Genomic DNA, 53,727 nt, shown 5'->3' with positions numbered 1-53,727 from the left:
AGGAGCGCTTCGGCGCTCCTTTTTTATATCCTTTTTTCCGCTTGTGCATAGGCTGGCAGGAGAGGAGAGAGGACTATGCCAGACATCAGGCCCTATGACCGTGCTGCCGCCGTAGGCTATGCCCACCAGTGGGCCCATGGCCGGAACCCGGCTTATTACCCCTTCGACCAGATCGGCGGCGACTGCACCAGCTTTGCTTCCCAGTGCCTCTATGCCGGGGCCGGGATTATGAATTTCACGCCAACCTATGGCTGGTACTACCGCAGCCTCCGGGACCGGGCTCCTGCCTGGACGGGGGTGCCTTACTTTTATAATTTTTTGACCCGAACGGCTGCCTCCAAAGGACCTTTTGGTATGAACGCCCCGTTGGACCAGGCGGAGGAGGGGGATTTTGTGCAGCTGCGCTTTGCTCCCGGCGCGCCGTTTACCCACACCCCCGTGGTGGTGGCGGTACTGGGAAAAACCCCGGAAGAAATTTTGGTGGCCGCCCACAGTGAGGACAGTGATTTTCGGCCGCTCAGCTCGTATCCTTATGAATCCCTCCGGCTCATTCATATCCTCGGGGTACGGGGGTAAGTTCGTTGACAGGGGCGCTGCGCCGTCCTATAATAGAACCAGAGAACAGGAGGGAAACGGCGTGCGCCAGCTGAAAAAAGCCTATCTGGAGATCACCAACGTGTGCAATCTCGCCTGCGCGTTCTGCCCTGGAACCCGGCGGGACAAAGGGTTCCTCTCCCCGGAACGCTTCCGTATTCTGGCCGCCCGCCTGCGGCCCCACACCCAGTACCTTTACCTCCATTTGATGGGAGAGCCTCTCCTGCACCCACAGCTCAAGCAGCTGCTGGAGATCTGCGGCGAGCTGAGCTTTCGGACCATGATCACCACCAACGGGACCCTGCTGCCAAAGGTGGGGGAGGTGCTTCTCCAAAGCCCCGCGGTGGAGAAGGTGAGCATTTCTGTACACTCCTTTGAAGGGAATGAAGGGGGCGGGAGCCTGGAATGCTATCTGGGAGACTGCCTGTCCTTTGCAAACGCCGCAAGTCAGGCAGGAAAACGCTGCGCCCTGCGTCTGTGGAATCTGGACGGCGCAGATACCGTGGGGGCCAACCACTGTAACGGGAAAATACTTGCTATGATCGAAGGGGCGTTTCCCCGCCCCTGGAAGGAGGGACGGCGGGGGACCACCCTGGCTCCCAACATCTTTCTGGAGTGGGGGGAGAAGTTCAACTGGCCGGACCTTTCCGCACCGGAGGAGGGGGGAAGGCGGTTTTGCTACGGCTTGCGGGACCAGGTAGGGGTCCTGTGGGACGGAACAGTGGTGCCCTGCTGTCTGGACCACGAGGGGGATGTGCCCCTGGGAAACCTCTTTGACCAGGAGCTGCAGGAAATTTTGGACAGCCCTCGCTCCAGAGCCATCTATGAGGGGTTTTCTCAGGGAATGGCCCAGGAGGAACTGTGCCGGCGGTGTTCCTTTTCCAATCGGTTTCGGTAAAGCGTTTTTACTTGTCAGCAATAGAACAGGAGGGGTTTTATGAAAAAGCTCATGGGCTGGGCGGAGGATTATCTGAAGATTTGTACCTGGAAGGACATGGCGCTGCTCAAGTTCTGTCTGGGGTCCCTGGGGGTGCTCATCGGCCTTCAGGTGCCCAAGCAGCGAAAGAAGCCCGCTGCATGGATCGCGGGGATCATCTTTGTGGTCACCTATGCGGCGGTGATGGGAAAATTTATTGGCACTATCCTGCGCAGCCAGGATGCGCAGCGGGAAGAGGAGTTCTCCTGAGCAAAAAATCAATGCTTAGGGCCGCCCAAATGGGCGGCCCTGCTTTTATGCCTGGACAGAGGTTCTGGGCTGAGGTTTGTCGAAGGCGGGGTTGGTGAGGTAAATGTTCCGGCTGTCCATCTTCTCCTTGCACAGCCGCAGGCATTCACCGAAGCGCTGGAAGTGGACGATCTCCCGTTCCCGGAGGAAGCGGATGGCGTTGTTCACGTCCGGGTCGTCGCTCAGGCGCAGGATGTTGTCGTAGGTGACTCTCGCCTTTTGTTCGGCGGCCATATCTTCCGTAAGGTCAGCGATCACATCCCCGGTGGACTGCATGCCGTCGGCGCTCCAGGGGAAACCGGAGGCGGCGGTGGGATAGATCCCGGTGGTGTGGTCCACGAAGTAGGCGGCGAAGGGAGTGCCTTTGATCTGGTCGGCGGTGAGGTTCCGGGTGAGCTGGTGGACGATAGCCGCCACCATCTCCATGTGGCCCAGCTCCTCGGTGCCGATGTCGGTGAGCAGGCCCTTGGCCTCGGCGTAGGGCATGGCGTAGCGCTGGGACAGATAGCGCATGGAGGCGCCCAGCTCCCCGTCCGGCCCGCCGTACTCCAATAGACTACTATTTTTCTAAGAAGAAATAGTAGTGGATCTCCAAGAGGTTACGGGACTTGGAGAAATAGCAGCACTCTATGGTGTCAGTGGCGGCGGCATGTTTCTGTTCTTTTGTTGCAGTGGGGTTCTGGAGGATCTCCAGGCAGCGGCCAATTCGCTCCTTCATGCTGGCCTCCAGGACAGCTGGATCCTCCGGGGCCTTGAGGGCCTCCATGCGCTGATCCAGCTGAGCTGCCCGCTCATCCAGTTCCGCCTTGGCCTTCTTGTAGCTATCTAGGGTCTCGACGCCGGCAAGGTAGGCTTCCCGCAGGCGGCCCAGTTTCACGCCCAACTGCCTGCGCTGCTCCTCCAGAAGCGACAGCTCGCTCACGTCCGTCTTTTTTCGGCGCATGACTGTATATTGGATGGGTACTGCAGCTTGCCGGTCATACTCCAGGGCGGCCAATAGCATTCCCTCCAGCTTTTCTTCCGTCACGTGCTGGGTACTTTTGCAGCTGCCTCTGACGTAGTTATTGCACTTCCAGTAGCGTGGCCTGGAGAAGATCAGCGTGCCTTTGCAGTCAGCACAGCGCACCAGTCCGGACATCCAGTGCTTCAGCTCCGATACCGGCCGGCCGTGATACTTCCACTTGGCTTTGACCTCGGCCATGCGCCTCTGGGCTTCGTCCCAGAGCTCCTGGGAGATGATGGCTTCATGCTCTCCATCGGCTAGGATAATATTGGGGTTGTCAAATGCCCGGCGGGTCCGGCCGGTTGGGTTCCACCGCATTTTGCCGATATACACCGGGTTTCGCAGGATATACTCTATGGTGCGATTTTCAAATCGGTTGCCCCGGTGCGTTTTGACGCCCATCTCATTAAGCCACTTGGCGATAGGGAAGAGGCCCTGGCCGGATATGAATCGCTCAAAGATGGAGCGTACCAGCGCGGCCTCCTCCGGGACGGGGATCAGCCGATTATGCTCCACCCGGTATCCAAAGGCCGGTGTGCTCTGCAACCCGCCCCGGCGGGCTTTCTCCGTCATGCCCCGCTTGACCTCCTCGGCAAGGTTGACGGAGTAATACTCATCCATGGCTTCAATCATGGCCTCCATAAGGATGGACATTTTGTCATCGGCCAGCGGCTCGCTGATGGAGATGACGTCAATGCCCAGATCCTTGCGCAGCATTGACTTGTAGACGATACTGTCCTCCCGGTTGCGGGCAAATCGGGAGAACTTCCAGAGCAGAATGGCATCAAAAGGCCTGGGCTTACATTTGGCGATGCCGATCATGCGGTTAAACTCCGGGCGCTTCTCCGTGTGTTTGCCGCTGATTCCCTCATCCAGGAAGATGTAGTCCTGGGGAAGAATGTAGCCATGGGAGGCAGCGTACTTTCTGATCTCGACCAGCTGGGCGTCAGGGGAGTATTCCACTTGATCATCGGTGGAGACCCGGATATATGCGGCGGCAATCTTAGGCAGGTTGTCGGGTGTTGCCATTGGGAATCCCCTCCTAAATAAATGGTATAAATGTTCGAATCATTAGGTTTTTTGAAGCCGCCCAGCTGGGGCGGCTTCTTAAGTACAAAATGCTGGTCAGGCTTGACCGCCGGCCTTTGCTTCCTCTCTGGCTGCGGCCTGGCAGTCCTCCAGGGACGACCGGAAAACCTCAAAAACTTGAGGATTTGAAATAGTCAGGGCAAGAAATTTCCCATCGTACATAACGGATAAAAGCCCGTTGGCAAAGGAACAATTTGAAATATTCAGGACGGGAATCGAAGTGGTTTCCTGATCGTTGGCAATGATCAATTTAGATACCGCTACGGCACAGGCACAGAGCTTGCTGCCTTCCTTTGCAAGGAAAGCGGTGACCACCTGAGAATCAGGGGCTACAGCTGCTTCTACTTTGCCAAACAGTTTTCTACACGTGTCCTCAGATTCGCCGCCATTAAATCGGAACTGCTTTGTATAGACCGTCATGACCTCGGCACGAGCCATGTCTCTGGAGGTATAGTCAAATGCTTTTTTGGGGACAGGTTTGGAAGCTGGGGCGGTTTCTGTTTTTTTGATAAGAGAGATAATAGCAAAAAGCGCACAAACAACACACCATGTAGACCAGACAATCAGATCCAGATAAAATCCGCCCATTATGTAGCCAATAACAGCGGCTAAGCCGAAACAGCTCGCAATGGCAATGTCGCCCACTTTGCTTCCCTTGCGTGTTGCAATAGATATAATTCCACCAGCTACCATGAGAAGTGCAACCAAGTAGCCAGCTGTACCGCTTTTGCTACCTACGTCAAAAAGATTGTTTGCAATTTGATCCAGTAGGGAAGCTGCCCTGGATTGATAAACTACAACTCCGCTTAGAACAATGGAAATAATGCCAGATACAATTTTCCACGTTTTCATTCTATTTATCTCCCTTTACTTTTGTGTCCAAGTTGGACACAGACACTTAATTTAAAACAATTTCCAACTTTCCTTTAAGCACTTAATGACACTTTTGACAGGCAGTATATCCAGCTGATACTGCACTGGATAAAGTCATCTGGGATGGGTTACTCATATTACTGCAAGACGATGAGCTATGGTATTTTGTTCCGCTTGCGGATACCCATACCAATGGATCGTATACTTCATTCTCTGTTTCTTCTGTATCTGAAATTAAAGCGTTATAGGTTGTTTTTCCGTTTAACACTGAAATTAGATTGCTGCCCTCATCATCCTGGAGATAAATTACTGCATAGTTTAATCCTAGACCATCTTTTATGGCCATACAAGCTTGCTGTGCTGTTTGCTCTGCGACAGCAGCATCAAAATTATCCTTGGAAACTTGAATACTGACCTCTACTTTATCATTAGCTTTAAGTATATTACTAATCTGATCCGCCTGATATACATCATCAATTAGGCTAATGACAGCGTCATCAGTAAACGTAGCTTCTGGCTCGTCTTGTTGTGCTGAAGCACTGCTGCTTACCCCTTGGTAGGAATCTTTATTTCCGGAAAGTTGAGAAGAATCTGCGTTGTCGCTGCGATTAACAAGAGAAAATACAATTATGGCAGCAAATATGATTACAGCCCAGAACCACCATTTTTGAAAAATAGGCTTCTTTTCTTCTTGCTCTATGGGATTGGAGCGATTGGATTCTTTATTTGTAGTATGCTTATTCGATTTTAAAGATGTTTCTTCAACATATGAAATGCCAGTCCCAGGGATTGATGTAGTTTTTCGAATAGTTCCCTTTGCCGTCTTTGTAATGCGGAATCCCTTTCCTCCTACGCTGTACCCTACTCCAGATTTGCTGAAATTTACACGTAGCGGGCCAAAGTTTACGCTCTTACGAAATCTCAACCCCATAGTTCTATCCTCTCTTTTCACACATGTGTCCAAATTGGACACATTTATTTTTTTATCATATTGCAATTATAAAACAAATGTTCTATAATTGCAATACAATCAAGATTAAGGGGGCGGCGCACATGACAGAGAAAGAAAGTCAATTACTTGTTATCATTCGGGGAGGCAACGACCCCGCTGCTTTGCTGGCTGTGGCCGCCCAGGCCATTACTGCTTGTCAGCGGCCGCCTGCACCATCCGGATTACCATGTCCTGCTGCTCCGGCGTCAGCTGCCGGAACTGATCAATAAGTGCTTGCTCCGCTTCACTGAGCCCATCGTCTTGGACGGTGGGCTTTTTTGTTTCGCCAAATAATTCTTCAACAGAAATATTATTTATATCAGCAAATGTTTTCAATTCTGAAGAAACAAAATTAAATACCGTCCAATCATTCCTTTTTATGGCCTCTTGAACTACGGCAATCAGCTCTTTTTTTGTATCTTCCCAGCGTTGTTCTGTTATCGCAGCCATCAACTGAGCTCGTTCATCATCTTTTTTTTGAATTTCATCCCATGATACTTCTTTATCTCCAGTTCCTGCAAAAATCCAGACAGGCGATGTACCTAACGCTTTTGCAATTGTACCAAGCATAGAAGAAAACGATTGGCTTTTTCCTTTTTTCCAATCAGTTATTGTTTGTGGAGATACTCGAATCATTTTTGCAAATTCTTTTTGTGAGATTTTTTGCTCATCTAGTAACTGAAATATTCTATTTCGAATTGCAATATATTCATTAGTATTTCTATCCAAAATATAACACGACCTTTTAGTAATAAATACCAAAATCAGAAATTATCTGATTTAATGGTTGACAATCAGAAAAACTCTGATTATGATTTACCTGTAATCAGTGATTAGAGGTCAAACGAAAGGGGGTGAGATTATGATTTGGAAAAAACCAGCTTTTCCTCCAGCGCACCCCTCTGGACGGCATACTTCTCCAGCCACTCCCACGGCTGCGTGGACTGCACGTAAAGAGCTACTGCGCGTTGCCCTCTTGAAGTGCGAAACACTAACCGAGGCTGAGGTAAACGCATACATCTCCTACGAATTCGATGAAATAGAGACTGTAGATGTCCCCTTGGACTATGCTCTGGATCACCCGGATGCAGATATTGCATATTTATTTGCTGACGGCATACCTGTATCAGCATTTCTTCTGCGCCATACGGCTCAAATCGAAGCGGAAACGCTGGAGAAAGTACAACAGGTCCTACAGGCAATCTCCGATCGGGACCTGCCCCAGACCCCGGAGAATTGTAGGTAAAAACTGTGGTATCTCTGCGCACCGGGCCTCGGCCTGTACCATCGTCCACCAGGATATCCGTCAATGAGAAGGGTACGCTGGTTTTATTGCAGAGCCGGAGAAAGAAAAATATATGCTGCGAAGTATTTTTGCGATTGATGACTATGCACTCATCGACAGATATTTTCAGCCGATTTTTCCAAATTTGCGAGACGGCGAGAAAAAGAGACAGGATGAAGCCGGCAACACCGGCGGTATCTGCCCAATCTATCTTGCTCAGAGCAGTGACCAAGGCATCCATACAACCACCACCATGACAATAAGTCAATCTTATCCTAACACAGGCATGACCTAAAATCAATGAAAAGCGATTGAAAGGAGGAAGGTCATGGAAATCAGAAGATGTCGGGAAAAGGCAGGGCTGTCCCGGCCTGATGTGGCTCGTGCCATGAAGGTTGATATGGCGGCCGTGTTCCGCTGGGAGACCGGCGAGGCATATCCAAGGGCTGAAAAGCTGCCCAGGCTTGCCGATCTGTTTGGCTGCACCATTGACGAGCTTTACGGTCGAAATAGTGCAGGGCAGGCCTCGGCCTAGTTTAAGTTTACCTAGAAAAGGATGACTTTACCATGCCGGAGGACTACATGAATATCTACAAAACTGCCCGTCGGTCAGCCGGTCTGACCCAGGAAGCGGCGGCGGAGCAGCTGGGAATCAGCGTGGAGAGCGTCAGAGCCTACGAGACGGGGCAGCGGGTTCCGCCAAACTATATTGTGTCACGGATGGTGACCTGCTACAACGCCCAGCGGCTGGCTGTGCAGCACCTCAATCTGTATGATGAGCTGGCGTCATGCGTCATCCCTAAGATTCAGAAGCGGACCTTCATGGAGGCGGTGCTGCGGCTCTACAACCGGCTCAAACGGTTTGCCAACCATCACTCAATGGAGCGCCTGCTGGAGATTGCTGAGGATAATCTAGTTGATGACCAGGAAAGTGAAGCGTATGCCGAGATCATTGAGGAGATTTGTGACTTCTCTCAGTGCTGCATGGAACTGCGTTACTGCGAGCATAGCAAGAGCATATAAGACAAGCCAGCGGCCATAAGGTCAGAGAGGAGGGGGGATTTATATGGGAATGGTCAAACTGAAAACGGCATCTGGTCATGAGTTCTGGTATCGGTCCTATGTGAAAATCGACGGGGTCTCATATCCCACCGACGAGCTGACCCAGGAACAGCGGGACTATGTTTTCGCTATGCGGGATGTCCACGCCCTGAATGCCGCCTATGCTGGGGAGCGCCACTACTACGCTGTGGGCCTCCGGCCGTTTGAGGAGGTATTCCCCGAAATCGCTGCCGAGCGCCGCCGGAAGCAGGCCCAGCTAGGCCGCGAGGGTACATCAGAAAAAAGCCCCGCGTAAGCGGGGCCAAGTGAGGAGGAAATCATAATGCTCAAGACGATTGCGAGCACCTTGCCAGACGCCGCAGCGGTAACCGAGCAGCTGGTGGCCCGGTACGGCCCGGAACAGCTGCGGCAGGTGGAGCAGCTGAGTGAGCACTTCTTCCGGGCGAGGATTAGAGATGGATCCATGGCCATGGCGATCGTCCAGCCGGAAGGCCAGGTGGTGATCCGAGAGCTGGAGGAGGTCGGATAATGTGTCGGGACATAAAAAAACCCCGTGGCCCTGGAGAGACCACGGGGACGATTATCCGAAAGGACAATCGTGAGAACATCTACATTATAACACGGCGGCAGCCGTTTGACAAGGGGGGAGTACATTGCCTGAGAGCAGTATCAGGTCAGGGAGAAAAAAGGGCTTTGTCGTGCTCTATCGGGCGGTTGCTCAGGATGATCGGCTATCATTGGAAGCCCGTGGCCTGTTCGCCCTGATGATGTCGCTTCCGGACGATTGGGAGTACACGGTATCCGGCTTGGCCGTAAAAGCGGGCTGCGGAAGGGAAAAGGTGAGGCGGCTGCTCAAGGAGCTTCAGACAGTTGGGTATCTCATCCGGGAGCAGTCCCATGACAGCGGAGGGAAATTTGGAGGCAATACTTATGTCCTTCAGGATGAGGCTCCACCGTTGCCCGAAAACCCGGCCAACGGTGATCAGGAAAAATCACCGTTGCCCAGAAACACCGTCAACGGTGAAAACCGTCAACGGGAAACACCGTCAGCGGGTTTTCCGCCACAACAGAATAAAGACTATACAGAAGAAGAGACTAAAAGACCCCCTAAAGCCCCCCAGGGGGGCAAACGGGTGACGAAGTATGATCTGGCTGAGGACGCAAAGCCAATCCTCAGGGCTTATGTAGGGGAGGATCGAGAACTGGGACTGGCCATAGCGGCCCTTGTGGAGGTTCGGATTGCCAAGAAGGCCGTCAATTCCGCCCGTGCCATTTCCATGTTGCTGTGTGAGCTGGACAAGCTGTCTCAGGGCTGCCGGGAGGACAAGCTTCTGATCCTGCGCCAGAGCGTCACCAATAGCTGGAAGGGCGTTTTCCCACTCAAGGGCCGCCCGCCGGCCCAACCAAGCGATGAAGCCGGCGGGAAAACATGGGTGGCCAGAGAGAAGGTGGCAACATGGTAACCGGAGAGGACAAGCTGTCCGCTCAGGTAGCGGTGTTGGGTTCCCTGCTCATTGAGCCGAAGTTAGTAGGCGAGGCCATGACCAAAATCCGGGATGAAGACTTCCTGACACCCAAATACCGCATGGTGTGGCAGGCAATCCGGGCCTTGTTCCTGGGCGGGAAGCCTATCGATGCGGCACTGGTGCGAAACCAGCTGGGGGGCCAGCGGGAGGACGGATGGACGCAGCTTCTTCTGGAGCTGATGGAGCTGACCCCAACGGCAGCCAACATCTGGACTTATGTGTCCCTTATGCGGGAACAGGCCAGACGCACCCGTGCGGCAGAGCTGGGTGCCCTTATTCAGGCACACGACTCCGAGGAGCAGCTGCGGGAGTACATAGCCAGACTCAACGATCTTCTGGTGGATCGGCGGGGCGTGAAGCGTATGGACATGTCTCAGATGATTTTAAACTTTACCGACCGACACAGCGGGGAACCTGTGAAGTACATGACCTGGGGACTGCCCAAGGTGGATGCGGGGACCTATGTGGAGCTGGGAGACATGGTGGTGTTGGGTGGGTACCCTTCTGCCGGTAAAACCGCCCTGGCTGTCTCTATGGCCTACCACCAGGCCCAGCGCTTTCGGGTGGGGTTCTATTCCCTGGAGACAAATTGCTATAAGTTGGCTGACCGCCTTGTGTCCAACTTCGTGGGCATTGAAATGTCTGCCATCAAGGGGAGCAAGATTACCGAGGATGAGTGGCAGCGGATGGCGGACCAGTCCGACCGGATCCGTGCCCGGCAGCTGGAGATCGTAGAGGCCAGTGGCATGACGGTTGATGATATTCAGTCGGACGCTTTAGCCAATCGATATGAGATCGTGTATGTGGACTACCTCCAGCTTATTGAGCCGGAGAGCCGCCGTATGAACCGTACTGAGCAGGTATCGGGGATCAGCCGTGGCCTCCAGCAGTTTGCCCATGAGCATGGCCGAATGGTAGTAGCTCTGTCACAGCTTTCACGTCCTGAGCAGAGCAGTAAGAATGAATTGGTTGAGCCTACCATGTCGGACCTGCGGGAAAGCGGACAGATCGAGCAGGACGCAGACGCCATTATGCTGCTTTTTCTGGAGAAGCCGAGCGAGCCCGATGAGAGCCGGCGGGTACTCAAGGTGGCGAAAAACAAGGAGGGAATCCGTGGGCGGTTCTATCTGGTGTTCGACGGTCAATACCAGCGGTTCCGGGAGTCGGCGGTGGATGAGCCTGCGCCGCAGCGCAATATTGCCCGAAGGGCGTCGAAGTCCTCTCAGATGACGTGGGAAGATCTTACTGAGAAGCTGGATGCCGAGGAAGCGGCCTGGGTGTTTGAGCAAGGACAGTCGGAATAGGGCCCTGGAGATGGCCCGGAAAATGATAAAACGAAAGGATGATCAACGTGAGAGCATACGCAATCGTAAACCGCAAGGGCGGGGTAGGGAAGACCACCACCGCCGTCAATCTGGCCTATGTGCTGGCCACCAGCTGCCAACAGAGGGTGCTGTTGGTAGACGCAGACGGGCAGGCAAACGCCACTGAGATTCTGCTCCCTAGGAGAGAGTACGCAGGACTGGGAGCTCTGCTCCGGGGCGCGGCGATCTGCTATGACGAGCTGACGGTACATACGGACGTGGAAGGACTGGATGTGCTGCCTGCTTCGGAGGATCTGTGGGCAATGGACATAGAACATGATAAATCTTCCCTGCGGTATAGCGCCTTGTCTCAAATGAGGGACGCCATTGAAGAGGACGATGCCTACGACATGATGATTGTGGACTGCCCGCCCAATTTGTCTGTGGCGTGTATCTCCGCCATTTTGGCAAGTGATGCTGTTATTATCCCAGCTTTGTCGGACGCCTGCTCTGCAACGGGTATTGGTGATCTTGTAGATCAGATCGACAGTTTGCGGTATATTCGCCCGGATATCCGGATAGCTGGAGTACTGGTCAACCAGTGGCACAGATCTCCGGTGGTTGAGGATTCGGTATCCTACCTTCGTGAAGATGGCAGGGTCCCCGTATACGATACGGTGATTCGCCGTACTGACAAGGTGCAGGAAAGCAGCTGGGCCAGGATGGCTGTGCAGCAGTGGAGCCCCTGGTGTTCCGCTGCCCGGGATTACCGGGCTTGGGTGGCTGAGCTACTGAGAAAGGAGGGCATCAGAAATGAAAGCTAATTTGGGACGTATTGTGGCTCAGAGCATGACAAAGGCTGCCGAGGGCCGCACCATTGAGGCCATCACTGAGGAGATTCTGGACGCTCAGCAAAAAGGTGGAGAAGCTGTTCTCACCATTGGGCGGTGTCTGATTGAGGCAAAAAGTATGCTTCCGCATGGGGCATGGCTACCTTGGTTGAATGAAAAGGTTTCATACTCTGATCGTACGGCAAGACGGTTTATGCAGACCTATCGGGAAGTTTCAAATCGGCCAGCGCTGGCCAATTTGGGATCTACAAAAGCTATGTCCCTTATAGCTTTGCCCGAAGAAGAACTATCTGAGTTTTTAAAAGAAAACAATGTTGTTGACATGACCACCCGCCAGCTGGAGCAGGCCATCAAGGAACGGGATGAGGCCCGTAAGGCCACAGAGGCGGCCCAGGCAGAGGCCAGTACCGCTGAGCAAGCCAGAGCTAAGATGGCAGAGGATATGGCCCTGCTCAATGCCCGGCTGAACGGTGCACGGGAAGATCAGGAGCGGGCCAGGGAGTCTGCCGAGAAACTGGCAGCTGAGCTGGAGGAGCTGAAAGCCCGTCCGGTAGATGTGGCAGTAGAGACCGTGGTAGATCCCGAGGCCATTGCCAAGGCTAGGGCCGAGGCCATAGCCGAGATGCAGGACAAATTGGACAAGGCCAAGGAGGCGAAAAAGAAGGCTGAGGAGAAAGCCAAGGAGGTACAGGAGGCTCTGGCCCAGGCGCAGCGGAAGCTGGAGGAGCAGATCCGGGCGGAGAAAAAAGCCGCCCTGGGGGCGGACAAGGACATAGCTCAGTTTGAGGTATTTTTCTCTCAGGTACAAGAAACGGCCAACAAGATGCGGGGCCTGCTCCTGAAAGCCCGGGGACGGGAGGACCAGTCTGCCGCCCAGGGGATGGAGAGAGCCCTGCTGGCCCTGGCGGAAGCGATCGGGAGGTGTGCGGAATGAGCAGTTGGTATGAGCAGGCCGAGGAACGTCTGATCCGGGAGTACATGGAGGTAACGGGTAGGCACGAGAATGCCATGAAAGCCGCCGTGCAGGAGGCTCTGCTTGACTTCTGCCGGCAGAATGAGGAGTTTGCCCAGGCCGTGGCTCAGGGAGGAAGCTTCAAGGACTGTATGGCAGCGGTGGCTAAGGGAGTAGGCAATTCCCTCTCAGACATAGAGGCATACCGTCGGGCGGTAAGCTTTTACTTTGACGGGGCAAAAATCAATTTCACTATGACAATCCAGTTGGAGCCAGCGGAGACAGAGCCGGACCGGGGCGGGCTGCTGTTGGACCTGTCGCAGTTCTTCTGAGGGGGTGGGGAAGATGCGATCTGAAAAACAACGTGCTGTCTGGCTGGCCAAGCACGCGCCGGCGCTCCGGGCCGAAGATTGGAAACGGGTCAATGACATATATCCGGCCTACCTGTTCCGCCGAAGGAAAACCGGGGAGGTCTGGACCACCTGTTGTGGCCATCATGTCCATGCCGATGAGACAACGGGAGAGGCCTGGCGGCCCGTCATGGAGGCGCCACACCACCCGGAACCGGACCGCTGGGACGGTTATGCCTGCCACATAGGCGCCATGAGCGCTCCGCCTGTCAAGAGGCCGGAACTGGTGTCCTGTCCCATCTGCGGGAAGCCAGCTAAGGTCAAGGAACTGGGCCGCACCGGAAAACGGGACAACCTCTGTGCCTGGTATCGGGTGGTGGTCTTGAGGATGTGGAAGGACGCACTGTGGGCCCTTGCTTTTGAGACCAAGAAGTCTTACGGAGATGAGGAGCGGCTGACCAGCCGTCCTGAGATGCGTCTTTTGCGGGTTTACCGCTTCATCCCCGGCATGGCGGAAAAGGCCTATCGTCTTTTCGACGGATATCCCTGGACGGGCTATGTGTCCATGGACGCCCCGCCCACAAAGCTGCCGCTTCCAGTGACGGAGCCATTTGGCTGGTGCTTAGCCGAGGGAATGGCCTATACGGTCATCAACCTTGAAGAGTTGCGGGAGAGCCCCTTCCGCTACTGTCAGGCAGAGACCTATTTTGACAGAGGTACAAAGCCTCCCCACACCACGGAGCTGCTTCGTTTTCTGGCCCTCTGCACCCAATGGCCCAGACAGACGGAGATGCTGGTAAAGATGGGACTCCAGAGTGCGGTCCACGACCTGATCGCCAACAAAAAGTGGAACAGAGACGCCTTCCGATGGGCGGAGACCGACCCGCAGAAGGCCTTTGGCCTGAGCCGCCCGGAGCTACGAGACTTTTTGGCGCTGAAAACCTACGTTGATTTCAGGTTGGATATGGCTGCATGGTACAAGCGGCTCCGCCTGGCGGGAATGACTGTCACCTTCGCCGACCTGGAGGAGTTGCGCAAGGAGGCACCGTTCACCATGAGGAGGCTGGTGGGGAAGATGGCCCGGTACCAGGTGACGCCGGCCCGCGTTCTGTCATATGTCCGGAAGGAAAAGACCGGGAAGGGCCAGAAACGAATGGCCATCAGCACCCTGCTTAACGAGTGGGTGGACTACCTGGAGGACGCCGCGCTGCTGGGCTATGACCTGACCAACCCTATCTGGCTCATGCCCAAGGACCTCCACGCCAAGCACATGAGCACCATGGGGGTGGCCGCCGACATCCGGGAGAAACAGACCTCGGAGTGTTACCAGAAACGGCTGAAAAAGCTGGTCAGCCGGTACACCTTCAGTACCAAACGGTGGTTGATCCGGCCACCCGTTTCCGCCGGCGAGATCACGGCGGAGGGAAAAGCTCTGCACCACTGCGTGGGCGGCTATGCCGAGCGTCATGTCAAGGGGAGCACCACCATCCTGTTCCTGCGGGATCGGAAACAGCCGGGCAAGCCCCTGGTGACCATCGAGATGAAAGGTGCGCAGATCGTGCAGATCCATGGTTACAAGAACGACGCCGGCCAGACCGTCATGCCAATGGTCAGATATGCTGACATTTTGGACCCGTGGTTGGCCTGGCTGGCCGACGGCAGCAAGCGCAACAAGGATGGGACGCCAAAGCTGCCTAAGCGTAAAAAAGAGGCTGACTATGAGCGGACAGATCGTACGGCTTGAACCGTGCACAGCGCCCTGCCAGGGCCATTCTTGCTGCAACTGCTGCGAGGAGGCCCCGGCCATGCACAGAACAGACGGCGGTCGCCGGTTTAACAGATGGGACAAGGACTGCTGTGCCCGAACTCTGTACTATAAACCGAAGCAATGTATGGGTCTCCAGGGCAAAACCAGAGAGGAATGGATGGAGGAGGAATGAGCTTGGAAAGGTTGACGTATCTGCACGGGGGGAAGTGGCGTATGCGTATTGGAGACACCGAATACAGCGGAAAAGAAGCAAACCGGGTTTCTGTTTACGAGGATCTTCTTGATGGGTACGACATCGAACGCCTGCGGGAGCTGGTGGAGGCAGACCGATCGGGGCGGTGTGTGGTGTTGCCTTTCCAAATGCATAAAATGCTTTTTGATATGTCTGATCCAATCCGGCCTGAAATTTTAAAGGATTTCCGTATTTCGGCAACATGGGATTGTTGCGGAATTGTATTCCATAGCCCGTGGAACATTTTTTTAGAAAATGTCGAAAAAGGACATATCGGAATTATACATGAATCCGTCGAGGCAAAACTGAAAGGAGAGCCACCTTGCTGAATAAAATAATCGTTTTAGGTAGAGTGAGGAGGATAGTATGAAAATTTTGAAACCGGGCGATCCCTGCCCCTGCTGCGGCACCCCTATTAGGGAGGGATTGCCTACGAAGACAATGATCCTTTTGAGCTGGCTGGCGGAGGGGATGACTCTCCGCCAGGCCATGGAAAGCTGGGAGGAAAAACTTGCTGAATAAAATTATCATCATGGGTCGATTTGGCCGGGATCCGGAGAAGGAGCTGAGGGGGTGAAGGTGTGAAAATTACAAGAAGGCAACTTGTAGAATCTCTATACCAACCAAATGGAGTGTACGGGTATAAAAAGGCTTTCTGTAATCTGAACGACTGCTGCGAAAATTGCGACAAGTATGTTCGTTTTATTTGCAAGGTAATTTGTAAACTGGAGGAAATCCAAATAAAGCGTATTTTGAAAATTTGCAAGCCAGTAGAGGAGAAATAAACGTGGATATTTCAAAGTGCGAATCCTGTACAGAAGATTGTCCGCAGGCACAGGGGAGGTATGAAGCAGCCATTGGGAGAATGTATGCCATGCGGGAATTGGCCAAGAGCGCCCAGTATTGGGATGGGCTTTTTGATGAAAGCGATAAACCAAAGATAACGCCAGCCCGCCTGCGCGAGCTGGTGGAGGCGGACCGGGATGGGCGGTGTGTGGTTCGCCCATGTAAAGTAGGCGATATCCTATACGAGATAGATGAAACTGAATATGGGGTAATTACCTGTAAAGTATTAAGCGTCAACTGCTTTAATTGCCATGCGTTACGAATACCACAGAATCCAGTAGTTGACAATGTGGTTGTTACCATAGAAGTGATTGATGGGCATGGAAAAGGAAGTAGCTATGATTTTGCAGAGACTGATTTCGGTAAAACTGTATTTCTCTATCGTGAAACCGCCGAGGCTGCGCTGAAAGGAGTTCCACTTTGCTAAATAAAATCATCATCATGGGGCGATTTGGCCGAGACCCGGAGAAGCGATGCACCCAGAACGGAACGCCGGTGGCTACATTCTCTCTGGCAGTTGATCGAGATTTTAAGGACAAGAACACCGGCGAGCGTGTCACAGACTGGCTGGATGTGGTGGCGTGGCGTCAGACGGCAGATTTTGTGTGCAAATACTTCTCCAAGGGGCGCATGGCCACGGTGGAAGGCAGGCTTCAGAGCCGTACTTATACCGACCGGGACGGCATCAAACGCAAGGCCGTTGAGATTGTGGCGGATAATGTCTACTTTTCTGACAGCAGAGCAGGATCGGCACCGCCGCTCAGCGAGGGAAACGCGGATGAGCGCCAGCTGCCTCAACCTCAGAGTGGTGACTTTCAGGAGCTGGACGATGGGGGAGAGCTGCCATTTTGATCAGGCTATTGGGCGAGAAAGAATTTGACACGATCCACAAGGCGCTGCGCAGCTGCCGGGAGATAACGGTGGAGCGCTCCATGGGGGACAAGCGTATTCGTGTCCACACCTGCCCAGCTGCTCCGGTTTGGAGTGTCCCTTATCTGGTGCGGCTGGAGCAGTGGGACGGAACCGTGTACAGCTCGCAGTATTTTACCAGCGTTGAGGAGATGGAGGTAACGCGATGGGTGGACTGACCTGGACGGATGAAAAGGGCAACTGGGGTGTCAATGGCCTGGATTGGCGGGAGCTGGGAGACCTGGGCCCGAAAGTCTACGGCGCCCTTTGCAAGTTGAAAGACATGGAAACAATTGCGGACAAGCTCAACGGCGAGGACGATGAGGCCCTGGAGGCACTCCGTGCGCTGCGCCGGATGGGAAGGAGAGGAGGACAAGGATGAATCTCTTATGCGGCCCCAACATCCATCGGGGGGTGAGCTCAGATGGAGAGAAAAAACGGGCCATTCTTCAGCGTCTCAAGGCGTATCGAGCGGCCAACGGTCCCGGCTGTCTGGACGCAGTAGCGAAAGCTGCCCGAAGTCCTAAGACAATCACCGCCATGGTGCTCCGGGATGTGCTGCTGGGATCTGCTGTTTTGGAATTGGCCGGGCGCTGGACCGCTTGACGGAGAAAGCGGCAGGTGGCTGATGGGGGAACTTCCGTACATCTGTGTCCGGCAGAGAGCCGGGCCGCTGGTCAAGGAGTGCCGAAGTCTGCGGCCCAGGCTGTCGCACCTGGATACGCCATTTGAGCGGAGAGAAAAGAATAAGATCCTGCTCCCCAGAGGGGACACATCCGTATGCCGCACCAGGGTGGACCGTCTGGAGCTTCGGCTGGCGCTGTTCGGGTTTGAGGGGAGCTTCTACACTCTGACCTTCGACGACGATCATCTTCCGGCTAACTTCCGGGAAGCGGAACTGGTGTGGCGGTCTTTTTACCGCCGCATGAGGCTCTGGCTGGAAAAACCCTTTGACTACGTCTATAACATTGAGGGGCAGCATGGAGACCACCGCTATCACCTCCATCTTGTGGTCCGGGACAGCGATTTTGCACCGGCGGTTATTCGGTATTTGTGGAACCGAGGCTGGGCGGACGATGAGCCGCTGCTGCGGGGAAGAGGAGACAGCTACCGGCGGATCGCCCGCTATATGCTGAAGGAGCCTACGGACGGGATCACCATTCCCATCGGCAAGCGGGTGTGCCGATGGAGCCAGTCGCTCAATGAAAAGCTCCCGCCGGCCGAACGGTTTTGGGCGGAGCGTGACACCATCCGCATTCCTAAAAACGCCACCAGCCACGGGAGCTATCAGACCCAAAATGAGTTTGGGTCATATAAATTCGCATGGTACATCAAGGAGAAAAAAACGGGTATACCTTATTCTTGAAATATAGTTGGATAACTTGCGAGAGGAAAAGAAAGTGAGGGCAATCGCTTGAAAACGGAAACAAATCATGATAAACTTGTCGTAAGGAACGGACGTTATGTCTGTCCGAACTGCAAGCAGACAACGAACCAGAAGGCGGACGCCGGGACGGAAGCCTCGAAGCTGATCCTCTGGTGCCGGAGCTGCAAAGCAGAATATCGCGTGAATATCCAACATGGCCAGTGCTTCGTGTTAAGCCGGTGCCGATGACTTCCCGTGTGGGGGAGCGTCGGCGCCGGCTTTTTGTTTTGCCCGGAGGTGATAGCCCGTGAATTACAAAAGCCGCCGCTGGCGTTTCAAGCGGCAAGCAATCCTCACCCGGGACCGGTACCAGTGCCGGGAGTGTCGCCGGTTTGGTCTGGCGGTCAATGCCACGGTGGTGCACCACGCGTATCCGGCGGAAGACTATCCGAAGTTTGCCTGGTGCGACTGGAACCTGGTCAGCCTGTGCGCCGGCTGCCACAACGCCATGCACGACCGGGACACGGGCGCACTGACTGACCTGGGGCTATCCTGGCGGCGCAGGGTAGCCCCCCCACCCTCCGGCCCGGCCTGACCGGGCCGGGAAGACCGGCGGGCAGAACTTTTTCCGACGGCGGGAACGCCGGAGGAGGGGGTTAAGCTCCCGGAAATGGGCAGGGCAACGCGTGCGCATAACACAGGCGCGGCGCGGGCGCAAACGACGCGCCCGCAGGAAGTCGCAGCTCAGAGCACGGTTGTGTCCAACTTGGACACCGGGAGGAGGTGTGCAGTTTTGGGCCGGGAGGCCATGATCAAGGCGGACATGGAGTCCGTTGGGGTGTACAGCCCCATCTTCGACAACACTATCCGGCAGCTGGCCAAAACGGAGCGGGAGCTTTCCCGGGCGGAAAAGGCTTGGAAAGCGGCCGGAGGAAACATGGTGGCCGAGCTGGTCAACAAGACCGGCGGAAAATATACGGCGAAGGATCCCAACTACGCCATCGTGGATCAGCTGCGAAAGGACGTCCTTTCCCTGCGCGCCCAGCTGGGTCTGACTCCGGCCAGCTTTGCCCGAGCCAAACGAAAGCAGCAGGACTACGCGCAGACGGGAAAAAGCCGTCTCGCTGAACTGCTGGAAGCGGCCCATGAGACGGCCGTGGAAAAGGCGGGGGAGTATGCCGCGGAGGTGGACGCCTATGTGGAGGCCGTTTTGTCCGGTGAGATCCGGACAAATCTGGAGATCAAACAGGCCTGCCAGCGGTACCTGGATGACCTGGTCAGCGGCCGGTGGGAATTTCGTCCTGAGCCGGCCAACGAGATCATCGCAATCATCGAGACCACCGTGTGCCACCAGAAGGGGGAATTCCTGGACGCCACGCCCCTTCGGGGGACGCCCTTCCTCCTGCTTCCGTATCACAAATTTATCATCTACAACATCATGGGATTTTACATCCAGAGAAGCCAGGAACGCCGTTTCAAAGAAGCCCTGGATTTTGTCCCCAGAAAGAATATCAAGACCACCTTTGCCGCTGCCCTGGCCTGGGCTCTGGCCCTCTACGAGCGGCGCAGCGGTTCCCAGGTATACGAGGTAGGCGGCGCTCTGAAGCAGGCTATGCAGGGCTTTGACTTTCTCCGCTACAACATAAAGCGGGAGAAACTGACCACCGATGACGACCCGGTCAACGGGCTTCGGATCGTGGACAACAACATGGAGCACTCCATCAGCGGAGATTTGGGAGAAGAAGGCTTTCTCTCCATCAATGCCCTGGCTTCTAGCCCGGATAATCAGGACAGCTTCAATTGCAACATTGTCATTGCCGATGAGATGCACACCTACAAATCGGCAAAGCAGTATCAGGTGCTGAAGGACGCCACAAAGGCCTACACCAACAAGCTGGTCATCGGGATCAGCTCCGGCGGCGCTCTGGCCACCGGGTTCTGCGCCAAGCGCGTGGAGTACTGCCGAAAGATCCTCAACGGGACTATCAAAGGCCCGGAGGCGGACGCCATCTTCATCTTTATCGCGGCGGCGCCTCGGGAGGAGAACGGGGAAGTGGACTACACCAACCCGGAGATAATGGAATGCTGCAACCCTGGCTGGGGCCACAGCATTCGCCCCCAGGACATGATCAACGACGCCATGCAGGCAAAGGAAGATCCCCAGCTCCGGCCGGAGTTTCTCCAGAAATCGCTCAATGTGTTTATCGCCTCTCTCCGGGCCTGGTTCAACGTGGAGGAGTTCCGGGCCAGCGACAGCCGGTATCACTGGAGTCTGGAGGAGCTGTCCAGAATGAAAATCCGCTGGTACGGTGGCAGCGACCTGGCCAAGCTCTACGACCTTACGACCGGCTGCCTGTTTGGCAACTATGAGGGAATTGATATTATCATTCCCCATTGCTGGTTCCCCCTGGCGGCGGCCGCCGCCAAGGCCCATGAGGATCAGATCCCGCTGTTTGGCTGGCAGGAAGACGGATGGCTGGATATGACCAACGGAACCGTAACAAACCATTCCGAAGTGGTCAGGTGGTATAAGGGCCTGCGCAGCGCTGGCTTTAAAATCAAGCTGGTGGGCCATGACCGGAAATTCTGCCGAGAGTATTACCTGGAGATGAAGAAGGCGGGCTTCAAGGTCAAGGATCAGCCCCAGCTCTTCACCCGGAAGAGCGAGGGCTTCAAGTACCTGGAGAACAGCGCCAAAAAGGGAACGCTCTACTATCTCCATGCGGAGCCCTTTGAATACTGCGTGCAGAACGTCCGGGCGGAGCTCAAGGCGGATGACATGATCATGTATGACAAGCTTCAGCCCAATCTGCGCATTGATGTATTTGACGCGGCGGTTTTTGCCTGCTGCGCCTACCTGGAGGATCTGGAGAAAGTCCAGAAAGAACAGAACTGGTTTGGGGAGGAGCCTGAATGAGTAAACGAAAGGAAGCTGTCCACGCCGCCAGAGACAAGCCCGCCCAGCAGCGCAGCAACGTGGGCCTGGTGTTTGGGGCCAACTGGGGGGAGGCCTGTGCCGGGGGATATACCCGGCTCTCCGATAACCCGGAGGTGCGCATGGCCGTGGGCAGGATCGCGGAGCTGATCAGCTCCATGTCCATCCGCCTGATGGCCAATACAGCGTCTGGGGACGTGCGGCTCTATAACAGCCTGTCCCGGCGGCTGGACATTGAGCCCAACCGCTTTATGACCCGGAAGACCATGATGGCCTCCATCATTTGGACGCTGCTGCTGGATGGGGGCGGAAACGCTGTGGTGTGGCCCCGCACCGCAGATGGCAGGCTGGAGGAGCTGATCCCCCTGGCACCATCCAGTGTGAGCTTCATGCCGGATGGCTACGGTTATGAGATCTTAGTCAACGGCCGGCCTTATGACCCGGACAGTCTGCTCCACTTCGTCATCAATCCCTCCACGCAGCGGCCCTGGTTTGGAACGGGGTTTCGCAGCAGTCTTAAGGATGTGGTGAAAAACCTCAAGCAGGCCAGCGTCACCAAAAACGCCTTTTTATCCAGTGAATGGAAGCCCTCCGTCATTGTCAAGGTGGAAGGAAGCACGGAAGAAATGGCCTCCGCCGCCGGCCGGCAGCGCCTGTCTGAACAGTATCTGAAAAACACACAGGCGGGAATGCCTTGGCTGATTTCGGCGGAGCTGATGGACGTGGTACAGGTCAAGCCCCTGTCCCTTAATGATCTGGCCATATCGGACAGTGTGAAGCTGGACAAGCAGGCGGTGGCCGCCATCCTGGGGGTGCCGCCCTATGTGGTGGGCCTGGGGGCCTTTAACCGGGACGAGTGGAACCACTTCATTTCCACCACCATCATGCCCATTGTCCGTGGGATCGAGCAGGAAATGACCCGGAAGCTGCTGCTCTCTCCGGACTGGTACGTCAGCATGAACCCCTGGGCCCTGTACGCCTACGACCTGAAGGATCTGTCCGAGATCGGGGCCAACCTCTATGTCCGGGGCATGATGACGGGCAATGAGGTCCGCGGCTGGCTGCACCTGGGACCCAAGGAGGGGCTGGATGAGCTGGTCATTTTAGAAAACTACATCCCTCTGGGGATGATCGGAGATCAGAAAAAACTGTTACAGGAGGCAGGTGAAACAATCAATGGACAAAATTGAGCAGCGTACCATGGTACCCGTCTCGGGCAGCTTTCAGACCCGAGCGGAGGGGGAAGAGCTCTACATTGAGGGCTATTTCTCGGTATTCAATTCTCCCTACGAGATCTGTCCCGGAGTTATCGAGGTAGTGGCCCCTGGGGCCTTCTCCGAGACGCTGGGAGATGACATCCGGGCGCTGACCAACCATGACACCACCCTGGTGCTGGGGCGGAACAAGATTGGAACGCTGACCCTTCGAGAGGACGGACACGGACTCTGGGGCAGTATCCGCATTAACCGGGAAGACCAGGACGCCATGAACCTCTACCGCAGAGTGCAGCGGGGCGACGTGGACCAGTGCTCCTTCGGCTTTATCATCCTGGATGAGAAGCGGGAGATTCTGGAGGACGGTACGGTGCGCTATACCATCCTGAAGGTCAAGCTGTTTGAGGTGTCTGTGGTTACCTTCCCGGCCTATGAGCAGACCTCTGTCTCCGCCCGCATGAAACAGGAAGAGACGATCCGGCAGCGGCTGTTCCAGGAGAAAAAGGAAGCCCTGCGGCAAAAATTGAAAGGAGCTTAGCGTATGGCACTGCAAGCATTGCTGCTGAAAAGAAAAATCGAGGAAAAGCAGGGGCGTATGGCCGGCCTGCTGGAAAAACGCGAGACGTTCAAGACCCGGGAGCGGGAACTGGAGGCGGCCATGGATGAGGCCCAGACCGATGAGCAGTTGCGGACAATGGATGAGATGGTGGATGCTTTTGACGCTGAACAGCGCAGCCACGAGGAGGCCATTGCCGCCCTCCAGGGGGAGATCGACGCCGACCAGGCGGAGCTTCGCTCCCTGGAGGAGAACCAGCCCAAAGCCCCCGCCCAGCCCCCTAAACTTCCGTCCTCTGAGACGGCACGAAAGGATGAGAACATTATGACCAAGCGTCAGATCCGCGCCTTTGGCGCCATGACTATGGAGCAGCGCTCCGCCTTTATCCAGCGGGATGAGGTGCAGGACTTTTTGAGCCAGTTTCGCAGCAAGTTCAAGTCCGGTCAAACCCGGAGTGTGACCGGCGGTGAGCTGCTGATCCCCGAGATGGTGCTGGAGCTGATCCGGCAGAACATCGAGGATTATTCCAAGCTGATCCGCCGGGTACGTCTGGTGCCCGTCTCCGGCCGGGCCCGCCAGCCCATTATGGGTACCATCCCCGAGGCGGTATGGACGGAGGCTTGCGGGGCCCTTAATGAGCTGGCTTTTGCCCTCAACCAGGCGGAGGTAGACGGCTACAAGGTGGGCGGCTATGTGCCCATCTGCAACGCCCTGCTGGAGGATACCGACTACGCCCTGCTCTCCGAGATCATTGTGGGTATGGGCGCCGCCATCGGCATTGCCGTTGACAAGGCGATTCTCTTCGGTACCGGCGTAAAAATGCCCCTGGGTGTGGCCACCCGTCTGGCCCAGACCGTGCAGCCGGGCGAGTATCCGGAGAATGCCCGCCCCTGGGTCAATCTCTCCGCTTCCAATGTGATCACCATTCCCTCCGGCTCCACCAGCGGCCTGACGCTGTTCCAGAAGATCATCCTGGCCTCCGGAGCGGCAAAGGGCAAGTATTCCCGTGGGGATAAGTTCTGGGCCATGAATGAGGCCACCGAGACCAAGATCAAGGCGGAGGCCGCCGCCGTCAACGCTGCCGGCGCCATTGTCGCTGTGATGGACGGTACCATGCCCGTGGTGGGCGGCGATATGGTGGTGTTCTCCGATGACGTCATGCCCGATGATACCATCATCGGCGGCTATGGCGACCTCTACCTGCTGGCTGAGCGGGACGGCACCACGGTGGGCTACTCCGACCAGCCCCTGTATCTCCAGGATCAGACCGTGGTGAAAGGAACTGCCCGGTATGACGGCCAGCCCGCCATCCCGGAAGGGTTTGTGGCCATCGGCATCGGCAAGGCCCCTGTGACCTCCGTGTCTTTTGCTCAGGATGTGGCCAACCCTGCGGTGGCCGCGCTCCAGTCTCTGACCATTGGCGGGCTGGCCCTGAGCCCCACCTTTGCCACCGGCACCGATACCTACACCGCCACCACCAGCAACGCCAAGGACGCCATCAGCGCGGTGCCCACCATGGGCTCTACGGTGACCATTACGGTGGGCAAGACCCGTGTGCAGAACGGCGGAGAGGCCACCTGGTCCAGCGGCTCCAACGTGGTGTCCATCACCGTGAACAACGGCAAGAACTCCAAGGTCTACACCGTCACGGTGACCAAGGAGTAAGGAGGAGACTGCCATGGATGACACCGCACTGCTGGCGCTGCTGAAGCAGGATCTCCAGCGGACAGGAGATATTCCTGGAGACGAGACGTATCTGCCTTTTCTGCTGGAGACGTCCAGGGCCAGCCTGACCCGGCAGGGAATTGTCGATGACGGCTCCCAGGATTACTTCCAGACCGTGGTGGGCACCGCCGCGTGGATGTACCGCAAGCGTATCAGCGGCGAGGCGGAGCCGGAATACCTCCGGCGGCTGCGGAAGGATCTGCTGCTGAGCCGTGGGCGGGAGGTGTTGCCATGATTTTGGACGCGGGAGTGCTGACCATCTATGGGGTGTCATCCACGGAGGGAACTATGCCTCCGCCGGTGCGGTATTCCCTGGATGTGAAGCGGACGGCGTGCTTCGGAGAGAAGGTGGTGGGGGCGACCCGCTATTACGCGGCGGCCAAGGTCGGGCAGCGGATCGACCGAACGGTTCGCATTTGGCGGGACGCCTCCATCCCCATCACCGTCCGGGACATCTGTCTGGCGGACGGGATCTATTACCGGATCCGCAAGGTGACGCCCACCGCCGACGAGGACGGCCTGCTGGTGACAGACCTTGACCTGGAGGACGATGACGGAACCGTGAGGGGGTGGCTTCGTGAAAATAAGACCTGACCAGCTGGAGCAGGCCGTCCGGGCGCAGCTGGAGAGCTATTCCCAGAAGGTCGGACAGGAAGTGGACATGGCTGTGATCAACGTGGCCAAAAAGACGCTGCAGCGCATTAAGCAGACTGCTCCTAAGAGAACTGGGGACTACCGCAAGGGATGGACTATGAAACGGAGCAGAGAGCGAAGCAGGATCACGGTCACGCTTTACAACAAGACTCGGTATATGCTGACCCACCTGCTGGAGCATGGCTTTCAGAAGGCGGCTGGCGGCCGCGTAGAGGGGCAGCCCCACATAGGGCCAGCCACGGAGCAGGCAGAGGAAGATCTTATCTCTGAGGTTACCCGGAGACTGGGAGGGTAAGTGCATGACTTACGAAGAGCTGCTGGCCGTCCTAAAGCCGGTGGGAATCCCCTGGGCGTATCACCACTGGGAGAACCCACCCGCACCGCCTTATGGGGTCTACCTGGACGGCCCCTATGACCCCTTTCACGCGGACAACCGCAACTATTTCAACGCCCACCAGATACGGCTGGAGATCTATTCTGCCGTCCGGGACCCAGCCTTGGACGCCAAGGTGGAAGCGGTACTCTCTGCCGCTGAGATCCCCTATGAAGCGGACTTTGATCATCTGGAGAGCGAAGCGCTCTATGAATCTATTTTTGAAATCGAGGTGTAAAAATGCCTGACAATGCAGCCAACAAGGTCAAATTCGGCCTTTCTAATGTCCATTACGCCATGGTCCAGTCCACGGAGGGCGGGGTGGTCACCTATGACACCCCGAAGCCATGGCCCGGTGCGGTCAATCTCTCCATGCCGCCCCAAGGGGAGACAACCAAGTTCTACGCGGATGACATTGCCTACTATGTTTCCTCCACCAATGACGGCTACCAGGGGGACTTTGAGAGTGCCCTGGTGCCCGATGACTTTGCCCAGTCGGCGCTGGGGGAGAAGCTGGTGGCGGAAGCCGGTGTGCTGGTGGAAAACGCCAGCGTGGAGGGTAAAGCATTTGCCCTGCTCTTTGAGTTCAAGGGAGACCAAAAAGCCATCCGGCACGTCCTTTACAACTGCACGGCGGCACGGGCCAATGTAGCAGGCTCCACCATCACCAACAGCAAGACTCCCACCACTTCCTCGCTGACTCTGACCGCTGCTCCGTTGGCCAATGGAAACGTGAAGGCCAAGACCACGGCCAGCACCACGGATGAAGTCTATAAGGGCTGGTATCAGTCGGTATGGCAGCCTCCGGCAGAGGAGAGCACCTGATGACCAGAACTGTAACCATTGACGGCCGGGAGGTCACCTTCCGGGCGTCCGCCTCCATTCCGCGGCTTTACCGGATCAAGTTCCACCGGGACATCATGCAGGATATGGTGACCATTGCCAAGGCAGTAAAAGACACAAAGGATGGAAAGACATCTATCCAGATGGATTGCCTGACGCTGTTTGAAAATGTGGCGTATCTGATGGCCAAACACGCGGACCCGTCGGTGCCCAGTACCGTAGATGAGTGGCTGGATGGCTTCGATTCCTTTTCCATCTATTTGGTCTTTCCTGTGATCAGTGAAATGTGGCAGGACAATATCCGGACGATGAGTGTACCGGCAAAAAAATAGAGGCGACCGAGCGTGAGATGTCCACTGCGCTGCTCCTCCTCCGGGCAACGCAGGTGGGCGTCTCCATAGCCGACATGGATCTTCTGACCATCGGGATGATCCAGGATATGTATGTGGAGGCCATGAACGACCAGGTCCCCTACGCTCGCCTCGCCACACAGGAGGATTTCGATAAATTTTAAAAGGAGGTGGCGGTATGTTTGGCAATCGGGTAAAGGGCATTACCGTTGAAATTGGCGGCGATGTAACCAAGCTGGACAAAGCCCTGAATAAGACGGACGCAAATTTGCTTCGGGTCCAGAAAGATCTGAAAGAGGTCGAGAAAGCGTTAAAGCTTGACCCCACCAATGTAGATCTTCTGGCACAGAAACAGCGGCTCCTGGCGGAGCAGGCCGACCTGGCCAGACAGCGGCTTTCCACCATGGAGCAAGCCGCCGCAAACCTCGATGATACCATCAGCAAAAGCCAGCTGGACGCATTCAATCTGGAGCTTGATCTGACAAAAGCTAATGCGGCGGACGCAGCCAGGCAGCTGGAAGATTTTAAGGATCCTCTTGTTGAAATTGGTAGTGCGGCGGGCGAAGCCGCAGACGGATTTGATCGTGTTGACGGGTCTGCCGGAAAAATGAGTGACGGCTTTACCGTTGCCAAAGGCGTTATGGCAGACCTGGCTTCTAAAGGAATTTCTTTCTTAGTAGAAAAAGCTTTGGAGCTATTGTCTGCTATTTGGAATTTAGATGAAGCTACAGAAGAATATCGAAAGTCTATGGGGCTGCTGAATACAGCCTATGAGGATGCAGGATTTAATCAAGATCTGGCCAAAGAGTCCTATCGTGGCTTTTATGAAATTCTGGGTGATACGGGGAAGGCCACAGAAGCCGCGCAGCTGCTCTCCAATCTGGCCGCCAGCGAAAAAGAGGTGGCTAAGTGGATCGAGATTGCAGCTGGTGTCTATGGCAAGTTTGGAGAAGCTATCCCCATCGAGTCCCTAATGGAAGCTGCAAACGAGACTGTGAAAACTGGAGAAGTCGCCGGTGCACTGTCGGATGCCTTTGAATGGGTTGGTATTAGCTCTGAAGAAGTAAACAAACAATTAGAGACCATGGTCGATGAGACTGGAAAAGCACAATACCTCATGGGACTGCTCTCAACGGAATACAGCGATGCTGCCGCTTCTTTTTATGAAAACAATAATGCTATTATCGAAGCCAATCGCGTACAAGCTGAGTTAGATGATTCGCTTGCTGACATAGGTCAGGCTGTTGCGGAGATTAAGACGCAGCTTTTTGAGGCATTTGGGCCCACAATCGATGATTTGGCCCATGGCTCGTCAGAAGCTATGCAAATGATTAGCGATGGAATCAGCCGCATAGGAAATGAAGTTGGGCCATCTATGGAGAAATTAAACGACGCATTAAGTCGTTTTGTAGAAGCGGCGGCTCCTGCGCTAGAACCATTGCTCGATGTATTGGGAAAAATTTTATCAATATTTGCGGATATTGCTACATTTGTTTTGGAAACTGCAATCCCTATAATAGAAGCTTTGGCAAGTGTGGCGGAATTTGCGTTGAGAATTGTTTCTACGGGTCTTGATCTTATTGGCGATGCCTTAAGTGCTATTTTAGATAGCATTTCAAGTGTGATCAAATGGTTCCAAAAATTGTTTGGATTTGGGGATGAAGTAAGTTCTGCTAGCATAGCAGAAAGTCCAGAGCAAATAAGGAATTCTCAGACCCGCAGCTTTGCCGCACTGTTCAGCCCCTCGCCGCCTGACTTGGACGACTTCCCGCACTTCGCCTCCGGCGGTGTCTTTGCTCCCAACAACCCCATGCTGGGTGTACTGGGAGATAACCCCAGGGAAGTGGAGATCGCTGCGCCCCGTTCGGCCATGCAGGACGCCTTCCTGGACGCCCTGGATCAGCGCAGCGTGGGGGCGGCAAGTAAGGTCAATGTCAGTGTCCGGTTTACCGGCTCCCTCGCCCAGCTGGGGCGGCTGCTCCAGCCGGTGGTGACCGTGGAGACGGCACGCCAGGGACCCAGTTTTGCAAGATAGGAGGATACGGATGTACACAGTCACAATGGACGGAAAACCCTACCGGCTCCGGGTGCGCTATAACACCCTGGAGCGTGCCTTTGAGCTGCGCAGCGGTGACAATGAGGGCTATATGCTCTCGGGCCGCCACGAACGGGATCTGCTGGGTACCGGGTACTCCTATCAGTTTTCTGTGGAGCCGGATCCCCAGCACCCAGAGGACTACGACGCCTTTTATGAGGCCATCTCAGCGCCGGTGAACAGCCACGAGATCACCATGCCCTACGGCCAGTCCACCATCACCTTTCAGGCGGAGGTGGAGTCCGGCCGGGATATGTGGAAGGGAAGGATGGCCGGGGTCAGCCGCTGGACGGGGCTGGCGGTGAATTTCAAGCCCATCGATCTTCAGCGTACCCCGGACTAAAGGAGCAGGTATGAGAAACAAGCTGATCTATGACAAGTGGATTTTTACCGACAGCCAGCAGCCGGATGACCAGCTGGCGGAAGGGAGCTTCTATCTGGAGACGTCCCTGCCTGCCTCCGCCCTGGGGGTAGACACCATGGAGCTCACTGTCAAGTGTTCCGACCCCTCCATCAAGGCCTTTACCCCCAATGCCCCCATGACCTATTTTTACCGGGACAGGCAGAAGGTGCTCTTCTATCTCCAGTCGGTGGAACGTGTGGGGCCGGACCGGTACATCCTCTCCGGCCTGTCTGCCCTGGGACGGCTGGAAAAAATGCCTCACCCCGGCGGGATCTACACTGGACAGACTGTGGACGAGGTAGTGCGGGACATCTGCGGCTCCGTCCCGGTGCATATCAAGACCAGCCTCCAGGATGTTCAGCTGTACGGATGGCTCCCCTATGTGAAGCCGCCGGACAATTCAGCGCGAGATAACCTGGCCCAGGTTCTTTTTGTCATTGGGGCCTATCTGGGTACCGATATGGATGGCTTTCTCCGGGTAGAGCCCTTGTGGGACGGTGTGGCCAGTACCGTGACCATGGACCGGATGTATTCCGGCGGCTCTGTGCCCTATGAGAGCCCCATCAGTGCGGTGTCCGTCACCGAGCACCAGTACATTCAGGGGACGGAGGAGACCACCCTGTACGACGGCACAGCCCAGGAGGGGCAGCTGGTCACCTTTGATGAGCCCATGCACAGTCTTGCAGCCACAGGCTTTTCCATCCTCAGCAGCGGGGCAAACTGGGCAAGACTATCTACCGGGACCGGTACCCTCACCGGCAAGGGGTATATCCATACCACCCGGCAGGTTGTGAAGACGGTGACGGAGGGAGCCGCTGAGAATGTCAGGACCATCACAGACGCCACCCTCGTGTCTCTGGTAAGCTCCAACGGCGTTGCCAGTCGGCTGGCTGATTATTACCGCTGTCAGGAGACCATAAACAGCGGTCTTACTGCCATAGCAGAGAAACCAGGCCATGTGGTATCCATCTGGCACCCCTACGATAAGCGCATGGTAACAGCCTGCATTGGCACCATGGAGTTTGCCATGTCCGCGGTGCTGCGGGCAGATATTACGGCCCTGGTGGGCTTTCTGCCGCCCCGGCCGGAGGAATTGCAATACTATGATGCCTATGAGGAGCTGACCGGGACAGGGGAGTGGGATCCTCCGGAAGGCGTAACGGTGGTGACCTCCGTCCTGATCAGCGGCGGAGACGGGGGCTTCAGCGGCTGCCGAGGCGGCGTTTCCCCGGATCCACCGGAACTGTCCGACCTTGATCAGGAGCTGTATGGTTTGAATGCAGGGTATGGAGCCGAGGGAGGCCCAGGTGGCCAGCCAGGCCAGGGTGGGAAGATCCTGGTGGCAGATCTCCCGGTTACCCCAGGGGTAAAGGTTCCCTATTCCACTGGGATCGGAGGCCTGGGAGGCCAGCCTTCGGAGGCAAACCAGGACTCCAACCCCGGCCAGGAGGGCGGCGCTACCACCTTCGGATCCTTGTCTTCTGCCAATGGGGCGGTGTCTCCTACGGGCTACACCAACCCGCTGACAGGGCGCACCTATGCCACCCCGGGAGATCTCCAGGGCATTGCCGGAGGCCGGGGGGCCGGTGCTTCAACGACGGCAGAATACGGCTATGAGCCGGGCACGTCTATCATGGACCGTGACGGAAATACATGGCTTCCTGGTGTGCCGGCAAACATTGAGGATAATGTCATGCTGTACGATGGTGAGTACTACATCGCACAGGCCGGCAAGGGCAGCGGCGGTGGCCCTGCGGTGGGCTCCAACGGATTTGACGGGGCTCTGGGCTCAGTGTCTGGAACCAAACCGGAAAACGCAAAGGCTGTGGGCGGCCGCAGCGGAAACGGCGCCGACGCCAAAGCCCCAAGTGATCAGACAATTCCCGGAAAAGGCGGCGATGGAGGTCACGGCGGTGGCGGTGAGGGCGGCGTGGGCCTGGCCGTTGCCCGGTTGCGGGAGAATGCGTCTATCACCAGAGGCCGTCCGGGAAAAGGCTCTGAAGGGGCCAGGGGTGGGCCGGGGATTTTAATTCTCTTCTACCGCCGTCCAAAGCCCGGCCAGCAGCTGCTGGCCGCTGTGACCCAAAATAACCGCTGGCGGCTGGATAAGCTGGGACGAAGATGTATTGTGTGAGGTGGAACCATGGCGACATTGGATGAATTACAGGCCAAGCTGGCCGCACTGACCCAGCAGGTCAACGAGATCACCGCGCCCCCAGATGACTACTATACCCATCGCTTCAGCGGGGAGGAGATCGACAATGCGGTAGATCGTGTCAAGGCCACTCCAGGCTCCGGGGCCATTACTGCAGGGGATGTAGGGGCTGCGCCTAGTGGATTTGGATTAGGAACAGCTGTTGCAAACGCGCCGACTGTGAACGATTTTGATTCTATTTTAAAGACTGGTTGGTATATTGGCGTTCCGGTTATACCTGGATTTCTATTTGGAAATACAACGTTAATGCACGTTGCTGCTAATAACGCTTATGCTACTCAACTTGCATTTGTCTATTTGATGGCCAGTGGATATCCTACCAACACAATGCTAATTAGATCAAAAGAAGTGGGGGTATGGAAACCGTGGGAGTGGATAAACCCGCCAATGAAACTAGGTGTAGAGTACCGCACAACTGAGCGGCACAACGGAAAGCCCGTATATACAAAATTGGTTGACTGTGGGGCCATGCCCAATAATACCGCAAAAGACGTAGAATACTCAGTGGACACAAATTGTCAGCCGATTTCCGTGAATGGCACATGGTCAAACGGTAAAATAACAATGCCAGGAGAAAATGGATCTTACGCTTTTCCCGGTGAGTTACAAAGCATTTCGGCAAGTAACAATGTAATCATATTAGTAACTCATTCTGATAGGTCTAATTATACCGCAAATGCTACCGTTAAATATTGGAAAACCACTGATTGATGAGGGCGATGCAATGAAAAGAATCGTGTATAAAAGAGAAATACCGGCGCTCATTGAAAAAAAACTTGGAGGCGAGCAAGTAGTAATTCGTGAAGCCTATTTGCAAACTGAGAGCCTGGCTTTTACGGATAGCAACGAAGACATCCAAATTGCAGAGGCGTTAAAATACGCCTACAATGGCGAATACACCATAGAGGATGACGGACAGCCAGAGCCGGAACCCAGCCGCGAGGAAAATCTGGAGGCAGAAGTATCTGAGCTGAAAGAGTCCTTGGAACTTCTCCTTTCGGGGGTAACGGAATGAAACCGGAGCTGAGAGAAAAGATCATCCAGTACAACCGGGTGCTGGCACAGAATAAGGAAAAGGCCGATGATTTTATGACGGTCCTGGGCGCTCTGCCGCCTGGGCAAGTGAAAAACCTGGTGAAAGATCCGACGATTGGCCCAAGTCTTGAGAAATATGGGATAGGAGGAGCGTAAATGAACACTTTGGAACATTGGAAAATGATTGTTGCGGCGCTTTTGGGAGCTCTGACCGGGCTCTGGGGTTGGTTTGGCTGGCTGGTCATCGGCTGGATCATCTGTATGGTGGTGGATTACATCACCGGCAGCGCCGCCGCTGCCAAACAGGGCCAGTGGTCCAGCTCCATGGCCCGAGAGGGGATCTGGCATAAGGCCGGAATGATCGTGGTGGTGATCGTAGCCGCCGGTGCGGATCTGCTGATCGCCCTGGTGCTGGCCAATATTCCGGCCGTGCAGCTGCCGTTTACTTACAGTGGTCTGATCTGCCCTATTGTATTGGTTTGGTATGGAGTGACAGAATTGGGCAGCATCACCGAGAACGCCGTGGCCATGGGAGCCCCGGTGCCTGGATGGCTTACCAAGCTGCTCCAGGTGAGTAAAGACGCCATTGACAACGCCGGCGAGCAAATTGCCGGCGGAGAAGAGGATGAATGAGCCAAACGGCTGTTCAAATATTACATAAAGGAGATAAAACTATGGAAACCAATTTTTACAGCGTGAGTGAGTATCTTTATCGCATGCTCAACTACAACGAGGCCCACGAAACCGACCTGAAGGATATGGCCATGGCCATCCAGCCCGCCGTCATCGCCGAGGCCCCGGAGCGCCGGGACAAGGACTATGACGAAAAGGTCATGGAGTTCTATGGCCGGTACAACAAGAAGATCCTCAATGCCTACCACAATGAGACCCAGGCGGAGTTTGTCCGGCAGGTGGAGGAGCTCTATCAGGAATACCAGGGCGAGCTGGAGGCCTACGAGGCCAGTAAGGACAAGCCCCAGGATGGCGCCGACATCCTCGAAGAGGACGAGGAAGGCAGTGAGGCGTAATGCTGATCTGCATTGACGCTGGGCATTATCTGGGCACCCCAGGGAAGAGATGTCTGAAGACAATCGACCCCGGAGAGACCCGGGAGTGGGTGCTGAACAACCGTGTGGCCCACAAGGTGCAGCAGCGGCTCACGGCTTACGACTGCACAACCATGCGGGTAGACGATCTCACTGGTCAAAGAGAGATCACTCTTTTTGACCGTGTACTGATTGCCAATCAGGCCGGGGCGGATGTGTATCTGTCCATCCACCACAACGCCGGTATCAACGGCGGCTCTGGAGGCGGTATCGTGGTCTATGTTTGCCCTGGAGTGGGCGAGGACACCACCAGCCTCCAGCGTGCCGTATACGAGCACACAGTGGCCTCCACGGGCCTCCGGGGCAACCGGTCCAATCCGTTGGGGGTGGCAGATTTCTATGTGCTCAAGTACACCACCATGCCCGCGGTGCTGGGGGAGTTTGGCTTTATGGACTCCACCACGGACACTCCCATTATCCTGACGGAGAAATATGCTGACCAGTTGGCCGACGGGATTGTGGCCGCTCTGGTGGAGCAGTATCATCTGAAGGAGGTGGACAGCGTGACCTATGAGGAGTGGGTGGCGTATTATGAGCGCCACCAAAAGGAGCAGGCAGCGAAAGAGCCGACCGAAGAGTGGCAAAAAGACACTGTAAAGAAGGCGATTGCTGCCGGGATCTCTGACGGCTCCAGGCCTTTGGACAAGATGACCCGTGTGGAAGGCATGGCTATGGTATTGGCCGGGATGGAAAAGTAAAAAAACGGATATTTTATTGTTATAGTCTATTGGGGTATGGCCCGCCGTACTGACTGATAATAAAGGCGGCCAGTTTGGGGTTGGGAGTGGAGATCTTTACCGGGAATTGGAGCTTCTTTTCATATACAAACATCTCACTTCACCTCGTTCTGCTCGTAATTCCAGGGCCAGGGTTCGCTCAGCCACTGGTAGCTGTCTCCGGTGGCGGCGGCAGACTTGGTCATGGGACCAAACTTGGACTCATAGGCCGCCTTGGCTGCCTTTTCCATGGCGGCGTACTGCTTGAACAGGCGGAACGCCTCGGCGTCATCCTGGTGGGTATCCAGATAGGTACCCAGCTCCATGACCACAAATTCCAGGGCCTGGAGCTCGGCGAGGGGAGTGTCGGGCACTGTGGAGCCCTCCACCTTCAGGTGAAAGGGCAAATTGAGTCCGGGAAACAGGGTGCCGTTGCTCAGTGCCTCAGACTGGGAATATTTCTGGGGGTTGTTTTGCTGAAAGGGGACATAGGGGACGGCCAGCCCCGCGCAAGAGGGCATAGTGCCGCTGGAATCGGGACAGCCGGCGGCGGCAGCACCTGACTGGGCGCTCCGGGCGCTGGGAATTTCGTTATACAAAGGGGGTTGCCTCCTTCTTTGAATTGAGAGGGGGCCGCGCTGAGAGGGCGCGGCGTCCCCCTCAAACCAGTCTATGCACTCCGGCCTTTGTTGCCCACGCATACCCAGGGGAGGGCGGCCATAGGATAGGGCGGAGGTGGTTCATTTGAAGCGAGGCATTGCTTTGGCGGGGGCGATGGGTCTGGTGGTGATCCTGCTGACGCTGGCCATCAGCCGGCTGGGGCGGATGATCGAGCCGGTCATTCACCCGGTCCCAAATACCGCCGCCGCGCCGGTCATTTTGGACGCAGGCCATGGCGGGGAGGACGGGGGCGCGGTGTCCATCACCGGCGTGCCGGAGAGCCAGATCAATTTGGAGATCGTACAGAAGCTCCGGGACATCCTGGCCCTGTGCGGGGCCGACCCGGTGCTTTTGCGGGAGGAGGACATTTCCCTCCACGACGCGGGCGCCTCCACCCTGCGGGAGAAAAAGCGCTCCGATCTTCAAAACCGGGTAGCAGCGGTAGAGGCCGTGGACGGGGCTACCCTCATCAGCATTCACCAAAACACCTATCCCAGCTCCAAGTACCACGGAGCTCAGGTATTTTATGCCCCCACAGAGGGTTCGCAGGCCCTGGCGGAGCACTTTCAGGCCGCTTTGCGGGACCAGCTCCAGCCGGACAATGAGCGGGCGGCCAAGAAAATCCCCGACAGCGTCTATCTCATGAACCATATCACCTGTCCCGCCATTTTGGTGGAGTGCGGCTTTCTCACCAATCCCGGCGAGGAGGCCATGCTCCGGGACCAGGGTTATCAGCGGCAATTGGCCATGGTGCTGGCAGGGGCCTGGCTGAGCGGGCAGGAGAAGGGAGAGGCGGATTTACAACCGGCGGAAAATCTGCTACAATAACGCCAATGAAGTTTTCCGGGACGTCCCGGTAAAGGAGTTTCCAAATGAAAGCCAAAACCCTGTTTTATTGTACCCAGTGCGGCAACGAGACCCCGAAGTGGCAGGGGAAATGTCCTGCCTGCGGCGCTTGGAACACCATTGTGGAGCAGCCGGCGGAAAAGAGTGTGAAAAAGGCCGGGCCGGTGGCCAAAGGCTCTGCCAGCGGAATCCCTCTCAGCCGCCCCACCCCCATGAAAGAGGTGGAGACCACCGACGAGCTGCGCTTTTCCACGGGCATGGGAGAGCTGGACCGGGTACTGGGCGGCGGCGCGGTAAAGGGCTCACTGGTGCTGGTGGGCGGCGCGCCGGGTATCGGCAAGTCCACTCTTATGCTCCAGATCTGCGACAGCCTGTGCACCTTTGCAAAGGTACTGTATGTATCCGGTGAGGAGTCTCAGCGGCAAATCAAGCTCCGGGCCGAGCGGCTGCGGGTAAACGGGGAGGGGCTCTACCTGCTGGCGGAGACCAACCTGGAAAACATGCTGGACGCTGTCCACGAGCTCCAGCCGGACATCCTCATCGTAGACTCCATCCAGACCCTCTACCACGGGGATGTGACCTCCGCCCCCGGCAGCGTCAGCCAGGTGAAGGAGTGCACCATGGCCCTCATGCAGCTGGCAAAGGGGGAGGGGATCACCATCTTTGTCATCGGCCATGTGAACAAGGAGGGCTCCATTGCCGGACCAAAGGTGCTGGAGCACATGGTGGACTGCGTACTCTACTTTGAAGGGGAGCGGCAGATGGCCTACCGGATTCTCCGGGCGGCCAAAAACCGCTTTGGCGCCACCAATGAAATCGGAGTTTTTGAAATGGAAGACGGGGGCCTCAGCGAGGTTCCCAACCCTTCCGAGGCTCTGCTGGCTGGGCGTCCCCAGGACGCTCCGGGGACCTGTGTTACCTGTGTGATGGAGGGGGTGCGCCCGGTACTGGCGGAGATCCAGGCCCTGGTGGTGCCCTCCAGCCTGGGAAATCCCCGGCGGGTGAGCAACGGCTTTGACTACAGCCGCTCCATGCTGCTGCTGGCGGTGCTGGAGAAGCGGGGCGGGCTTCTGGTAGGCAATTGTGACGCCTATCTCAACGTGATTGGCGGCCTTTATCTGGAGGAGCCCGCTGCTGATCTGGCCGCGGTGCTGGCCCTGGCGTCCAGCTTCCGGGACAAGCCGGTGCCCCATGACCTGGCTGCCATCGGTGAGGTAGGACTAACCGGGGAGCTGCGGGCGGTGAGCGCCCTCAATCAGCGCCTGGCCGAGGTCCAGCGGTTAGGGTTCACCAAATGCCTGATCCCCAAACGGATTCAGGGAAAATTAGTCGCCCCCGAGGGTCTGGAGCTCATCCGGGTGTCCAACATCCGGGAGGCTATGGCCGCTTTGCTGTGAAGCCAGGGGCACAAAGTTGACGCAGCCCCCATAGCCGGCCGGACCGGGGGAGGCTGCGCGGGACAGAGAACACAGGCCGTCTTTCTGATAGACACAGGGGTCCGTACAAGCAATGAGGCTCAACACGATCATCTCCAAATTTCATCAAGGGAATTTAGTATGTCCCAACTGCGCGGAGATATAAGCGGCGATCGTCTGACGGCCCTTATGATACCTGATAGGTGAAAGAATAAAAACGTGTTCAGCTGCTGGGATAGGCCGCTGAACCAATGAGATCCCCATGGAGAGAAAGGAGGGGCTGGGACGCTCGGGATAAAACTATATTATCAGGTCAACAAAATAAAAATTTTGTTGACCTGAGTGGAGGCGAAAAGCCCCTTTCCCCGAGATTCCCCCGATTATGGACTACCGCACCGAAGCTCCGGCGCTGCTGCGGGATTTCCTGGTTTATCACGAAACCATTCAAGGACATTCCCGTCAGACCGTTGACGAATACTTCTTAGACCTTCGAAACTTCTTCCGCTATCTGAAGCTGGAAAAAAATCTGGTCCCGAAGGACATGCCCTTTGATCAGATTCCCATTGATGACGTAGATCTGTCTCTGGTCAAACAAATCACCCTCACAGACATCTACGCCTTTATGAACTTCCTGTCACGGGACCGCCGGCTCAACAACGCCTCCCGTGCCCGCAAAGTTGCCACCATCCGGTCCTTTTATAAATACCTGACCAATAAGGCGAAGCTTCTGGACACCAACCCGGTCCAGGACCTGGACTCGCCCCGGCTGAAAAAGACTTTGCCCAAGTACCTGAATCTGGACGAGAGTCTGGAGCTTCTGGACAGCGTAGATGGAAAAAATGCCGTCCGGGACTACTGTATTTTGACCCTGTTTTTAAACTGCGGTCTGCGGATCTCCGAGCTGGTCGGCCTTAATAAAACAGATGTTCGGGGCGATCAGCTTCGGGTGTTGGGCAAGGGCAACAAAGAGCGGATCTTGTTCCTGAATGAGGCCTGTCAGCAGGCTCTGGCCGACTGGATGACCGAACGGGACGCCATGACACTGGTGGATCAAAACGCCCTGTTTGTCACCCTTCAGAACCGCCGTCGAATCACCACTGCGGCGGTCCATAAGCTGGTAAAAAAGCACCTGGCGGCTGCCGGATTGGACAGCACCCAGTACTCCGCCCACAAGCTGCGCCACACGGCCGCCACCCTTATGCTGCAAAACGGCGTGGATGTGCGCACCCTCCAGGAGGTGCTGGGCCACGACCATCTGAATACCACCCAGATTTATACCCACGTGGACAACGAGGACCTGCGCACTGCCGCGCGGGCAAACCCATTGAGCCATACAAAGCAGCGAAAAAAGCCAAAATTACCCCCGGAAGAGGACTAAAAGTGAGGTTTACCTATGAATTTGTTTTACTTGATTGCCGATTTCATTGCACCCGCCGCCATGCTGCTGGTGGGAATCTGGTGGCGCCTCTCCCCTCCTGCTTATGGGAAAAACGGCCTTGCCTACAGCACGGAGCTCACCCGGAAAAACCCGGACGCCTGGACGGCCGCCCATCGCCACTGCGGGAAGCTCTGGGTGCGCATTGGCATCATCAGCGCTGCAGCCAGCGGGATCCTTATCGCCCTGTTTTCTGACCACCATTCCGCCTTTTGGATGTGGCTCATTGTGGGACAGATGGTGCTGTTCTGCGTGTCCGTTTTTATGGTGGATCTGTTGTTAAAGACCCAGTTTGGGAACGAGAAATGAGAAAAAGCGGAGCGCCTAGGCGCTCCGCTTTCTTTCTATTATGGATGGGAGTCGATGGGATAGGCAACGCCTGCGTGTTCTCCGGTGAGTGGGATATACCACGGGTACAGCTCCAGGGCTGCCGCTTCCTCCAGCTCCAGGGGCTCCAGGAACTCCCAGTTGCCCAAAATACAGACTTTTGTAGGACTCATCCGTCCATGGCTGATCTGAATCTGTTCCAGCCGTGAGCCATCGCTGCGCACGACTGCAAACGGGCAGTTTCCACGATACCCCATCTCCCACTCCCCTCTCACCATAGCGCCCAGGGGCGTCAGGATCAGCTGGGTGGGCAGACGCGTACCTTCCGCCTCTCCGGTGAGGGTCATTTCCAGCACCGGATAATTTTCTACCTGGAAGGGGACCTCCCATTGGCCGAAAACCGGCTCACTCATCAGGACGCTACCATAGGCTTCGGAAAGGGTGAGTTTGTCCAGATCCTCCGGGCGGACATTGGAAAAGCTGATCCCTACATAGGACTTGCCGTCCAGCTCAAAGCTGATGTCCTCGGAGGCTCCGGTATGCGGTTCTCCATCCAGATAGACATTGGTCAGAAGAAGCGATTGTCTGCGGCCGAGCTCCGATTCCAGAAGCCCACCCTCTGCCAGTTGGACCAATACCTGGAAGGTACCGTCCGCGGCAAATCCCATGGAGGACAGCTCCGCTTTGTCAAAGCCGCTCAGGGGCGCCGGGGTCTGGCCCGGCTTCAGCACCACCTGTCCATTGTCCAGCGTCATACAGTCAAGGACTTCTTCCGAGATCAGCTCCTTAGGCAGAGGTTCTGAGGTTGCAAATTCGTACACCTGGGGCCAGACATAGCCCACCCAAAAACGGATGTCCTCCTGCAAATCGCTGGGTTCTTCCCGCTCTTCGTTGATTTCAAACAGCGCGGTATGGGTGTCCGGGTCAAAGGCCACACAGTCAGACAATACGTTTTCCTCCCCGGTATCCCGCTGAACTTTGCCCCAAATTTTGGTGTTTTCATCGATCATCCGCTCCCCGGTCAGGTCCCGCACCTGTACATAGAGCTTGAGCCGGTACCGGTCGGTGACCGCGGAGAGCACAGAAATCTCAAAGTCCTGATCGACATCAGCAGACTTGTCGATCTCCCGGCTGTACGGGGCAAAGTCACCCAATGCCGCAAAAAGCTGTTCCCTCAGGCCGGGGGAAGCGGCCAGGGCCGAGGCCGTGACAGCGGCACACAACGCTGCCGCAATGAGCAAAATCCGGAGCTTTGGGCGGCGGTGGGAAGATATCGCAGGCTCAGCGGCCATCGCCTCCGTAATACGCGCTGCGGCTTCCGGGGGCAGCGTCACACGCTCCATCTCCTGATGATAGTCCTGTTCAAACATAGTCTCCCTCCTCGCTCAGCTTGTCCCGCAGCATGGTCCGTGCCCGAAACAGACGGGTTCGGATGGCCCCTTCCCGTTTTCCCAGCGCTTGGGCAATTTCTGACACGGACATTCCCTCGTAATAAAACAGGTGCACCGGGATCCGGTAGTCCTCCGGCAGAGACCATACGGCCTCCAGCACACCGAAACGCTCCGGTTCCGGCTCCTTCGCTGCGATGTGCTCCGCCTCTTCCAGAGGGCGGTTGTTCCGCCGCCACGGGGCCCGAAACAGATCGCCCGCACAATTGGCGGCTACCCGCAAAAGCCAGGCCTTGCGGTGTTCTTCATCTCGGAAGGCCGGATTGGTGCGTACCAGACGCAAAAAGGTTTCCTGGGTAATATCCTCCGCATCCTCCCGGCTGCCCGTCCGGGCATAGGCCATGCGGTAAATGGTCTGGCCATACCGGGCCACCAACTGCTCCGCCTGCTCATAATCCATGTGATTCGCCTCCCTCGTTTGTCCTTCTGATCTATACACGTCTGAGAGGGGAAAAAGGTTACAGCAACCCCCAAAAAAGAAAGGCGGACGCCCACAGCGTCCGCCTTCTTCTGTAATGGAAAATCACCTTACATCTCAATAAGCTCATACTCTCGGGACCCGAGGCCGATTTTCTCTGCATGCTCCAGACAGCTGCGCCACTCCGACTCCGGGGTGGAGTTCAGGAAGTGGTCGTGGTGGTCATGGAAATTGGGGTCGGCCAGGTGCTTTGCCAGCTGGCTGCCCGGCATAGGCGCTGCGGCCAGGCAGGCGTCCACGCAGGCCTGATCCAAAGCCAGAGGATCAAAAGAGGCAAACATTCCGATGTTGGGCAGGATAGGCACATCATTTTCTCCGTGGCAATCGCAATTGGGGGATACATCCACCACCAGAGAAATATGGAAATTGGGGCGCCCGTCGATCACGGCCTTGGTATACTCGGCCATGCGGCAGTTGAGGGCCGCCTGGGCGTTGTCGTTGGTGAAATAGATGGCGTCAAAGTTACAGGCTCCCAGGCAACGGCCGCAGCCCACACAGTTCTGGTCGTCCACCGTCATCTTCCGTGTCTCAGGGTCAAAGACCAGACCGTTGTTGGCGCACTCCTTCTGGCAGCGCATACAGCCCCGGCACCGGCTCTTGCTGATTTTAGGCTTGCCGCTGGCGTGCTGTTCCTTCTTCCCTGCACGGGACCCGCAGCCCATGCCGATGTTTTTAATGGCTCCGCCAAAGCCAGTCATCTCATGGCCCTTAAAGTGGGTCAGGGAGATGAACACGTCCGCATCCATCACGGCCCGGCCGATTTTGGCCTTCTCCACGTACTCGCCCCCCACCACGGGGACCTCTACATCGTCCGTGCCTTTCAGCCCGTCTCCGATGAGGATGGGGCAGCCCACGGTCAGCGGGGTAAAGCCATTCTCCCAGGCACATTCCAGGTGTTCCAGGGCATTTTTCCGGCTGCCGGGATACATGGTGTTGCAGTCGGTGAGGAAGGGCTTGCCGCCCAGCTCCTTTACCACGTCCACCAATGCCCGTGCATAGTTGGGGCGCAGGTAGCTGATGTTGCCCAGCTCACCAAAGTGCATTTTGATGGCTACGAATTTCCCATCCAGGTCCAGCTCCTGAATTCCAGCCCGCTTGATCAGCTTTTTCAGCTTTGTGGGCAGGCCGTCCCCAAAGGCCTGGGTATGAAAATCGGTAAAATAAACCTTAGAAACTGACATACTTCCAACTCCCTTACGTACATCAAAATAAATCAAAAATAAAGCTTTTGGAATAACAACAAATTAGGACCGGGCACCCTGCCGGGCTTCCAGAATACCGGGCACGATGGCACACAGAGAACCTGCCACAATGAGCACGATCCCCAAGAGCATGTCCCTGGAAATGATCTCCCCATGTACCATCCAGGCCAGCACCGGAGCCAGAGCCGGCTTAAAGAAATAGACCAGTGACACGACGCTGGCCGGCAGGCACTCCATGGCCAGAAAATAGCTGCAAAAGCCGATTCCCGCTACTCCCACAGATACGAAAAGTACATAAGGCAGGTTTGCCAGGGTATACCCGGCGAAAATGGGAATGTTGGCGAAATCGGCCAGCCCCGCCCCAATCAGGGCTTGGGCCAGGGCCGGGATATGGGACAGAAGGATCAGCACCAGCAAAATGAGGCTTCCAAAGAAGAAGCTGAAGCAGGTGACCACCGCGCCTCCATATTGGGCGCACTTGCGTTTGCCCAGTACCCCATAGATGGAAAACAAAATGGTGGACAGCAGTGCAAGCCCAGTGCCCAGCAGATTGACCGAGGACTGGAAGGGATTGATAATGGCGATGGTCCCCGCCACCTCCAGAGCCAGGGCGGCAATATGCCGGGGCAAAATGGGCTCCCGCAGCAGAAAGAATGCCAAAAAGGTGACAAATACGGGGTTGCAGCTAAACAGCACCGCCGCCACAGAAGAACCAGCGTAGTTTACCGCCACATGGAGGATGGGCATGCTCAAAGCGATCCCCAAAAGGCCCAGCAGAGCGAAATGGGCCAGACTTTTGCGATCCAGATGCTCTCCCCTTTTTTTCAGGGTATTCAGAGCCAGGGGCAGCAGAATGACAAATCCCACCGCAAACCTGCACAACGTCAGCTGCATGGAATTGAGCTGGCCGGAGATAAATTTCAGCACCACCTCATAGGAGGTAAACATGATAACGGTGACAACAATGAAGAAATAACCCTTTTTTGCGGACATCTTCTCCCCTTCCTCTCTCCTGCTCAGTATATCATATCCCGCTGGAAGGTACAAGTCAGTCCATCAGTCGGAGAAACTCCTCCTCGGTGAGCACCGGGATTCCCAGCTCCTGGGCCTTGCGCAGCTTAGAACCTGCGGCCTCCCCTGCTACCACATAGGTAGTCTTTTTGGACACGGAACCGGCGGCCTTGCCTCCCCGGTCCTCAATCATTTTTGCCGCGCCCTCCCGTGTGAAGCGCTCCAGCGCTCCGGTAAGCACAAAGGTCATTCCGGCAAAGCGCTGGTCCTCCCCCTTCTGCTGGGCCAGCATATTCACCCCCGCCTCCTTGAGCCGGGCGATCAGATGGAGGCTCTGGGGGCTCTGGAACCAGTCTACAATGCTCTGCGCTGTGATTTCACCGATGTCTTCCACCGCGGTCAGCTCCTCCAGAGTGGCCGATTGCAGTGCGTCCAGGCTGCCGAATCTTCCGGCCAGGACCTTTCCGGTCTTTTGGCCTACCTGGCGGATGCCAAAGGCGTAGATGAGCCTGGACAGATCCTGCCCCTTGGACGTTTCAATGGCGGCCAGGAGATTTTGGGCGGATTTTTTGCCCATACGCTCCAGCGCGGCCACGTCCTCCTCCTTCAGGAAATAGAGGTCTCCAGGCGTTTTGACCAGCCCGGCGCCCACCAGGTTCTCCACCACCGCAATGCCAAGGCCCTCAATGTCCATAGCGTCCCGGCTGGCAAAGTGGGCCAGGGTGCGCAGCAGCTGGGCGGGACACTCGGCCCCGGTGCAGCGGATATGGGCGCCGTCCTCGTCCCGCTGGACCGGCGCGCCGCACTCGGGGCACACCTGGGGGAACAAATAGGGCCGGGCTTCTGCCGGACGCTTCTCCATCACCACGGAGAGCACTTCGGGGATGATCTCCCCCGCCTTCTGCACCAGCACCGTATCTCCAATGCGAATGTCCTTTTCCGCAATAAAATCCTGGTTGTGGAGGGTGGCATTGGTCACAGTGGTGCCTGCCAGGCGCACCGGCTCCAGCACCGCCTTTGGGGTGAGCACCCCAGTGCGGCCCACCTGGATGACGATATCCGTCACACGGGAGGGCTTGACCTCGGGGGGATACTTATAGGCGGCGGCCCAGCGGGGAAACTTCGCCGTGGAGCCCAGGGTTTGCCGCTGGGAGAGGTCATCCACCTTGATGACCGCACCATCAATGTCAAAGGGATAGGCTTCCCGGCCCTCGCCAATGGCCTCCACCTGAGTGACCGCCGCTTCAATGGTCCGGCAGACCGTATGGGGGATGACTTTAAATCCCTTGTCCTTCAGATAATCTAAGCTCTCTGTATGGCTATGAAAGGTGACATTTTCCGCCCATTGGATGTTGAATACCGCAATATCCAGCCGACGCCGGGCGGCAATTTTGGGGTCCAGCTGCCGCAGAGAGCCCGCGGCGGCATTGCGAGGATTGGCGAAAAGCGATTTTCCCTGCTTTTCCAGCTCCTCATTGAGGGCATGGAACACCTTTTTGGGCATATAGACCTCTCCACGGACAATCAGTGTTCCGGAGACGTCAGGAATACGCAGGGGAATGGACTTGATGGTGCGCAGGTTCTCTGTCACATCCTCGCCTACGCTTCCGTTCCCGCGGGTAGCCCCCCGAACGAAAAGGCCGTCCTGATACTCCAGGGCGACGGACAGCCCGTCTACTTTGGGTTCTACGGAATAGGATACGTCCGGCTCCACCCCGCGCACCCGCTGGTCAAAGGCGCGCAGCTCGTCAAAATCAAATACATCCTGCAACGACTCCAGGGGCACCCGATGGGTGACCTGGGTGAAGGCCTCCAGGGCCTGTCCCCCCACCCGCTGAGTGGGGGAATCGGGAGTCACCGCCTCTGGATGGGCGGCCTCCAGCTCCTCCAGGCGGCGCAGGGCGTGGTCATAGTCGTAGTCGGACATGGTAGGGTTGTCCAGCACATAGTATTCATAGCCCGCCCGGTTCAGCTCCTCCCGCAGGCGGGCAATTTCCTTCAATTCGTCCATATGGATACCTCCCCTTTGGGTGTACAGTGGAATTTTGCTGCCAGGCGGGGAAAGGCCGCCCGGACCAGGGCATAGAGCAGGTAGCCCAGCAGAGCCCCGGTGGTGTTTAAGATCACGTCGTCGATGTCAGTGCTCCGTCCGATAAAAAACTGAATGAATTCAATGGCACAGGAGCACAGAAATCCCAAGGGCACTGCCTTCCACCACCTCCAGCCCCGCCACAGCAGGGCTGGGAAAAAGCCCAGAGGTATGAACATGCCGATATTGCCCAACAGCATGAACATGAGCCAGGGACTCATGCGGTTCAGCGCACGGCGGATCTCCTGAAAGGGCTTTAACATTTCGGGAAGAGATGGGATCTCCCCCATCACCTGTTCCCATGAGGGATAGAAATTTCCCAGATTCTCATGCCCCCAAGCGATGGCCCACCTTTCATGGAAAAAGAGCCAATCGGTGACATAGGACCAAAAATTAGCCGGGAACAGCGTCAGAGAAATGAGCCCTGCACAAAACATTAGAAAGAGCAGAAGTGCCAGCTCACGGGCAAAGGAGCTGACAAGCATTTTCCCCTGCAAGCGCTTGCGGCGAAAGGGTTTCAGAAACAGATACCCCACCACACCCACCAGCATGCAGGGAAACATCTGCACACAGTATTCCATGATGTTGCCTAGATACCACCAGGCCGTTTCAGATAACGTCATCGGTAAACCTCAGTTGCTGCTCCAAGCCCCGCCATCGAGGCTTAGATAGGTATTGGGCACCTGGCCCACAATTACCGTCTCCGCCAGGGGAAGACGGGTCTGGACGGTCACCTCCAGCTCCTCTCCTGGGAGCAGGACTGTCATGGGGACGGCCACCTCCAGCCAAATCCTGTGGATCGTCTGGTTGATCCCGGCGGAGGAAAATTCGCTGTCAAATTCAGCACTGACTGTCCCTACCGTCATGGCCCGAACCTGGAGCTCGGGTCCCTTGGCCCAGAGAGGTTCAAAGTCCAAAAGACTTCCCAGCGGCAGGTGGATGGACGATACGTCCACCCCCTCCAACGTCTCCAGAATGGTGCCCACCAGCTCCGAGCGCAGCAGGTTCATTTGCGCCGTCTGGGCAGACAGGGCGGTAATGGCCCCTGCAGCATCCCGTTCCACGGCTACGAAATCTCCATAGCTCACATTCCGCCGGGCCAGATCCTCGTTCACAGCCTGCTCAATGGCGGCGGTCATGGTGTTCTGGACCTGTGTCCGGGCCATTTCCGCCACCGTGGGCCGCAGTCTCCACTCCAGGATCTGAATGGTCCCCCAGGCCACCAGAAGGGCCACAGCCAAAGTAAGAAGTCCGGGGTGTCCAGACAAAACACAGCCCCAGGGGCGGTATAGTCTTCTGTGGAGGATGGCACCCCAAAGCCGTCTCCTTGTCCCCATACTCACACCCCCTCAGGGTAGAATATGGCCGCTGCGGCTTGACCTATTCCTGTTACGGTCTCAGCAGCTCCTCCACCGCCAGCAGCACCCCCAGCCGGCCGGACTCAAAGGTCAGGCCTCCCTGGAGGTAAACGGTGTAGGGCTCCCGCATGGGGGCGTCGGCGGACAGCTCGATGGAAGCCCCCTGAATAAAGGCTCCGGCAGCCATGATGACCTGACAGTCATAGCCGGGCATGTCCCAGGGTTCAGGGGTCACATAGGAGTCCACCGGGGCGCCGAACTGGATGCCCTTGCAGAACTTCTTCAATGCATCCGGCTGGCGCATATGGATCATCTGGATGATGTCGTGGCGCACTGCGCTGGAGTGGGGCTCAGTCTCATAGCCCAGAAGCTCCATGACCTTGGCGGCAAAGACGGCAGTCTTCACAGCCTGGGCCACCGTGTGGGGGGCCAGGAACAGGCCCTGGTACAAAAGCCGGTTCTGGCCCAGGGTGCAGCCGCACTCCCCGCCGATGCCAGGGACGGTGAGCCGCTGGGCGGCACCCTCCACCAGGTCCCGCCGTCCGGCAATATAGCCGCCGGTGGGAGCCAGGCCGCCGCCGGGATTTTTGATGAGCGAGCCCACCACCAGGTCGGCCCCCACGTGAGTGGGCTCCTGAGCTTCTACAAACTCCCCATAGCAGTTGTCCACCAGAATAGCGGCGTTGGGATTGGCCTTCCTGATGACTCTGCACATCTCCCCGATCTCCTCCACAGACAGGGAGGCACGGGTAGCGTAGCCCTTGGAGCGCTGGATCAGTACGGCCTTCACCCGAGGGTCGGCAGCAGCCTTGGCCATGCCCTCCAGGTCGGGCTTATTGTCAAGTAATTCTACTTGACGGTATTCTACACCGTAGTCCTTCAGAGAACCATGTCCCTTGTCTACCGCCCCCACAACTCCCAACAGAGTGTCATAGGGGGCGCCTACGGCGGACAGGAGCACATCCCCCGCCTTCAGGCAGCCGTACAGGGCGCAGGCAATGGCGTGGGTACCGTTGACGAACTGGATGCGCACCAGCGCGGCCTCGGTGCCGAAGAGCTGGGCATAAATTTCGTCCAGCTTGTCCCGGCCCAGGTCATCATAGCCGTAGCCGGTGGTACCGGCAAAATAGCCGTCAGCCACCCGGTGGTCCTGGAAGGCCTCCAGAACCCGCTGGGTGTTGTGCTGGGCAATGGCGTCAATCCGGGCAAATTCCGCAACAAGCTCCCGCTGAGCCTGGTCCCCAAGGGAGCGGACCTTTTCACTAATCTGTAATGGCATTTTCCTTGTCAGTCCTATCTATTTCAGTAATATTATCCTAATTTGCACTGGGCAAAGGCGGCGGCCAGCTGGACGCAGTGCTCGGTATCATTCAGGTCGGCCATCTCCACCGGGGTATGCACGTACCGGCAGGGTACGGAGATACCCCCGGTCTTTACGCCAGTATGGGTGACGTGGATGGCACCGGCATCCGTACCGCCGGCCCGCAGAATATCCCGCTGGGTGGGAATCCCCTGCTCCTGGGCCAGCTCCTCCAGCTTGGATACCACCTCAGGGTGGCAGATGATCGAGGAATCCATTACCTTCACAGCGGCCCCGTTCCCCAGCTGAACGGTACCTGACTTTTCCGAACCGGGGGTGTCGTCCACATCGGTCACATCTACAGCGATCCCATAGGCAGGATCGATACTCCAGGACGCGGTTTTGCTGCCCCGGATGCCCACCTCTTCCTGGGTGGTAAAGACAAAATAGAGGTCGTTGACGCCCGCTTTGACCTGCTCCAGAACCTTTAGAAGGATGGCACAGGAGATGCGGTTATCAAGGTAAGGCGAAACTACTTTACCCCCGTTCATAAACATGGGAGAATCGTAGACAGCGGTGTCCCCCACCTGGACCATCTTCTTTGCCTCTTCCGCGTCTTTTGCACCAATGTCCAAATAGCACTCGTCCAGCTTCAGCTTGCCGAAGTCGGCCTTCTCCTCAGGGACCACCACGCCCCGCACGCCGTTTTTGAATCGAACGGGGGTATAGGCGGCCTCCTTGGGGCTGATCCCGCCCAGACGGCCCACCCGAAGGAAGCCCTCCTTCTCAATGTGTGTGACAATAAAGCCGATGGAGTCCATATGGGCGGCAAACATCACCCGCGGCCCCTCTCCCCGTTTGCGGACGATGAGATTGCCAAGGGTGTCCGTGGTGACCTCGTCGGCAAAGGGGGCGGCCAGATGGGCGATCACCGCACGGATCCCGCCCTCGTCCCCGGAGGGGCCATGGGCAGCATTCAGGGTGTTGATCAGTTCAAACAGTTCCATAGTATCACCTTAATTTCATAGCGTTTCTGCCTGGTCGTAAAGGAACAGTCGGGTCAGCTTCAGCATGTGTTCAAAGTCGGAAAGGCTACCTACGCTGGCCGGAGCATGGAGGTAGCGCACAGCGGCGGACAGGGCGGCCACCCGTACGCCGGACTTGGTGCGCTGAATGGTGCGGGCGTCGTTGCCCCCGGCGATATACTCCTTGGTCTGCCAGGGGATGCCGTTGTCCTGGGCCAGGCGGCGCAGGTCCTCAAAGAGCCCCCGGTCGTAGATGGTGCCTCCGTCCATATAGGAGATGACCGGCCCCTTGCCGGGGGCACACACCTTCCGGTGGTTCTCCACTCCGGGCAGGTCGGCGGCAGTGGTAGTCTCCAGCACCAGGGCCACCTCCGGGGTCACGGAAAAGGCGGCGGCAAAGGCGCCGCGGGTCCCCACCTCCTCCTGGGTGGTGAACGCAAAGGTCACATCCAGGGGCAGGTCCTCCTTCAGAAGCTCCAGCAGAATGGCGCAGCCCACCCGGTCGTCAATGGCCTTGGATTTCAGAAATCCCTGGCCAAATTCCTCGGGCTCACCGACGAAACAGCCATAATCCCCCAGGGATACCAGCTTCTCCGCCGCTTCCCGGTCCTTGCAGCCGATGTCGATATAGAGGGCGTCGGTCTTTGGGACCTTCTTCATCTCCTCCCGGCTCACCAGATGGATGGCCTTCAGACCGATAATGCCGGGGATCTGCCGGTCTCCAATGCGTACCGGCTTGCCAATGGCCACCCGGCGGTCCACCCCGCCTACAAAGTCAAACTTCAAAAAGCCCTCGTCGGTGATACGGGTGATGATGATGCCCACCTCGTCCATATGGGCCGCCAGCAGAAGCTTATTTCCAGTGGCCTTCCGGCCCTTTTTAAACACAATCAGGTTTCCCAGTGCGTCCGTGCGGATGGAGCTTGCGTAGGGTGCGGCCTGGGCGCGGATAAAGTCCCGGACCCGGTCCTCGTCCCCGGATACGCCACTGAGGCGGCACAGCTCTTTCAGCAGATCAATCATACCTGGGCACCTCCTTCCCGATTCCCTTGAGGAAGGCAGCCAGCAGCCGGGCGGCATCCTCCAGGTCCCGGCGGCACACCGTTTCAATGGGGGTGTGCATATACCGCAGAGGAATGGACAGTACCGCCGTGGCTATGCCCTCCCGGCTCACCTGAAGGGGCCAGCCGTTGGTACCGCTGGAACCGGACATGACCTCCCGCTGGAGGTCCATCTCCAGCTCACGGGCCTTGTCCTCCATGCGCCGGGCCATCCAGCGGGTGCAGTTGGGGCCCAGGCCGATCACCGGCCCGCCGCCCAGCTGGAAGGTCTCCCCTTTTCCGGCGTCGGGGCTGTCCCCGTGGGTCACATCCACTGCCACGCACAGGTCGGGCACAATGCCATAGGCGGCGGTGATGGCTCCGGTACTGTGGGTCTCCTCCTGGGAAGAACCCAGTACATAGAGGTCCACGTCCAGCTCCTCTCCCTGCAAAAGCTCCAGGGTATGGAGCAAAATCGCAAAGCAGGCCCGGTCATCCAGGGCCTTGCCCCAGAAAAGCTCCTCCCCCAGCGGGGCACAGCTCCCCCGATATACCGCGGGAGTACCGATGGGGACAAGGCGCTGGGCCTGCTCCTGGGTGAGGCCCGCATCCAAATAGAGCTCCTTGATGGGCTGGGACTTGTCCATATCCTCACGGGTCTGGATGTGGGGCGGCAGGCAGGCCACCAGGGCGGGAATGGGCGGCTGGGTGAGCAGCATCACTTCCCGGTCCGGGAGCATTCTAGGGTCCACTCCGCCCAATGGGGCGAAGGTGAGAAAGCCCTCCTCGTGCCCGGTGACGATAAGGCCGATCTCATCCAGATGGGCGTCCAGCAGCAATTTTTTTGCCCCCGGCTTGCCGCAGGGCAGCACGCCCACCACGCTGCCCGTGGGGTGGATGGAGACCTCCTCCACCCAGGGACGGAGCAGCTCCGCCGCCGCCTGTGCCACCGGCATCTCAAATCCACTGGGGCCGGACAGGGAACAAAGCTGCTCCAAAATCTTCTCGTAGTTCAAAACGGTTCCTCCATTCAGCTTATCCAAAAAGCCCTCCTGTAAGGAGTTCCGCCGCCCGCAGGCGGCGGAATCGTATGTGGGTCAAAAAGGCACTTCGTTACAGGGCGTTGACCAGTTCTTTGAACACCTTGCCCCGTTCCATAAAGTTCTTGAACTGGTCAAAGGCGGCGCAGGCTGGAGACAGCACCACCACGTCCCCGCTGACGGCGGCTCCCTGGGCGGCGGCCACAGCGGCGGGCAGGTCGGCGGTCTCAATGATCTCCAGGCCGCTTTCGGCAAAGCCCTCGGCCTCCTCTACTGCTTTGCGGATGGCAGGGGCAGTGGCTCCGGTGAGAATCAGGACCTTGACCTTCTTCACCATCTCCACGCCCAGCTGGGTGAAAGGCACACCCTTGTCATAGCCGCCGGCAATGAGAATGAGCTTCTGGTTAAAGGAGTCGAGACAGGCCATGGTCCGGGTGGGGCTGGTTCCGATAGAGTCGTTGTAGTACTTCACACCGTCCAGCTCCCGCACCAGCTCGATGCGGTGCTCCACGCCGGTGAAGCGCTGGGCCACGGAGCGCACACACTTATCGGGGACAATGCCGTCCACAGCGGCGATGGCGGCCATGTAGTTTTCGATGTTATGCACGCCGGGCAGCCGGATGTCCTCCAGCGGGAGCACCTCCCGGCTTCCCATCTTATTGGTCAGCCAAATGGCCCCATCCCGGAGATAGACTCCCTCCTCCAGCTTCTGCTTGCGGCTGAAAAGCATGGTGTCCGCCGGAGCGGTCTTGGAGAGGGAACGGGTGATGTCATTGTCGAAGTTGAACACCGCCCGGTCCCCCGCCTTCTGGTGGCAGAAAATATTCAGCTTGGCGGCGGTATACTCCTCCATGGTGTGGTGATAATCCAGGTGGTTGGGGCTGAGGTTGGTAAAGACCGCCACATTGGGGCTCTGCTTCATGCTCATGAGCTGGAAGGAGGACAGCTCCACCACGGCCACGTCCTCGGCGCTCATGCCGGACACATCGGGGAGCAAGGGCTTTCCGATGTTGCCGCCCAGGTATACATTATACCCGGCTTCCTTCAAAAATTCGCTGATCAGGGTGGTCGTGGTGGTCTTTCCGTCGCTGCCGGTGACCCCGATGATCTTGCAGGGGCACAGCTGGAAGAAAAGCTCCATCTCAGAGGTGAGAATGCTCCCCTTCTCCACCGCCTCTTTCAGCTGAGGGGTGTTGGGGCTAAGGCCCGGCGTGCGGAAAATAAGGTCGAAGCGGCTGAGCTTATCCAGGTAGCCCTCCCCCAGCTGGAGTTTGGCCCCCAGGCTTTCCAGCTCACCGGCGACCTCCTCCACCCGTTCACGGGGGGCCTTGTCACAGACGGTGACCTTCAACCCAGAGCGGAGCATCATCTTAATGAGGGGGGTGTTGCTCACCCCCATGCCGATCACGGCAATGGACTTGCCCCGCAGGCTTTCAAAATATTCCGTAATGGTGGACATATCAGTGTCCTCCTTCCAATTTTTCTTACATCATATTATATTACCATATTTATCCCTAAAATACAATCTTACCCTTCTCTCAAAGGGGGGAATTTCCAAAGAAAACCGGCCGCCGGAGGACTGCTCCGGCGGCCGGGAATCTTCATGCCCTGGGATGGGCCTTTTTATAGACATCTTTGATCTTTTGGTTCAACAGCTTGGAATAAATCTGGGTAGAGGAAATATCCGCATGGCCCAGCATCTCCTGAATGGAACGCAGATCAGCCCCGTTTTCCAGCAAATGGGCGGCAAAGGAATGGCGCAGGGTGTGAGGCGTGATATCCTTTTGAATGCCGGCCTTCTCCTGGTAGTATTTGATGAGCTTCCAAAAGCCCTGGCGGCTCATACGCTCACCGCTCATATTGACAAACAGCGCCGTCTCGTCCACTGAGTCTACCAGCTGGGGACGGATGGTATGTACATACTCACTTAAAGCCCGGACAGCGGCGGGATAGAGGGGGATCATCCGCTCACGGCCCTTGCTGTAGCATTTCAAGACGCTGCCAGGCAGGTTCAGATCGTCCACGTCCAGGTCAATGAGCTCACTGACCCGGATCCCCGTGGCGTACAGAAGCTCCAGCATGGCCCGGTCCCGGTACCCCTTCAGATCGGTACACTCAGGCTGCTCCAGAAACAGCTCCACTTCTTTTCCAGTGAGCACCTGGGGCAGCTTACGCTCCACCTTGGCCGGGGTCACCCCTTTGGCCGGGTTCTGGTCCACCGCCCCCTGGCCCATCAGATACTGGTAAAAGGACTTGATGGAGGCCACGGACCGGGTCACGGTAGCGGGGGATTTCCCCTGCCGGGTGAGAGAGGTGGTATACTCTGCCACATCTTCCGTCACCGCATCGGTCAAGGCCACGCCTCTCTCATCCATAGCGGCGGCATACTGGTGAATGTCACGCATGTAAGAGCTGACGGTGTTGGCCGACGCACGCTTTTCAGTTTTCAAATACGCCTCATAGGCCGACACCAAATCAGACACACACACATCTCCCAGCTTGAATTCTACAACACAACGCGGGCACAGGCCTCCAGCAGTACCGGAACCACCCAGTACTCCAACAGAGCACAGCCCACGGTAAGCCCAACACAAAGGCCTGCCCGGC

At 56.8% G+C, this 53,727-nt stretch carries 69 protein-coding genes and 1 pseudogene (1 of these 70 only partly in view); 49 read left to right on the top strand and 21 right to left on the bottom strand.

Annotated elements, in window-relative coordinates:
• The first annotated feature begins 75 nt into the window (after nucleotides 1-75).
• The 3 genes from ACTQ3R_RS02725 to ACTQ3R_RS02715 all read left to right on the top strand — a co-directional run bounded on the left by ACTQ3R_RS02725 (nucleotide 76) and on the right by ACTQ3R_RS02715 (nucleotide 1,780).
• Nucleotides 76-576 (top strand): amidase domain-containing protein, encoded by a 501-nt coding sequence (locus ACTQ3R_RS02725; RefSeq protein ID WP_441777867.1) that lies wholly within the window; start codon nucleotides 76-78, stop codon nucleotides 574-576.
• 61 nt (nucleotides 577-637) lie between these two features.
• Complete coding sequence (locus tag ACTQ3R_RS02720; protein WP_441777866.1) at nucleotides 638-1,492, top strand: radical SAM/SPASM domain-containing protein; 855 nt, start codon at nucleotides 638-640, stop codon at nucleotides 1,490-1,492.
• 39 nt (nucleotides 1,493-1,531) lie between these two features.
• The gene (locus ACTQ3R_RS02715) at nucleotides 1,532-1,780 is read left to right on the top strand and encodes a permease of phosphate ABC transporter (protein ID WP_441777865.1); all 249 of its coding nucleotides are present in this window, start codon (nucleotides 1,532-1,534) and stop codon (nucleotides 1,778-1,780) included.
• Nucleotides 1,781-1,825: 45 nt separating this feature from the next.
• On the opposite strand, the gene ACTQ3R_RS02710 is transcribed toward ACTQ3R_RS02715, so the two are convergent.
• The 5 genes from ACTQ3R_RS02710 to ACTQ3R_RS02690 all read right to left on the bottom strand — a co-directional run bounded on the left by ACTQ3R_RS02710 (nucleotide 1,826) and on the right by ACTQ3R_RS02690 (nucleotide 6,504).
• Nucleotides 1,826-2,371, bottom strand: coding sequence for a manganese catalase family protein (locus ACTQ3R_RS02710; RefSeq protein ID WP_441777864.1), 546 nt, complete (start codon nucleotides 2,369-2,371; stop codon nucleotides 1,826-1,828).
• Between the two features lie 7 nt (nucleotides 2,372-2,378).
• Nucleotides 2,379-3,851 carry a recombinase family protein gene (locus tag ACTQ3R_RS02705; RefSeq protein ID WP_441777863.1) on the bottom strand — a complete coding sequence of 491 codons (1,473 nt, stop codon included), beginning with the start codon at nucleotides 3,849-3,851 and terminating at the stop codon, nucleotides 2,379-2,381.
• Nucleotides 3,852-3,947: 96 nt separating this feature from the next.
• Nucleotides 3,948-4,763: a hypothetical protein gene (locus ACTQ3R_RS02700; protein ID WP_441777862.1), complete on the bottom strand. Its 816-nt coding sequence runs from the start codon at nucleotides 4,761-4,763 to the stop codon at nucleotides 3,948-3,950.
• Between the two features lie 82 nt (nucleotides 4,764-4,845).
• Nucleotides 4,846-5,715 carry a DUF4236 domain-containing protein gene (locus ACTQ3R_RS02695; RefSeq protein WP_441777861.1) on the bottom strand — a complete coding sequence of 290 codons (870 nt, stop codon included), beginning with the start codon at nucleotides 5,713-5,715 and terminating at the stop codon, nucleotides 4,846-4,848.
• A 207-nt stretch (nucleotides 5,716-5,922) separates the two neighbouring features.
• A complete protein-coding gene (locus ACTQ3R_RS02690; RefSeq protein ID WP_441777860.1) occupies nucleotides 5,923-6,504 on the bottom strand; it encodes a helix-turn-helix domain-containing protein in 582 nt (193 codons plus the stop codon).
• A gap of 133 nt (nucleotides 6,505-6,637) precedes the next feature.
• Between ACTQ3R_RS02690 and ACTQ3R_RS02685 the strand changes: the two genes are divergently transcribed.
• The 42 genes from ACTQ3R_RS02685 (at nucleotide 6,638) to ACTQ3R_RS02480 (ending at nucleotide 34,428) form a co-directional block, all read left to right on the top strand.
• Nucleotides 6,638-7,021 carry a hypothetical protein gene (locus tag ACTQ3R_RS02685; protein ID WP_441777859.1) on the top strand — a complete coding sequence of 128 codons (384 nt, stop codon included), beginning with the start codon at nucleotides 6,638-6,640 and terminating at the stop codon, nucleotides 7,019-7,021.
• Nucleotides 7,022-7,133: 112 nt separating this feature from the next.
• Nucleotides 7,134-7,355 carry a hypothetical protein gene (locus ACTQ3R_RS02680; protein ID WP_441777858.1) on the top strand — a complete coding sequence of 74 codons (222 nt, stop codon included), beginning with the start codon at nucleotides 7,134-7,136 and terminating at the stop codon, nucleotides 7,353-7,355.
• 33 nt (nucleotides 7,356-7,388) lie between these two features.
• Complete coding sequence (locus ACTQ3R_RS02675; RefSeq protein WP_441777857.1) at nucleotides 7,389-7,595, top strand: helix-turn-helix domain-containing protein; 207 nt, start codon at nucleotides 7,389-7,391, stop codon at nucleotides 7,593-7,595.
• A 47-nt stretch (nucleotides 7,596-7,642) separates the two neighbouring features.
• Nucleotides 7,643-8,083 (top strand): helix-turn-helix domain-containing protein, encoded by a 441-nt coding sequence (locus ACTQ3R_RS02670; protein WP_441777856.1) that lies wholly within the window; start codon nucleotides 7,643-7,645, stop codon nucleotides 8,081-8,083.
• A gap of 43 nt (nucleotides 8,084-8,126) precedes the next feature.
• Complete coding sequence (locus ACTQ3R_RS02665) at nucleotides 8,127-8,417, top strand: hypothetical protein (protein WP_441777855.1); 291 nt, start codon at nucleotides 8,127-8,129, stop codon at nucleotides 8,415-8,417.
• A gap of 27 nt (nucleotides 8,418-8,444) precedes the next feature.
• Complete coding sequence (locus tag ACTQ3R_RS02660; protein ID WP_441777854.1) at nucleotides 8,445-8,651, top strand: hypothetical protein; 207 nt, start codon at nucleotides 8,445-8,447, stop codon at nucleotides 8,649-8,651.
• A gap of 124 nt (nucleotides 8,652-8,775) precedes the next feature.
• The gene (locus tag ACTQ3R_RS02655; RefSeq protein ID WP_441777853.1) at nucleotides 8,776-9,585 is read left to right on the top strand and encodes a helix-turn-helix domain-containing protein; all 810 of its coding nucleotides are present in this window, start codon (nucleotides 8,776-8,778) and stop codon (nucleotides 9,583-9,585) included.
• The gene (locus tag ACTQ3R_RS02650) at nucleotides 9,579-10,952 is read left to right on the top strand and encodes a replicative DNA helicase (RefSeq protein ID WP_441777852.1); all 1,374 of its coding nucleotides are present in this window, start codon (nucleotides 9,579-9,581) and stop codon (nucleotides 10,950-10,952) included. Before ACTQ3R_RS02655 ends, ACTQ3R_RS02650 begins: the two co-directional genes overlap by 7 nt.
• A 47-nt stretch (nucleotides 10,953-10,999) precedes the next feature.
• Nucleotides 11,000-11,776: a ParA family protein gene (locus ACTQ3R_RS02645; RefSeq protein ID WP_441777851.1), complete on the top strand. Its 777-nt coding sequence runs from the start codon at nucleotides 11,000-11,002 to the stop codon at nucleotides 11,774-11,776.
• On the top strand, nucleotides 11,766-12,737 hold the full coding sequence (locus ACTQ3R_RS02640) for a DUF3102 domain-containing protein (RefSeq protein ID WP_441777850.1): 972 nt from the start codon (nucleotides 11,766-11,768) through the stop codon (nucleotides 12,735-12,737). Before ACTQ3R_RS02645 ends, ACTQ3R_RS02640 begins: the two co-directional genes overlap by 11 nt.
• Complete coding sequence (locus tag ACTQ3R_RS02635) at nucleotides 12,734-13,087, top strand: hypothetical protein (protein WP_441777849.1); 354 nt, start codon at nucleotides 12,734-12,736, stop codon at nucleotides 13,085-13,087. The genes ACTQ3R_RS02640 and ACTQ3R_RS02635 overlap by 4 nt, the downstream gene beginning before the upstream one ends.
• A 13-nt stretch (nucleotides 13,088-13,100) precedes the next feature.
• Nucleotides 13,101-14,849, top strand: a complete 1,749-nt coding sequence (locus ACTQ3R_RS02630; RefSeq protein ID WP_441777848.1) for a PcfJ domain-containing protein — start codon at nucleotides 13,101-13,103, stop codon at nucleotides 14,847-14,849.
• 61 nt (nucleotides 14,850-14,910) lie between these two features.
• Nucleotides 14,911-15,045, top strand: a complete 135-nt coding sequence (locus tag ACTQ3R_RS02625) for a hypothetical protein (protein WP_441777847.1) — start codon at nucleotides 14,911-14,913, stop codon at nucleotides 15,043-15,045.
• Between the two features lie 2 nt (nucleotides 15,046-15,047).
• Nucleotides 15,048-15,434, top strand: coding sequence for a hypothetical protein (locus ACTQ3R_RS02620; RefSeq protein WP_441777846.1), 387 nt, complete (start codon nucleotides 15,048-15,050; stop codon nucleotides 15,432-15,434).
• 37 nt (nucleotides 15,435-15,471) lie between these two features.
• Entirely contained in the window at nucleotides 15,472-15,627 is a 156-nt protein-coding gene (locus tag ACTQ3R_RS02615) for a hypothetical protein (protein WP_441777845.1), read from the top strand.
• Nucleotides 15,628-15,892: 265 nt separating this feature from the next.
• Nucleotides 15,893-16,378, top strand: a complete 486-nt coding sequence (locus tag ACTQ3R_RS02610) for a hypothetical protein (RefSeq protein ID WP_441777844.1) — start codon at nucleotides 15,893-15,895, stop codon at nucleotides 16,376-16,378.
• Nucleotides 16,372-16,803 (top strand): single-stranded DNA-binding protein, encoded by a 432-nt coding sequence (locus ACTQ3R_RS02605; protein WP_441777843.1) that lies wholly within the window; start codon nucleotides 16,372-16,374, stop codon nucleotides 16,801-16,803. Before ACTQ3R_RS02610 ends, ACTQ3R_RS02605 begins: the two co-directional genes overlap by 7 nt.
• On the top strand, nucleotides 16,800-17,039 hold the full coding sequence (locus ACTQ3R_RS02600) for a hypothetical protein (protein ID WP_441777842.1): 240 nt from the start codon (nucleotides 16,800-16,802) through the stop codon (nucleotides 17,037-17,039). The genes ACTQ3R_RS02605 and ACTQ3R_RS02600 overlap by 4 nt, the downstream gene beginning before the upstream one ends.
• A complete protein-coding gene (locus tag ACTQ3R_RS02595; RefSeq protein WP_441777841.1) occupies nucleotides 17,027-17,242 on the top strand; it encodes a hypothetical protein in 216 nt (71 codons plus the stop codon). Before ACTQ3R_RS02600 ends, ACTQ3R_RS02595 begins: the two co-directional genes overlap by 13 nt.
• Nucleotides 17,239-17,466, top strand: coding sequence for a hypothetical protein (locus ACTQ3R_RS02590; protein ID WP_441777840.1), 228 nt, complete (start codon nucleotides 17,239-17,241; stop codon nucleotides 17,464-17,466). The genes ACTQ3R_RS02595 and ACTQ3R_RS02590 overlap by 4 nt, the downstream gene beginning before the upstream one ends.
• 22 nt (nucleotides 17,467-17,488) lie before the next feature.
• Nucleotides 17,489-18,226 (top strand): rolling circle replication-associated protein, encoded by a 738-nt coding sequence (locus ACTQ3R_RS02585; RefSeq protein WP_441777839.1) that lies wholly within the window; start codon nucleotides 17,489-17,491, stop codon nucleotides 18,224-18,226.
• A 307-nt stretch (nucleotides 18,227-18,533) separates the two neighbouring features.
• Nucleotides 18,534-18,821, top strand: coding sequence for an HNH endonuclease (locus ACTQ3R_RS02580; RefSeq protein ID WP_441777838.1), 288 nt, complete (start codon nucleotides 18,534-18,536; stop codon nucleotides 18,819-18,821).
• Between the two features lie 198 nt (nucleotides 18,822-19,019).
• Complete coding sequence (locus ACTQ3R_RS02575) at nucleotides 19,020-21,143, top strand: terminase large subunit domain-containing protein (protein WP_441777837.1); 2,124 nt, start codon at nucleotides 19,020-19,022, stop codon at nucleotides 21,141-21,143.
• Nucleotides 21,140-22,351 carry a phage portal protein gene (locus tag ACTQ3R_RS02570; protein ID WP_441777836.1) on the top strand — a complete coding sequence of 404 codons (1,212 nt, stop codon included), beginning with the start codon at nucleotides 21,140-21,142 and terminating at the stop codon, nucleotides 22,349-22,351. Before ACTQ3R_RS02575 ends, ACTQ3R_RS02570 begins: the two co-directional genes overlap by 4 nt.
• Complete coding sequence (locus ACTQ3R_RS02565; protein WP_441777835.1) at nucleotides 22,338-22,913, top strand: HK97 family phage prohead protease; 576 nt, start codon at nucleotides 22,338-22,340, stop codon at nucleotides 22,911-22,913. Before ACTQ3R_RS02570 ends, ACTQ3R_RS02565 begins: the two co-directional genes overlap by 14 nt.
• A gap of 3 nt (nucleotides 22,914-22,916) precedes the next feature.
• Nucleotides 22,917-24,596: a phage major capsid protein gene (locus ACTQ3R_RS02560; RefSeq protein ID WP_441777834.1), complete on the top strand. Its 1,680-nt coding sequence runs from the start codon at nucleotides 22,917-22,919 to the stop codon at nucleotides 24,594-24,596.
• Between the two features lie 13 nt (nucleotides 24,597-24,609).
• Entirely contained in the window at nucleotides 24,610-24,891 is a 282-nt protein-coding gene (locus tag ACTQ3R_RS02555) for a hypothetical protein (protein ID WP_441777833.1), read from the top strand.
• On the top strand, nucleotides 24,888-25,250 hold the full coding sequence (locus ACTQ3R_RS02550) for a hypothetical protein (protein WP_441777832.1): 363 nt from the start codon (nucleotides 24,888-24,890) through the stop codon (nucleotides 25,248-25,250). Before ACTQ3R_RS02555 ends, ACTQ3R_RS02550 begins: the two co-directional genes overlap by 4 nt.
• Nucleotides 25,234-25,605 carry an HK97 gp10 family phage protein gene (locus ACTQ3R_RS02545; RefSeq protein WP_441777831.1) on the top strand — a complete coding sequence of 124 codons (372 nt, stop codon included), beginning with the start codon at nucleotides 25,234-25,236 and terminating at the stop codon, nucleotides 25,603-25,605. The genes ACTQ3R_RS02550 and ACTQ3R_RS02545 overlap by 17 nt, the downstream gene beginning before the upstream one ends.
• 4 nt (nucleotides 25,606-25,609) lie before the next feature.
• Nucleotides 25,610-25,921 carry a hypothetical protein gene (locus tag ACTQ3R_RS02540; protein WP_441777830.1) on the top strand — a complete coding sequence of 104 codons (312 nt, stop codon included), beginning with the start codon at nucleotides 25,610-25,612 and terminating at the stop codon, nucleotides 25,919-25,921.
• 2 nt (nucleotides 25,922-25,923) lie between these two features.
• Entirely contained in the window at nucleotides 25,924-26,508 is a 585-nt protein-coding gene (locus ACTQ3R_RS02535) for a major tail protein (RefSeq protein WP_441777829.1), read from the top strand.
• Complete coding sequence (locus ACTQ3R_RS02530) at nucleotides 26,508-26,858, top strand: hypothetical protein (protein WP_441777828.1); 351 nt, start codon at nucleotides 26,508-26,510, stop codon at nucleotides 26,856-26,858. Before ACTQ3R_RS02535 ends, ACTQ3R_RS02530 begins: the two co-directional genes overlap by 1 nt.
• Complete coding sequence (locus tag ACTQ3R_RS02525) at nucleotides 26,813-27,040, top strand: hypothetical protein (protein WP_441777827.1); 228 nt, start codon at nucleotides 26,813-26,815, stop codon at nucleotides 27,038-27,040. The genes ACTQ3R_RS02530 and ACTQ3R_RS02525 overlap by 46 nt, the downstream gene beginning before the upstream one ends.
• A gap of 14 nt (nucleotides 27,041-27,054) precedes the next feature.
• Nucleotides 27,055-28,911 (top strand): hypothetical protein, encoded by a 1,857-nt coding sequence (locus ACTQ3R_RS02520; protein WP_441777826.1) that lies wholly within the window; start codon nucleotides 27,055-27,057, stop codon nucleotides 28,909-28,911.
• A gap of 10 nt (nucleotides 28,912-28,921) precedes the next feature.
• Nucleotides 28,922-29,314 carry a hypothetical protein gene (locus tag ACTQ3R_RS02515; RefSeq protein ID WP_441777825.1) on the top strand — a complete coding sequence of 131 codons (393 nt, stop codon included), beginning with the start codon at nucleotides 28,922-28,924 and terminating at the stop codon, nucleotides 29,312-29,314.
• Nucleotides 29,315-29,324: 10 nt separating this feature from the next.
• Nucleotides 29,325-31,508 carry a DUF3303 domain-containing protein gene (locus ACTQ3R_RS02510; protein WP_441777824.1) on the top strand — a complete coding sequence of 728 codons (2,184 nt, stop codon included), beginning with the start codon at nucleotides 29,325-29,327 and terminating at the stop codon, nucleotides 31,506-31,508.
• A 9-nt stretch (nucleotides 31,509-31,517) separates the two neighbouring features.
• Nucleotides 31,518-32,300 (top strand): hypothetical protein, encoded by a 783-nt coding sequence (locus tag ACTQ3R_RS02505; protein ID WP_441777823.1) that lies wholly within the window; start codon nucleotides 31,518-31,520, stop codon nucleotides 32,298-32,300.
• A 13-nt stretch (nucleotides 32,301-32,313) separates the two neighbouring features.
• Nucleotides 32,314-32,604, top strand: coding sequence for a hypothetical protein (locus tag ACTQ3R_RS02500; RefSeq protein WP_441777822.1), 291 nt, complete (start codon nucleotides 32,314-32,316; stop codon nucleotides 32,602-32,604).
• Complete coding sequence (locus tag ACTQ3R_RS02495) at nucleotides 32,601-32,780, top strand: hypothetical protein (protein ID WP_441777821.1); 180 nt, start codon at nucleotides 32,601-32,603, stop codon at nucleotides 32,778-32,780. Before ACTQ3R_RS02500 ends, ACTQ3R_RS02495 begins: the two co-directional genes overlap by 4 nt.
• Nucleotides 32,781-33,257, top strand: coding sequence for a phage holin family protein (locus tag ACTQ3R_RS02490; protein WP_441777820.1), 477 nt, complete (start codon nucleotides 32,781-32,783; stop codon nucleotides 33,255-33,257).
• A gap of 41 nt (nucleotides 33,258-33,298) precedes the next feature.
• Nucleotides 33,299-33,652, top strand: a complete 354-nt coding sequence (locus ACTQ3R_RS02485; RefSeq protein ID WP_441777819.1) for a hypothetical protein — start codon at nucleotides 33,299-33,301, stop codon at nucleotides 33,650-33,652.
• Nucleotides 33,652-34,428 carry an N-acetylmuramoyl-L-alanine amidase family protein gene (locus ACTQ3R_RS02480; protein ID WP_441777818.1) on the top strand — a complete coding sequence of 259 codons (777 nt, stop codon included), beginning with the start codon at nucleotides 33,652-33,654 and terminating at the stop codon, nucleotides 34,426-34,428. Before ACTQ3R_RS02485 ends, ACTQ3R_RS02480 begins: the two co-directional genes overlap by 1 nt.
• 37 nt (nucleotides 34,429-34,465) lie before the next feature.
• On the opposite strand, the pseudogene ACTQ3R_RS02475 reads toward ACTQ3R_RS02480, so the two are convergent.
• Together ACTQ3R_RS02475 and ACTQ3R_RS02470 are read right to left on the bottom strand one after the other, a co-directional pair.
• Nucleotides 34,466-34,561, bottom strand: a pseudogene (locus ACTQ3R_RS02475) (manganese catalase family protein); the annotation flags it as partial.
• Nucleotide 34,562: 1 nt separating this feature from the next.
• On the bottom strand, nucleotides 34,563-35,045 hold the full coding sequence (locus ACTQ3R_RS02470; protein WP_441777817.1) for a spore coat protein CotJB: 483 nt from the start codon (nucleotides 35,043-35,045) through the stop codon (nucleotides 34,563-34,565).
• A 145-nt stretch (nucleotides 35,046-35,190) separates the two neighbouring features.
• Between ACTQ3R_RS02470 and ACTQ3R_RS02465 the strand changes: the two genes are divergently transcribed.
• From ACTQ3R_RS02465 to ACTQ3R_RS02450, 4 genes are all read left to right on the top strand, one after another.
• A complete protein-coding gene (locus ACTQ3R_RS02465; RefSeq protein ID WP_441777816.1) occupies nucleotides 35,191-35,934 on the top strand; it encodes an N-acetylmuramoyl-L-alanine amidase in 744 nt (247 codons plus the stop codon).
• 44 nt (nucleotides 35,935-35,978) lie between these two features.
• Entirely contained in the window at nucleotides 35,979-37,349 is a 1,371-nt protein-coding gene (radA, locus tag ACTQ3R_RS02460) for a DNA repair protein RadA (RefSeq protein ID WP_441777815.1), read from the top strand.
• 400 nt (nucleotides 37,350-37,749) lie between these two features.
• The gene (locus tag ACTQ3R_RS02455) at nucleotides 37,750-38,745 is read left to right on the top strand and encodes a tyrosine recombinase XerC (protein ID WP_441777814.1); all 996 of its coding nucleotides are present in this window, start codon (nucleotides 37,750-37,752) and stop codon (nucleotides 38,743-38,745) included.
• Between the two features lie 15 nt (nucleotides 38,746-38,760).
• Entirely contained in the window at nucleotides 38,761-39,111 is a 351-nt protein-coding gene (locus ACTQ3R_RS02450; RefSeq protein ID WP_441777813.1) for an SdpI family protein, read from the top strand.
• 38 nt (nucleotides 39,112-39,149) lie between these two features.
• On the opposite strand, the gene ACTQ3R_RS02445 is transcribed toward ACTQ3R_RS02450, so the two are convergent.
• From ACTQ3R_RS02445 to ACTQ3R_RS02380, 14 genes are all read right to left on the bottom strand, one after another.
• Nucleotides 39,150-40,499, bottom strand: a complete 1,350-nt coding sequence (locus ACTQ3R_RS02445; RefSeq protein ID WP_441777812.1) for a hypothetical protein — start codon at nucleotides 40,497-40,499, stop codon at nucleotides 39,150-39,152.
• Entirely contained in the window at nucleotides 40,492-40,977 is a 486-nt protein-coding gene (locus ACTQ3R_RS02440) for an RNA polymerase sigma factor (protein WP_441777811.1), read from the bottom strand. The genes ACTQ3R_RS02445 and ACTQ3R_RS02440 overlap by 8 nt, the downstream gene beginning before the upstream one ends.
• Before the next feature lie 128 nt (nucleotides 40,978-41,105).
• On the bottom strand, nucleotides 41,106-42,236 hold the full coding sequence (locus tag ACTQ3R_RS02435; RefSeq protein ID WP_441777810.1) for a DUF362 domain-containing protein: 1,131 nt from the start codon (nucleotides 42,234-42,236) through the stop codon (nucleotides 41,106-41,108).
• 63 nt (nucleotides 42,237-42,299) lie between these two features.
• Nucleotides 42,300-43,250, bottom strand: coding sequence for a DMT family transporter (locus ACTQ3R_RS02430; RefSeq protein ID WP_441777809.1), 951 nt, complete (start codon nucleotides 43,248-43,250; stop codon nucleotides 42,300-42,302).
• 55 nt (nucleotides 43,251-43,305) lie between these two features.
• Entirely contained in the window at nucleotides 43,306-45,279 is a 1,974-nt protein-coding gene (ligA, locus tag ACTQ3R_RS02425) for an NAD-dependent DNA ligase LigA (RefSeq protein ID WP_441777808.1), read from the bottom strand.
• Nucleotides 45,267-45,980 carry a VanZ family protein gene (locus ACTQ3R_RS02420; protein WP_441777807.1) on the bottom strand — a complete coding sequence of 238 codons (714 nt, stop codon included), beginning with the start codon at nucleotides 45,978-45,980 and terminating at the stop codon, nucleotides 45,267-45,269. Before ACTQ3R_RS02420 ends, ligA begins: the two co-directional genes overlap by 13 nt.
• A 9-nt stretch (nucleotides 45,981-45,989) precedes the next feature.
• Nucleotides 45,990-46,694: a sporulation protein YunB gene (gene yunB, locus ACTQ3R_RS02415; RefSeq protein ID WP_441777806.1), complete on the bottom strand. Its 705-nt coding sequence runs from the start codon at nucleotides 46,692-46,694 to the stop codon at nucleotides 45,990-45,992.
• A 52-nt stretch (nucleotides 46,695-46,746) separates the two neighbouring features.
• Nucleotides 46,747-47,994 carry a methionine gamma-lyase family protein gene (locus tag ACTQ3R_RS02410; protein WP_441777805.1) on the bottom strand — a complete coding sequence of 416 codons (1,248 nt, stop codon included), beginning with the start codon at nucleotides 47,992-47,994 and terminating at the stop codon, nucleotides 46,747-46,749.
• Between the two features lie 32 nt (nucleotides 47,995-48,026).
• Nucleotides 48,027-49,022, bottom strand: coding sequence for a M42 family metallopeptidase (locus ACTQ3R_RS02405; RefSeq protein ID WP_441777804.1), 996 nt, complete (start codon nucleotides 49,020-49,022; stop codon nucleotides 48,027-48,029).
• Nucleotides 49,023-49,037: 15 nt separating this feature from the next.
• A complete protein-coding gene (locus ACTQ3R_RS02400; protein WP_441777803.1) occupies nucleotides 49,038-50,063 on the bottom strand; it encodes a M42 family metallopeptidase in 1,026 nt (341 codons plus the stop codon).
• Nucleotides 50,056-51,123, bottom strand: coding sequence for a M42 family peptidase (locus ACTQ3R_RS02395; protein WP_441777802.1), 1,068 nt, complete (start codon nucleotides 51,121-51,123; stop codon nucleotides 50,056-50,058). The genes ACTQ3R_RS02400 and ACTQ3R_RS02395 overlap by 8 nt, the downstream gene beginning before the upstream one ends.
• Nucleotides 51,124-51,193: 70 nt before the next feature.
• Nucleotides 51,194-52,579: a UDP-N-acetylmuramoyl-L-alanine--D-glutamate ligase gene (murD, locus tag ACTQ3R_RS02390; RefSeq protein WP_441777801.1), complete on the bottom strand. Its 1,386-nt coding sequence runs from the start codon at nucleotides 52,577-52,579 to the stop codon at nucleotides 51,194-51,196.
• A 142-nt stretch (nucleotides 52,580-52,721) separates the two neighbouring features.
• A complete protein-coding gene (xerD, locus tag ACTQ3R_RS02385) occupies nucleotides 52,722-53,603 on the bottom strand; it encodes a site-specific tyrosine recombinase XerD (RefSeq protein ID WP_441777800.1) in 882 nt (293 codons plus the stop codon).
• A 23-nt stretch (nucleotides 53,604-53,626) separates the two neighbouring features.
• On the bottom strand, nucleotides 53,627-53,727 hold the 3' end of the coding sequence (locus ACTQ3R_RS02380) for a stage II sporulation protein M (protein ID WP_441777799.1). Its footprint extends 493 nt past the window's final position; the window shows 101 of its 594 coding nt (coding positions 494-594); its start codon lies beyond the right edge, outside the window; the stop codon is at nucleotides 53,627-53,629.

This window comes from Lawsonibacter sp. LCP25S3_E2 (genome assembly GCF_052117285.1).
In the GTDB taxonomy this organism is placed as follows: Bacteria; Bacillota; Clostridia; order Oscillospirales; family Oscillospiraceae; genus Lawsonibacter.
The sequence above is the reverse complement of the archived record's forward strand: the minus strand, read 5'-3'. Positions and strand labels throughout refer to the sequence as shown.

Excerpts from the sequence above, each read along its gene's own strand:
- ACTQ3R_RS02725 (WP_441777867.1), top strand. The coding sequence starts at position 76 with ATGCCAGACATCAGGCCCTATGACCGTGCTGCCGCCGTAGGCTATGCC.
- ACTQ3R_RS02715 (WP_441777865.1), top strand. The coding sequence starts at position 1,532 with ATGAAAAAGCTCATGGGCTGGGCGGAGGATTATCTGAAGATTTGTACC.
- ACTQ3R_RS02705 (WP_441777863.1), bottom strand. The coding sequence starts at position 3,851 with ATGGCAACACCCGACAACCTGCCTAAGATTGCCGCCGCATATATCCGG.
- ACTQ3R_RS02700 (WP_441777862.1), bottom strand. The coding sequence starts at position 4,763 with ATGAAAACGTGGAAAATTGTATCTGGCATTATTTCCATTGTTCTAAGC.
- ACTQ3R_RS02695 (WP_441777861.1), bottom strand. The coding sequence starts at position 5,715 with ATGGGGTTGAGATTTCGTAAGAGCGTAAACTTTGGCCCGCTACGTGTA.
- ACTQ3R_RS02685 (WP_441777859.1), top strand. The coding sequence starts at position 6,638 with ATGATTTGGAAAAAACCAGCTTTTCCTCCAGCGCACCCCTCTGGACGG.
- ACTQ3R_RS02680 (WP_441777858.1), top strand. The coding sequence starts at position 7,134 with ATGCTGCGAAGTATTTTTGCGATTGATGACTATGCACTCATCGACAGA.
- ACTQ3R_RS02675 (WP_441777857.1), top strand. The coding sequence starts at position 7,389 with ATGGAAATCAGAAGATGTCGGGAAAAGGCAGGGCTGTCCCGGCCTGAT.
- ACTQ3R_RS02670 (WP_441777856.1), top strand. The coding sequence starts at position 7,643 with ATGAATATCTACAAAACTGCCCGTCGGTCAGCCGGTCTGACCCAGGAA.
- ACTQ3R_RS02665 (WP_441777855.1), top strand. The coding sequence starts at position 8,127 with ATGGGAATGGTCAAACTGAAAACGGCATCTGGTCATGAGTTCTGGTAT.
- ACTQ3R_RS02660 (WP_441777854.1), top strand. The coding sequence starts at position 8,445 with ATGCTCAAGACGATTGCGAGCACCTTGCCAGACGCCGCAGCGGTAACC.
- ACTQ3R_RS02650 (WP_441777852.1), top strand. The coding sequence starts at position 9,579 with ATGGTAACCGGAGAGGACAAGCTGTCCGCTCAGGTAGCGGTGTTGGGT.
- ACTQ3R_RS02640 (WP_441777850.1), top strand. The coding sequence starts at position 11,766 with ATGAAAGCTAATTTGGGACGTATTGTGGCTCAGAGCATGACAAAGGCT.
- ACTQ3R_RS02635 (WP_441777849.1), top strand. The coding sequence starts at position 12,734 with ATGAGCAGTTGGTATGAGCAGGCCGAGGAACGTCTGATCCGGGAGTAC.
- ACTQ3R_RS02630 (WP_441777848.1), top strand. The coding sequence starts at position 13,101 with ATGCGATCTGAAAAACAACGTGCTGTCTGGCTGGCCAAGCACGCGCCG.
- ACTQ3R_RS02625 (WP_441777847.1), top strand. The coding sequence starts at position 14,911 with ATGCACAGAACAGACGGCGGTCGCCGGTTTAACAGATGGGACAAGGAC.
- ACTQ3R_RS02615 (WP_441777845.1), top strand. The coding sequence starts at position 15,472 with ATGAAAATTTTGAAACCGGGCGATCCCTGCCCCTGCTGCGGCACCCCT.
- ACTQ3R_RS02595 (WP_441777841.1), top strand. The coding sequence starts at position 17,027 with ATGGGTGGACTGACCTGGACGGATGAAAAGGGCAACTGGGGTGTCAAT.
- ACTQ3R_RS02590 (WP_441777840.1), top strand. The coding sequence starts at position 17,239 with ATGAATCTCTTATGCGGCCCCAACATCCATCGGGGGGTGAGCTCAGAT.
- ACTQ3R_RS02585 (WP_441777839.1), top strand. The coding sequence starts at position 17,489 with ATGGGGGAACTTCCGTACATCTGTGTCCGGCAGAGAGCCGGGCCGCTG.
- ACTQ3R_RS02570 (WP_441777836.1), top strand. The coding sequence starts at position 21,140 with ATGAGTAAACGAAAGGAAGCTGTCCACGCCGCCAGAGACAAGCCCGCC.
- ACTQ3R_RS02565 (WP_441777835.1), top strand. The coding sequence starts at position 22,338 with ATGGACAAAATTGAGCAGCGTACCATGGTACCCGTCTCGGGCAGCTTT.
- ACTQ3R_RS02560 (WP_441777834.1), top strand. The coding sequence starts at position 22,917 with ATGGCACTGCAAGCATTGCTGCTGAAAAGAAAAATCGAGGAAAAGCAG.
- ACTQ3R_RS02555 (WP_441777833.1), top strand. The coding sequence starts at position 24,610 with ATGGATGACACCGCACTGCTGGCGCTGCTGAAGCAGGATCTCCAGCGG.
- ACTQ3R_RS02550 (WP_441777832.1), top strand. The coding sequence starts at position 24,888 with ATGATTTTGGACGCGGGAGTGCTGACCATCTATGGGGTGTCATCCACG.
- ACTQ3R_RS02540 (WP_441777830.1), top strand. The coding sequence starts at position 25,610 with ATGACTTACGAAGAGCTGCTGGCCGTCCTAAAGCCGGTGGGAATCCCC.
- ACTQ3R_RS02535 (WP_441777829.1), top strand. The coding sequence starts at position 25,924 with ATGCCTGACAATGCAGCCAACAAGGTCAAATTCGGCCTTTCTAATGTC.
- ACTQ3R_RS02530 (WP_441777828.1), top strand. The coding sequence starts at position 26,508 with ATGACCAGAACTGTAACCATTGACGGCCGGGAGGTCACCTTCCGGGCG.
- ACTQ3R_RS02520 (WP_441777826.1), top strand. The coding sequence starts at position 27,055 with ATGTTTGGCAATCGGGTAAAGGGCATTACCGTTGAAATTGGCGGCGAT.
- ACTQ3R_RS02515 (WP_441777825.1), top strand. The coding sequence starts at position 28,922 with ATGTACACAGTCACAATGGACGGAAAACCCTACCGGCTCCGGGTGCGC.
- ACTQ3R_RS02510 (WP_441777824.1), top strand. The coding sequence starts at position 29,325 with ATGAGAAACAAGCTGATCTATGACAAGTGGATTTTTACCGACAGCCAG.
- ACTQ3R_RS02505 (WP_441777823.1), top strand. The coding sequence starts at position 31,518 with ATGGCGACATTGGATGAATTACAGGCCAAGCTGGCCGCACTGACCCAG.
- ACTQ3R_RS02500 (WP_441777822.1), top strand. The coding sequence starts at position 32,314 with ATGAAAAGAATCGTGTATAAAAGAGAAATACCGGCGCTCATTGAAAAA.
- ACTQ3R_RS02495 (WP_441777821.1), top strand. The coding sequence starts at position 32,601 with ATGAAACCGGAGCTGAGAGAAAAGATCATCCAGTACAACCGGGTGCTG.
- ACTQ3R_RS02490 (WP_441777820.1), top strand. The coding sequence starts at position 32,781 with ATGAACACTTTGGAACATTGGAAAATGATTGTTGCGGCGCTTTTGGGA.
- ACTQ3R_RS02485 (WP_441777819.1), top strand. The coding sequence starts at position 33,299 with ATGGAAACCAATTTTTACAGCGTGAGTGAGTATCTTTATCGCATGCTC.
- ACTQ3R_RS02480 (WP_441777818.1), top strand. The coding sequence starts at position 33,652 with ATGCTGATCTGCATTGACGCTGGGCATTATCTGGGCACCCCAGGGAAG.
- radA (WP_441777815.1), top strand. The coding sequence starts at position 35,979 with ATGAAAGCCAAAACCCTGTTTTATTGTACCCAGTGCGGCAACGAGACC.
- ACTQ3R_RS02455 (WP_441777814.1), top strand. The coding sequence starts at position 37,750 with ATGGACTACCGCACCGAAGCTCCGGCGCTGCTGCGGGATTTCCTGGTT.
- ACTQ3R_RS02450 (WP_441777813.1), top strand. The coding sequence starts at position 38,761 with ATGAATTTGTTTTACTTGATTGCCGATTTCATTGCACCCGCCGCCATG.
- ACTQ3R_RS02445 (WP_441777812.1), bottom strand. The coding sequence starts at position 40,499 with ATGTTTGAACAGGACTATCATCAGGAGATGGAGCGTGTGACGCTGCCC.
- ACTQ3R_RS02440 (WP_441777811.1), bottom strand. The coding sequence starts at position 40,977 with ATGGATTATGAGCAGGCGGAGCAGTTGGTGGCCCGGTATGGCCAGACC.
- ACTQ3R_RS02435 (WP_441777810.1), bottom strand. The coding sequence starts at position 42,236 with ATGTCAGTTTCTAAGGTTTATTTTACCGATTTTCATACCCAGGCCTTT.
- ACTQ3R_RS02430 (WP_441777809.1), bottom strand. The coding sequence starts at position 43,250 with ATGTCCGCAAAAAAGGGTTATTTCTTCATTGTTGTCACCGTTATCATG.
- ligA (WP_441777808.1), bottom strand. The coding sequence starts at position 45,279 with ATGGACGAATTGAAGGAAATTGCCCGCCTGCGGGAGGAGCTGAACCGG.
- ACTQ3R_RS02420 (WP_441777807.1), bottom strand. The coding sequence starts at position 45,980 with ATGACGTTATCTGAAACGGCCTGGTGGTATCTAGGCAACATCATGGAA.
- yunB (WP_441777806.1), bottom strand. The coding sequence starts at position 46,694 with ATGGGGACAAGGAGACGGCTTTGGGGTGCCATCCTCCACAGAAGACTA.
- ACTQ3R_RS02410 (WP_441777805.1), bottom strand. The coding sequence starts at position 47,994 with ATGCCATTACAGATTAGTGAAAAGGTCCGCTCCCTTGGGGACCAGGCT.
- ACTQ3R_RS02405 (WP_441777804.1), bottom strand. The coding sequence starts at position 49,022 with ATGGAACTGTTTGAACTGATCAACACCCTGAATGCTGCCCATGGCCCC.
- ACTQ3R_RS02400 (WP_441777803.1), bottom strand. The coding sequence starts at position 50,063 with ATGATTGATCTGCTGAAAGAGCTGTGCCGCCTCAGTGGCGTATCCGGG.
- murD (WP_441777801.1), bottom strand. The coding sequence starts at position 52,579 with ATGTCCACCATTACGGAATATTTTGAAAGCCTGCGGGGCAAGTCCATT.